51 protein-coding genes (1 of these 51 only partly in view) are annotated in these 56,213 nt (G+C 64.9%); 17 read left to right on the top strand and 34 right to left on the bottom strand.

What is annotated here, in order from left to right; genetic code table 11:
* The 5 genes from AC1DXS_RS03230 to AC1DXS_RS03210 form a co-directional block, all read right to left on the bottom strand.
* A protein-coding gene (locus AC1DXS_RS03230; protein WP_477736136.1) for a WD40/YVTN/BNR-like repeat-containing protein crosses the window boundary here: on the bottom strand, positions 1-109 show its 5' portion. The gene continues 950 nt to the left of window position 1, outside the view; only the first 109 of its 1,059 coding nucleotides appear in the window; it begins with the start codon at positions 107-109; its stop codon lies beyond the left edge, outside the window.
* The gene (locus tag AC1DXS_RS03225; protein ID WP_477736135.1) at positions 109-1,467 is read right to left on the bottom strand and encodes a DUF1329 domain-containing protein; all 1,359 of its coding nucleotides are present in this window, start codon (positions 1,465-1,467) and stop codon (positions 109-111) included. Before AC1DXS_RS03225 ends, AC1DXS_RS03230 begins: the two co-directional genes overlap by 1 nt.
* A 23-nt stretch (positions 1,468-1,490) precedes the next feature.
* Positions 1,491-3,170: a DUF1302 domain-containing protein gene (locus AC1DXS_RS03220; protein WP_477736134.1), complete on the bottom strand. Its 1,680-nt coding sequence runs from the start codon at positions 3,168-3,170 to the stop codon at positions 1,491-1,493.
* Between the two features lie 83 nt (positions 3,171-3,253).
* A complete protein-coding gene (locus tag AC1DXS_RS03215; RefSeq protein WP_477736155.1) occupies positions 3,254-4,021 on the bottom strand; it encodes a coniferyl-alcohol dehydrogenase in 768 nt (255 codons plus the stop codon).
* Positions 4,022-4,100: 79 nt separating this feature from the next.
* Positions 4,101-5,555 (bottom strand): benzaldehyde dehydrogenase, encoded by a 1,455-nt coding sequence (locus tag AC1DXS_RS03210; RefSeq protein ID WP_477736133.1) that lies wholly within the window; start codon positions 5,553-5,555, stop codon positions 4,101-4,103.
* 270 nt (positions 5,556-5,825) lie between these two features.
* On the opposite strand from AC1DXS_RS03210, the gene AC1DXS_RS03205 reads away from it, so the two are divergent.
* A complete protein-coding gene (locus AC1DXS_RS03205; protein WP_477736132.1) occupies positions 5,826-7,628 on the top strand; it encodes a sigma 54-interacting transcriptional regulator in 1,803 nt (600 codons plus the stop codon).
* A gap of 150 nt (positions 7,629-7,778) precedes the next feature.
* Here AC1DXS_RS03205 and AC1DXS_RS03200 read toward each other — a convergent pair whose 3' ends face one another.
* The 6 genes from AC1DXS_RS03200 to AC1DXS_RS03175 form a co-directional block, all read right to left on the bottom strand.
* Complete coding sequence (locus tag AC1DXS_RS03200) at positions 7,779-8,456, bottom strand: RloB family protein (protein WP_477736131.1); 678 nt, start codon at positions 8,454-8,456, stop codon at positions 7,779-7,781.
* Between the two features lie 11 nt (positions 8,457-8,467).
* Positions 8,468-9,676 (bottom strand): AAA family ATPase, encoded by a 1,209-nt coding sequence (locus AC1DXS_RS03195; protein ID WP_477736130.1) that lies wholly within the window; start codon positions 9,674-9,676, stop codon positions 8,468-8,470.
* Between the two features lie 631 nt (positions 9,677-10,307).
* Entirely contained in the window at positions 10,308-10,970 is a 663-nt protein-coding gene (locus AC1DXS_RS03190) for an ATP-binding cassette domain-containing protein (RefSeq protein ID WP_477736129.1), read from the bottom strand.
* A 5-nt stretch (positions 10,971-10,975) separates the two neighbouring features.
* Positions 10,976-11,722: an ABC transporter ATP-binding protein gene (locus tag AC1DXS_RS03185; protein WP_477736128.1), complete on the bottom strand. Its 747-nt coding sequence runs from the start codon at positions 11,720-11,722 to the stop codon at positions 10,976-10,978.
* Positions 11,719-12,462 carry an ABC transporter ATP-binding protein gene (locus AC1DXS_RS03180; RefSeq protein ID WP_477736127.1) on the bottom strand — a complete coding sequence of 248 codons (744 nt, stop codon included), beginning with the start codon at positions 12,460-12,462 and terminating at the stop codon, positions 11,719-11,721. Before AC1DXS_RS03180 ends, AC1DXS_RS03185 begins: the two co-directional genes overlap by 4 nt.
* Positions 12,459-13,472: a branched-chain amino acid ABC transporter permease gene (locus AC1DXS_RS03175; protein WP_477736126.1), complete on the bottom strand. Its 1,014-nt coding sequence runs from the start codon at positions 13,470-13,472 to the stop codon at positions 12,459-12,461. The genes AC1DXS_RS03180 and AC1DXS_RS03175 overlap by 4 nt, the downstream gene beginning before the upstream one ends.
* A gap of 194 nt (positions 13,473-13,666) precedes the next feature.
* Between AC1DXS_RS03175 and AC1DXS_RS03170 the strand changes: the two genes are divergently transcribed.
* The 7 genes from AC1DXS_RS03170 to AC1DXS_RS03140 all read left to right on the top strand — a co-directional run bounded on the left by AC1DXS_RS03170 (position 13,667) and on the right by AC1DXS_RS03140 (position 21,447).
* The gene (locus AC1DXS_RS03170) at positions 13,667-14,554 is read left to right on the top strand and encodes a MurR/RpiR family transcriptional regulator (RefSeq protein WP_477736125.1); all 888 of its coding nucleotides are present in this window, start codon (positions 13,667-13,669) and stop codon (positions 14,552-14,554) included.
* Positions 14,551-16,494, top strand: coding sequence for a bifunctional 5-dehydro-2-deoxygluconokinase/5-dehydro-2-deoxyphosphogluconate aldolase (locus AC1DXS_RS03165; protein ID WP_477736124.1), 1,944 nt, complete (start codon positions 14,551-14,553; stop codon positions 16,492-16,494). Before AC1DXS_RS03170 ends, AC1DXS_RS03165 begins: the two co-directional genes overlap by 4 nt.
* Before the next feature lie 42 nt (positions 16,495-16,536).
* Positions 16,537-17,439 carry an NAD(P)-dependent oxidoreductase gene (locus AC1DXS_RS03160; RefSeq protein ID WP_477736123.1) on the top strand — a complete coding sequence of 301 codons (903 nt, stop codon included), beginning with the start codon at positions 16,537-16,539 and terminating at the stop codon, positions 17,437-17,439.
* 39 nt (positions 17,440-17,478) lie between these two features.
* Entirely contained in the window at positions 17,479-18,831 is a 1,353-nt protein-coding gene (locus AC1DXS_RS03155; RefSeq protein ID WP_477736122.1) for an ABC transporter substrate-binding protein, read from the top strand.
* Positions 18,832-18,861: 30 nt separating this feature from the next.
* A complete protein-coding gene (locus tag AC1DXS_RS03150) occupies positions 18,862-19,791 on the top strand; it encodes a branched-chain amino acid ABC transporter permease (protein WP_477736121.1) in 930 nt (309 codons plus the stop codon).
* A 36-nt stretch (positions 19,792-19,827) separates the two neighbouring features.
* Positions 19,828-20,571, top strand: coding sequence for an SDR family NAD(P)-dependent oxidoreductase (locus AC1DXS_RS03145; protein WP_477736120.1), 744 nt, complete (start codon positions 19,828-19,830; stop codon positions 20,569-20,571).
* A 63-nt stretch (positions 20,572-20,634) separates the two neighbouring features.
* A complete protein-coding gene (locus AC1DXS_RS03140) occupies positions 20,635-21,447 on the top strand; it encodes an SDR family NAD(P)-dependent oxidoreductase (RefSeq protein WP_477736119.1) in 813 nt (270 codons plus the stop codon).
* Positions 21,448-21,528: 81 nt separating this feature from the next.
* Here the strand turns inward: AC1DXS_RS03140 and AC1DXS_RS03135 are convergent, their stop codons facing one another.
* The 4 genes from AC1DXS_RS03135 to AC1DXS_RS03120 form a co-directional block, all read right to left on the bottom strand.
* Positions 21,529-22,233: a tetratricopeptide repeat protein gene (locus tag AC1DXS_RS03135; RefSeq protein ID WP_477736118.1), complete on the bottom strand. Its 705-nt coding sequence runs from the start codon at positions 22,231-22,233 to the stop codon at positions 21,529-21,531.
* 284 nt (positions 22,234-22,517) lie between these two features.
* Entirely contained in the window at positions 22,518-23,708 is a 1,191-nt protein-coding gene (locus AC1DXS_RS03130) for a pyridoxal-phosphate-dependent aminotransferase family protein (protein WP_477736117.1), read from the bottom strand.
* Positions 23,709-23,717: 9 nt separating this feature from the next.
* Positions 23,718-24,614: a DMT family transporter gene (locus AC1DXS_RS03125; protein WP_477736116.1), complete on the bottom strand. Its 897-nt coding sequence runs from the start codon at positions 24,612-24,614 to the stop codon at positions 23,718-23,720.
* A gap of 175 nt (positions 24,615-24,789) precedes the next feature.
* Positions 24,790-25,233 carry a flavin reductase family protein gene (locus tag AC1DXS_RS03120; protein ID WP_477736115.1) on the bottom strand — a complete coding sequence of 148 codons (444 nt, stop codon included), beginning with the start codon at positions 25,231-25,233 and terminating at the stop codon, positions 24,790-24,792.
* Between the two features lie 173 nt (positions 25,234-25,406).
* On the opposite strand from AC1DXS_RS03120, the gene AC1DXS_RS03115 reads away from it, so the two are divergent.
* Entirely contained in the window at positions 25,407-26,258 is an 852-nt protein-coding gene (locus AC1DXS_RS03115) for a M14 family zinc carboxypeptidase (protein WP_477736114.1), read from the top strand.
* A gap of 15 nt (positions 26,259-26,273) precedes the next feature.
* On the opposite strand, the gene AC1DXS_RS03110 is transcribed toward AC1DXS_RS03115, so the two are convergent.
* The 10 genes from AC1DXS_RS03110 to AC1DXS_RS03065 form a co-directional block, all read right to left on the bottom strand.
* Positions 26,274-27,092: a M55 family metallopeptidase gene (locus tag AC1DXS_RS03110; RefSeq protein ID WP_477736113.1), complete on the bottom strand. Its 819-nt coding sequence runs from the start codon at positions 27,090-27,092 to the stop codon at positions 26,274-26,276.
* Between the two features lie 10 nt (positions 27,093-27,102).
* Entirely contained in the window at positions 27,103-28,179 is a 1,077-nt protein-coding gene (locus AC1DXS_RS03105) for a DmpA family aminopeptidase (protein ID WP_477736154.1), read from the bottom strand.
* 15 nt (positions 28,180-28,194) lie between these two features.
* Positions 28,195-29,112, bottom strand: coding sequence for a glutathione ABC transporter permease GsiD (gene gsiD / locus AC1DXS_RS03100; protein WP_477736112.1), 918 nt, complete (start codon positions 29,110-29,112; stop codon positions 28,195-28,197).
* On the bottom strand, positions 29,109-30,029 hold the full coding sequence (gsiC, locus tag AC1DXS_RS03095) for a glutathione ABC transporter permease GsiC (RefSeq protein WP_477736111.1): 921 nt from the start codon (positions 30,027-30,029) through the stop codon (positions 29,109-29,111). Before gsiC ends, gsiD begins: the two co-directional genes overlap by 4 nt.
* A 46-nt stretch (positions 30,030-30,075) precedes the next feature.
* Complete coding sequence (gsiB, locus tag AC1DXS_RS03090) at positions 30,076-31,623, bottom strand: glutathione ABC transporter substrate-binding protein GsiB (protein WP_477736110.1); 1,548 nt, start codon at positions 31,621-31,623, stop codon at positions 30,076-30,078.
* Positions 31,624-31,708: 85 nt separating this feature from the next.
* Positions 31,709-33,613, bottom strand: coding sequence for a dipeptide ABC transporter ATP-binding protein (locus AC1DXS_RS03085; RefSeq protein WP_477736109.1), 1,905 nt, complete (start codon positions 33,611-33,613; stop codon positions 31,709-31,711).
* Complete coding sequence (locus tag AC1DXS_RS03080) at positions 33,610-34,575, bottom strand: isoaspartyl peptidase/L-asparaginase family protein (RefSeq protein ID WP_477736153.1); 966 nt, start codon at positions 34,573-34,575, stop codon at positions 33,610-33,612. Before AC1DXS_RS03080 ends, AC1DXS_RS03085 begins: the two co-directional genes overlap by 4 nt.
* Before the next feature lie 50 nt (positions 34,576-34,625).
* Positions 34,626-35,585 (bottom strand): MurR/RpiR family transcriptional regulator, encoded by a 960-nt coding sequence (locus tag AC1DXS_RS03075; protein ID WP_477736108.1) that lies wholly within the window; start codon positions 35,583-35,585, stop codon positions 34,626-34,628.
* Positions 35,586-35,813: 228 nt separating this feature from the next.
* Entirely contained in the window at positions 35,814-36,107 is a 294-nt protein-coding gene (locus tag AC1DXS_RS03070) for a hypothetical protein (protein ID WP_477736107.1), read from the bottom strand.
* A gap of 95 nt (positions 36,108-36,202) precedes the next feature.
* The gene (locus AC1DXS_RS03065; protein WP_477736106.1) at positions 36,203-36,760 is read right to left on the bottom strand and encodes a flavodoxin family protein; all 558 of its coding nucleotides are present in this window, start codon (positions 36,758-36,760) and stop codon (positions 36,203-36,205) included.
* Positions 36,761-36,858: 98 nt separating this feature from the next.
* On the opposite strand from AC1DXS_RS03065, the gene AC1DXS_RS03060 reads away from it, so the two are divergent.
* Positions 36,859-37,281: a VOC family protein gene (locus AC1DXS_RS03060; RefSeq protein ID WP_477736105.1), complete on the top strand. Its 423-nt coding sequence runs from the start codon at positions 36,859-36,861 to the stop codon at positions 37,279-37,281.
* Here AC1DXS_RS03060 and AC1DXS_RS03055 read toward each other — a convergent pair.
* Together AC1DXS_RS03055 and AC1DXS_RS03050 are read right to left on the bottom strand one after the other, a co-directional pair.
* Positions 37,278-37,913 carry a LysE family translocator gene (locus AC1DXS_RS03055; protein WP_477736104.1) on the bottom strand — a complete coding sequence of 212 codons (636 nt, stop codon included), beginning with the start codon at positions 37,911-37,913 and terminating at the stop codon, positions 37,278-37,280. The genes AC1DXS_RS03060 and AC1DXS_RS03055 overlap by 4 nt on opposite strands.
* 16 nt (positions 37,914-37,929) lie before the next feature.
* Positions 37,930-38,448, bottom strand: a complete 519-nt coding sequence (locus AC1DXS_RS03050) for a hypothetical protein (protein WP_477736103.1) — start codon at positions 38,446-38,448, stop codon at positions 37,930-37,932.
* Positions 38,449-38,572: 124 nt separating this feature from the next.
* Here AC1DXS_RS03050 and AC1DXS_RS03045 point away from each other — a divergent pair, with 124 nt between their 5' ends.
* Positions 38,573-39,523 (top strand): helix-turn-helix transcriptional regulator, encoded by a 951-nt coding sequence (locus tag AC1DXS_RS03045; protein WP_477736102.1) that lies wholly within the window; start codon positions 38,573-38,575, stop codon positions 39,521-39,523.
* A gap of 10 nt (positions 39,524-39,533) precedes the next feature.
* On the opposite strand, the gene AC1DXS_RS03040 is transcribed toward AC1DXS_RS03045, so the two are convergent.
* Positions 39,534-40,883: a D-amino acid dehydrogenase gene (locus AC1DXS_RS03040; RefSeq protein ID WP_477736101.1), complete on the bottom strand. Its 1,350-nt coding sequence runs from the start codon at positions 40,881-40,883 to the stop codon at positions 39,534-39,536.
* Between the two features lie 183 nt (positions 40,884-41,066).
* Here AC1DXS_RS03040 and AC1DXS_RS03035 point away from each other — a divergent pair, with 183 nt between their 5' ends.
* Positions 41,067-42,011, top strand: a complete 945-nt coding sequence (locus tag AC1DXS_RS03035; RefSeq protein WP_477736100.1) for a LysR family transcriptional regulator ArgP — start codon at positions 41,067-41,069, stop codon at positions 42,009-42,011.
* A 213-nt stretch (positions 42,012-42,224) separates the two neighbouring features.
* Positions 42,225-46,289, top strand: coding sequence for a PAS domain S-box protein (locus AC1DXS_RS03030; RefSeq protein ID WP_477736099.1), 4,065 nt, complete (start codon positions 42,225-42,227; stop codon positions 46,287-46,289).
* A gap of 248 nt (positions 46,290-46,537) precedes the next feature.
* Here AC1DXS_RS03030 and AC1DXS_RS03025 read toward each other — a convergent pair whose 3' ends face one another.
* Together AC1DXS_RS03025 and AC1DXS_RS03020 are read right to left on the bottom strand one after the other, a co-directional pair.
* On the bottom strand, positions 46,538-47,089 hold the full coding sequence (locus AC1DXS_RS03025; RefSeq protein ID WP_477736098.1) for a hypothetical protein: 552 nt from the start codon (positions 47,087-47,089) through the stop codon (positions 46,538-46,540).
* 258 nt (positions 47,090-47,347) lie between these two features.
* On the bottom strand, positions 47,348-48,199 hold the full coding sequence (locus tag AC1DXS_RS03020) for a metallophosphoesterase (RefSeq protein WP_477736097.1): 852 nt from the start codon (positions 48,197-48,199) through the stop codon (positions 47,348-47,350).
* Between the two features lie 121 nt (positions 48,200-48,320).
* On the opposite strand from AC1DXS_RS03020, the gene AC1DXS_RS03015 reads away from it, so the two are divergent.
* Positions 48,321-48,734 carry a DUF1801 domain-containing protein gene (locus AC1DXS_RS03015; protein ID WP_477736096.1) on the top strand — a complete coding sequence of 138 codons (414 nt, stop codon included), beginning with the start codon at positions 48,321-48,323 and terminating at the stop codon, positions 48,732-48,734.
* Complete coding sequence (locus tag AC1DXS_RS03010) at positions 48,731-49,153, top strand: VOC family protein (RefSeq protein ID WP_477736095.1); 423 nt, start codon at positions 48,731-48,733, stop codon at positions 49,151-49,153. Before AC1DXS_RS03015 ends, AC1DXS_RS03010 begins: the two co-directional genes overlap by 4 nt.
* Before the next feature lie 24 nt (positions 49,154-49,177).
* Here the strand turns inward: AC1DXS_RS03010 and AC1DXS_RS03005 are convergent, their stop codons facing one another.
* Complete coding sequence (locus AC1DXS_RS03005) at positions 49,178-50,707, bottom strand: sensor histidine kinase (protein WP_477736094.1); 1,530 nt, start codon at positions 50,705-50,707, stop codon at positions 49,178-49,180.
* A 182-nt stretch (positions 50,708-50,889) separates the two neighbouring features.
* On the opposite strand from AC1DXS_RS03005, the gene AC1DXS_RS03000 reads away from it, so the two are divergent.
* Positions 50,890-51,066 (top strand): hypothetical protein, encoded by a 177-nt coding sequence (locus tag AC1DXS_RS03000; protein WP_477736093.1) that lies wholly within the window; start codon positions 50,890-50,892, stop codon positions 51,064-51,066.
* 124 nt (positions 51,067-51,190) lie between these two features.
* On the opposite strand, the gene AC1DXS_RS02995 is transcribed toward AC1DXS_RS03000, so the two are convergent.
* Together AC1DXS_RS02995 and AC1DXS_RS02990 are read right to left on the bottom strand one after the other, a co-directional pair.
* Positions 51,191-52,183 carry a Bug family tripartite tricarboxylate transporter substrate binding protein gene (locus AC1DXS_RS02995; protein ID WP_477736092.1) on the bottom strand — a complete coding sequence of 331 codons (993 nt, stop codon included), beginning with the start codon at positions 52,181-52,183 and terminating at the stop codon, positions 51,191-51,193.
* 63 nt (positions 52,184-52,246) lie between these two features.
* Positions 52,247-53,218, bottom strand: coding sequence for a LysR family transcriptional regulator (locus AC1DXS_RS02990; RefSeq protein WP_477736091.1), 972 nt, complete (start codon positions 53,216-53,218; stop codon positions 52,247-52,249).
* Between the two features lie 150 nt (positions 53,219-53,368).
* On the opposite strand from AC1DXS_RS02990, the gene AC1DXS_RS02985 reads away from it, so the two are divergent.
* Positions 53,369-53,887: a hypothetical protein gene (locus AC1DXS_RS02985; RefSeq protein ID WP_477736090.1), complete on the top strand. Its 519-nt coding sequence runs from the start codon at positions 53,369-53,371 to the stop codon at positions 53,885-53,887.
* Between the two features lie 145 nt (positions 53,888-54,032).
* Here the strand turns inward: AC1DXS_RS02985 and AC1DXS_RS02980 are convergent, their stop codons facing one another.
* Complete coding sequence (locus AC1DXS_RS02980; RefSeq protein WP_477736089.1) at positions 54,033-55,895, bottom strand: phosphoenolpyruvate carboxykinase (GTP); 1,863 nt, start codon at positions 55,893-55,895, stop codon at positions 54,033-54,035.
* Positions 55,896-56,213 lie beyond the last annotated feature (318 nt).

Here is a 56,213-nt window from a genome sequence, read left to right as displayed (position 1 = left end):
GCGCGGCCTGCGACAGCACGGCCGGCACGCTGGCCGCCCATGCGGGAAGCATCGCCGCGCCGCCCAGCAGGCCCGCCAGGGCGGCCTGCCGGCGCGTGACTCCGGCCATCAGCGCGCGCCTTCGCTGGAGAGGGATTCGGCGCTGAAGAAGGAGCGCGGAATCGGCGGCTGCACCTCGTACTGCTTGGGTAGTTCGTTTGAGGCCATGTTCAGGTAGTAGGCGCCGGTCTGCATGTCATAGCCGCCCCACAGCACGACGTTGCTCACGGCCGGGATGTCCGGCGCGGTCAGCATCAGCGCGTAGTTGGTGCGCCAGAGCTGGCCCTTGGCGTCCCAGCCGTCGAACAGCGCGATCTGCCAGGAGTCCTCGTCGATGTAGTACTTGCGCTTGGGCACCACGTGGCGCTTGCCGGCCGCCAGCGTGGCCTCGACTTCCCAGACGCGGTGCAGCTCCCAGCGCACCTGCGCGGGGTTCAGCGTGTTGGGCGTCACCAGGTCCTCGATCTTCGCGGAGGCGGCGCGGTTGTTGTTGTAGGGTATGTAAATCTCCTTCTTGCCCACCAGCTTGAGCTCGTGTTTGTCGATGGGGCCGAACAAGGTGAAGGCCTCATCGAACAGGCCTATGCCCGAGGTCACCGAGTCGGGCGTGTCGTAGGCCACCGAAGGCGCCTTGCGCACGCGGCGCTGGCCCACCAGGTACTGCCACAGGCCGCGCGGCGCGGCTTCCGACACGCCGTCGAGCGCCAGGATGGCCTCGCCCGCCTTGGAGCCCGGCGCGTTGACCACCAGCTTGCCGTACTGGTAGTAGCCGTCGAACTTCTCGGCGCTGCCGTCCTTGTCGTAAAAGGCCTGGCGTATGGTTTGCGTGCCGCCCGAGGCCATGGTGCGCTTGCCGTCGGAGGTCACCACCCACACGCGCATGGGCATGGCGAAGTTGCCGCCGCGCCAGGCCGTGCGCTGGTTCCACATGGCTTCATAGCCGTCCTTGGGGATGGGGAAGGGCGTGCCGCCGAAAGCGCCTTCCATGCCGTAGCCGCCTTCTATGGTCTTGGCCCGGGTGGCGTTCTTGAAGGTGTTGTCGTACACCGACTGCGGCGCCGCCGCCGTGCGATGCGTGGGGTAGACGTCGATGCGGAAGTCGGGGTACTTCTTCATCAGCGCCTGCACGCCGTCGGTCAGCTTGTCGGCATGCTGCGCCATGTTTTTGGCGTTGATCGACAGGAGGGGTTTTTCGCTGGGGTAGAGGTCGGGCCGCGCATCGCCGTTCTTGTAGCCTGGCGTGGCCTTGGTGAGGCCCCCTTCCCAGGGCGGGATGCTGCCGTCCTTGTTGCCGGCTTTTTCGGCGCCCATGGGGGTCAGGGTGGATTTGAGTTTGGCGGCTTCTTCGGCGGTGACGGCGGCCTGGGCGGACATGGCGCCGGCCAGCAGGGCTGCCATGAGCAAGGAGTGTTTTGCGGTCTGCTTCATGATGTTTGTCTCTGGAATGGTTTTTAGAAAGTACGGGAAGCGGTGAAGGAAACGTAGTTGCGGTCTTTCAGGCTTTGGCCGTAAGACAGCATGCGAGTGGGGGTGCTCGGGTCGGTCACGGTCAAGGTGTTTTCCTTGCCGAAGAAGGCCGTGTAGTTCAGCGCGAAGTTCCAGACGTTCTGGTATTTGCCCTTGATGCCTATGCTCACGTCGCCCGCCTTGCTGGCGCCGCCGGCGAAGTTGATGACGGCAGACGAACGGCCACCGAAGTTGTAGCCCAGGCCCAGCGGAATGGACAGGTCCAGGCCGGGCAGCACCTGGAAGTACTGCGGCTCAAAAATCATGCGGAAGGCCGCGGCGTCGCGCGTGGCATTCGGGTCCAGCCCGCCGAAGCCGACGGCGCTGGGGTTTTTGCTCACGCTCAGCAGCCGGTTCCAGGCCAGCTCCGCCACCAGGGCGCCGCCGTCCCACAGGCTGGACTTGTTGAGCACATAAATGCCCGAGAGGTTGATGTGCGCCGTCCGGCCGGTGGCATAGCAGGGGTTGGCGGGCGAGCCGTCGCAGTTGGCCGGCGGCATGAAGGGCGCACCGCCCAGCACGGCCGGGTCGCTGGCCAGCGGCGCATTGCTGCGCAGCGAGCCTTCGAGCGCCCAGTTGAGCTGGCCTATCGAGGAGGTGACGCTGGCGCCTATGGTCTTGATGCCCTTGGCATAGACGTTGTGCACATTGCCGTTGATCAGGTCGAACACCGGCACGGCCGGGGTCTTGTCGTTGTAGCGTGCTGCGTACAGGCCGAACTCATAGTTGCTGCCGGCCGGTGCCCAGCGCAGCTGCGCGCCGAACTGGCCGCTGTCGCCCGGCTTCTGGTCACGGCTGGTGTCGGTGGGCAGCACCGGCCCGCCCAGGTAGACGCGGCCGCCGCCGATGTAGTCCTGGTTGGAGAAATAGCTGCCGACGCCGGGGATCTTGCTGGGCCGCCACTTGAGCTGGTAGTAGCCGCCCAGCGTCAGGCCTTCGGCCACCTGCAGCGTGCCCGAAATTTGTTCCACCGGCAGCAGTACTTCCTTGAACTGCCAGTTCGGCACCGAGACGATTTTGGCGATGTCCACCGGGCCCTGCGCGTTGGCGATGCCGTTCTGGCCGAAGAACACGCTCTCGCCGTACTGCAGCGCGTGTTTGCCCACGCGTATCGAGGCCGGCATGCTGCCGATGGAGCCCTTGCCCCAGACAAAGGCGTCGAGGAATTCGTCGCCGCGGCCGTGTTGGTCCCGGGTCGCGGGCACGAACTGGTTGACGGGCTGGCCGGCGAAGTTGCTGACGCCGGCCGTGCCGTCGTTGGCATTGGCGCGCAGGTACTGCGAGTCGTACCAGGCCGAATGGCTGATGCGCAGGCCCCAGTTGCTGCGGCTGTAGTCGAACTCGGTCAGCAGGTCGGCGCGGTTGGAGATCAGGCCCTTCTTGAAGTTGAGGTCGCCGTCGTTCTCATTGGTCACGCCGCCGTCGCCGCGAGCCGCCGGTGAGGTGAGCGTGGCGGACGGGTCTTTGAGCCGCCAGGCCAGGCTGTACTTGGGCGTGAAGTCCAGCCGGATCTTGGTGTCGGGGTCGCTTGAGTCCAGCTCGAAGGCATGGGCCGGCAGCGCGCAGGCCAGGCCGCAGGTCAGGGCCAGCGTGCTGAGCCTGAAGGGGGTGAATCGCTTCGTCATGATTTTTGTCTCCTCGTTATGTGTGTTGGTTGTCGTGGTGTCGTGGGTGTGGTGGCGGTCGATTGCCTGCGGGCGTATCGGTGTCAGATGTAGGTAGAGGCCAGTCCGCCGTCGACGGGGATGTTGGCGCCGCTGACCCAGCGCGCGGCATCGCCGCACAGCCAGGCGACCACCGGCGCGATCTCGTCGGCAAAGCCGGGGCGCAGCATGCGGTGGGCATCGGCCTGCACGCGTTCCTGGCCCAGCATGGCCACGAAGTCGCCCAGGATGGGTGTGAACACCGGGCCGGGCGCCACGCAGTTCATGCGCACGCCCTTGCCCAGGAACCATTCCTGCGACTGCACGGCGTTCCAGACGATCAGCGCCTCCTTGAAATACTGGTAGCAGGTCGCCTGCGGCACCGGGTGGGCGCGCAGCCAGGCGGCGCCGGCTTCAAAGCCCTTGGCCGCCGCGAGTTCCTTGTGCAGGTCCAGGCGCTGCGGCCATTCGGCGCCCAGGATGGAGGCCACGTTGACGATGCTGCCGCCGCGCGGCATGCGGGCCAGCACTTTTTCCGTCAGGTGCCTCAGGCCCAGGTAGTTCACGCGGGCCACCAGCTCGCCGTCCGCCGTGCCCGGCACGCCGGCGATGTTGCACAGCGCATCGACCTGGGCCGGCAGCTGGGCCACGGCGGCGTCTATGGCTTGCGCCGTGCCGAGGTCGGCCTTGATAAAACCGTCCAGCGTCAGGCTGGGGTCGTTGCGGTCCATGCCAATGACACGCGCGCCCTGCAAGCGCGCCAGCCTGGCGGTTTCGGCGCCTATGCCCGACGAGGTGCCGGTGATGACGATGGTTTTGCCTTGCAGGCTCATCAGGCTCATAAGGCCTCCGGGGTGTGGGGATTCATGTCGCTCTCCTTGAAGTGGTGAAGTCGTGGGCTGAAGGTCCGGTTCAGAACGGGAACATGGGCGCGGTGTCCTTGACGGTCATCCACTGCCACTGCGTGTATTCCTCCCAGTCGGCCGGGCCGCCCACGCTGGTGCCGTTGCCCGCGATGCCGGGGCCGCCGAAGGGGTTGACGCAGTCGTCGTTGACGGTCTGGTCGTTGATGTGGACCATGCCGGCCCGGAGCTGCTGCCCCACCGCCATGGCGCGGCCCACTGAGCGCGAAATCACCGCGCAGGCCAGGCTGCCGGTGTTGTTGTTGGCCAGCGCCACCGCTTCCTCGTCGCTGCGGAAGGTGACGATGTTGGCCACCGGGCCAAAGGTCTCCTCGTCGAACACGCGCATGCCGGGCCTGACGCCGGACAGCACCGTCGGCTTGTAGAACAGGCCGTCGTGGGTGCCGCCGGCTTCGAGTTTCGCGCCGGCCTTGATGCTGTCCTGCACGATGGCATRCACGCGGTCGCGCTGGCGCGCGTCGATCAGCGGTCCGAGCGCGACCAGGCCGGTGGCGCCGTCGCCGACCGGCAGGTGCGTGGCCTTGGCGACCAGGCGCTGCAGGAAGGGGGCTGCGATGCTTTCGTGCACCAGGATGCGGTTGGCCGCCATGCAGATCTGGCCCTGGTGCAGGTAGGCGGCCCAGGCCGCGTTGCTCGCGGCGATGTCCAGGTCGGCATCGTCCAGGATGACCAGCGAGTTCGCGCCGCCCAGCTCCAGCGACACCTTCTTGAGGTGCTTGCCCGCGAGCTCGCCTATGCGCCGGCCCACCGCGGGCGAGCCGGTGAAGGCGATCATGGGCACCAGCGGGTCGGTCACCAAAGCCTCGCCGGCCTCGGCATCGCCGGGCAGCACATGCAGCAAGTCCTTGGGCAGGCCGGCCTCCGCAAAAATGCGCGCGATCATCAGGCCGCCGGTCACCGGCGTGCGGGTGTCGGGCTTGATCACCACCGCATTGCCCGCGGCCAGCGCCGGCGCCACGGCGCGCAGCGTCAGGATCAGCGGAAAGTTGAACGGCGAGATCACGCCCACCACGCCGTGCGGCATGCGCCGGGCAATGCTGGTACGCCCCGGCACGCTGGGCAGCACATGGCCCTGGGGCTGCAGCGGCATGGCCGCGGCCAGGTGGCAAATCGTGATGGCTTCGCGAATCTCATGCTGGCCCTTGGGCAGGATGCCGCCGGTTTCGCGTGTCGCATACAGCGCGAGCTCGTCGAAGTGCTGCTGGAACAGCGCGCCGGCGCGGCGAAAGACCTCGGCCTTCTCGCGCGGAGGCAGGGCGGCCCAGGGCTTTTGCGCATTCGCCGCCGCCCGCGTGGCCGCAGCGACGTCCGCCGCATTGGCGATGCCCACGGTACACATCACCTTGCCGGTCGCGGGCTCGACCACGTCACGCTTTCCGCCGCCCAGCGGCGCGCGCGCCGCCGCGGAAAAATCCAGAAATGCCTTCGCGTCGGATACACCCATTTGCTTTGTCCTTACGGTTGTTGGATCGGTTGCTTGATCAGCTCGCCACATCGGCGCGTTGTGGCTGCTGTATCGCAATGCATGTACCAGCGCGGCATGCCGGGGCCTGCTTGAGGCGCGGAGCCGGGCGGTTTCTCATTGGGAAAACCGGGACATACCCTAGGTTCGATTGCTGCGGCGCAGCACATGGAAAGCCCTGAGATTGATTTGATCAAATAGTTATAAAGTAAAACTACTTTTTCACCATTTGATCAATCCAAGGAAACTGCCATGGGTGTCTCTGATCGCATTTCGCTGGCCGAAGTGGCCCGGGCCACCGGCGTCGCGCTGGGCAGCTTCGACAGCGCATCGGTGGCCAAGGCCCTGGGCGGTTTTGCCAGCACCCACATAGGCGGCGACACGCATCCGACGATCGCCGACATCAGCGAATGCCTGTTCTTCTCGCCGGGCGACGGGCGCATCTGGCTGCAGGACCAGCGCATGGTGCTGCTGCATACCGAGGCGCTGGGTTCCATGCGCCGAGAGATGGTCGACAGCCTGGGCATCGAGAAGGCGCGCGGCCTGTTCACCCGCGCCGGTTATGTCAGCGGCGCGCGCGATGCCCAGCTGGTGCGCAAGCACTGGCCCGATGCCGACCCGCCGGCCGCCGCCATGGCCGGCACGCGCCTGCATGCGTTGGAGGGCGTGGTGAAGGTGGAGCTGGTCAGCGTGACCTACGATCCCGACACCAGCGGCTATGAGGGCGAGTTCATCTGGCACAACTCCAGCGAGGACGACGAGCACATCGCCGCCTACGGCATAGGCGGCTCCCCGGCCTGCTGGATGCAGGTGGGTTACGCCACGGGTTATGTCAGCACACTGTTCGGCCGCCTGATCGTGTTCCGCGAAACCATGTGCCGCTCCATGGGCCAGGCGCAGTGCCGCGTGGTCGGCAAGTCCGCCGACAAATGGGACAACATCGAAGAGGACATGCGCTACCTGAACGCGAGGGAGTTTGTCGACACCGCGGCTTATGCGCGCAGCGAAGCGGGCCCGGCCGACCTTGCGCCCAGCGAAGCGCCGGCCGGCGACGCGATGGTGGGGGCCTCATCGGCCTTCAACGCGGCCTGCCATCAGCTGAGCCGCGTGGCACGCACCACCGCCACCGTGCTGTTCACGGGAGAGTCCGGCGTGGGCAAGGAAAAATTCGCCAGCATGCTGCACCGAATCAGCCCGCGCAAGGACCAGCCCTTTATCGCCGTGAACTGCGCGGCCATCCCGGAAACGCTGATCGAGTCCGAACTGTTCGGCGTGGAGCGCGGCGCCTACACCGGGGCCAGCCATTCGCGGCCTGGCCGCTTTGAGCGCGCCAGCGGCGGCACCCTGTTCCTGGACGAAATCGGCATGCTGAGTTTTGTGGCGCAAGGCAAGCTGCTGCGCGCCCTGCAGGAAGGCGAGGTCGAGCGCGTGGGCGGCACGCGAGGCATCGCGGTCGACGTGCGTGTGGTGGCCGCCACCAATGAGGACTTGCGCCAGGCCGTGCGCGAAGGCCGGTTTCGCGAAGACCTGTTTTTCCGGCTCAATGTGTTTCCCATCCACCTGCCGCCGCTGCGCGAGCGGCGCGACGATATTCCGCTGCTGATGAGCCATTTCCTCAATCATTACCGGCGCAAGCACGGCTGCAACACCGGCGGCTTCACGCAGGCCTCGGTGCGCACGCTGCTGAACTATGACTTTCCGGGCAACATCCGCGAACTGCAAAACCTCATCGAGCGCGCCGTGATCATGGCCGATGCCGACGGCTTGATCGACGTGCACCACCTGTTCACAGGCGGCGAGACCTTGAGCGCCGAGGTCATGACCTTGCGGATGCAGGGCAGCTCGGGCACCCTGAACTTCGAGGGCGCGCCGGCCTGCGCCAATCCTGTTTTTGCGGGCGCCGCCGTTTCGCCGCAATCGCTGGAGCAAACCGAACGCGACACGCTGGATCGCGCGATCTCCGCCTGCCAGGGGAATCTTTCGGCGGCGGCGCGGCGGCTCAACACCACACGGGCGAAGCTGGCCTACCGGGCCAGAAAACACCGCCTGATTTGAGTCATAGGGTCGCTGGGCGCGGTGCCTATTGAAGGTGTCTCAAAAACCGAGGATTCGAACCCCAGATGCGCGGCGGCTTACTGTAGATTTCAAAAGGTTCAAAGGACAAACGAGGCCACCACAATGCTCTAACGCTGAGCACAAAGTCGTTCAAGGATTTCCCGACTGAACTGCCATCAGCTCTTCGCCAAGTTCTCTAAGACGAACTACGAGTTCATTCATCCTCGTCGATGGGTCAGGATTTCCGGTATCTTCAGCATCTTTTTTCGCGCGAAGCGCACGAGTAATCGCCGTATCCGTTAAATTTCTTTCCGATAAATACGCATAGTTGCCTTTACCACCTTTCTTATATTCGGGCCACTTGGCCAATACCAAGCCAAGCATCTGGTCTCCTGCTGATTTCTTGCCTGCAGCGATGACCGCTCCACGACTATATGTAAAGTGCAAAAGAATCCAATACTCAAAGCATGGATAGGAATAAATACTCTTCATCCGTCGAGATCGGTGCTGACTGATCGCCTTGACGGTTTCGTCAAAAGTTTCGTGTACATCTCGATCAAAAACGCAAAAAATCTCGTCAAACGCGCCGTCCTCTTTCCATCGAGTATCTGCATATTCATACACAGACTTTGGAGAGGAGTCGCACTCTTTTCCAGCAATCTCCACTATTGCAGCAGTAAGCCCGAGTGACTTGCAAAGCTCACGCAAATAGTGCGGCTCAGTTTTTTCGCCCTCACAAGCAATTAAGACTCTCGAGAACTCCTTGATACCGCGCGATTGACGTCGCAGGTCCCTTGCACTCCGAGGTTTTCCTGGAACATAGGCCATCGGCGATGGTCCTATCGCGTTAGCAAGGGGGTAGCACCATATCTGCCCTGCAGATACCGATCCTCAAATGCATCATCCTCGCGCCCCTTAAAGTCATGCAAAGAATAGAGGTTAGAAGCGCGCCCTCTATCGGCGGCAACAAAAAACACCTGATCGCGACGAAGTAACTTCGACTTCATAACCGTAGCGTCGTGCGTTGTGAAAATCAACTGTGCTTTAGATTTAGTTTCGGAGAGCTTTCTTATAAGCTCCCAAACGACTAGGGGATGCAAACTTGAATCCAATTCGTCAACGACCAAAATCCAGTCCTTCTCGATAACATCAATCCATCGAGACGCAAAACCGAATAAGGCCATAGTCCCACTGGACTCATCGCTGACATCGAATCTCACCATGGAGCCATCGTCAGCGCGATGCAAAAAGACCGGCTCCCTCGTGTCCTCAGGAGTTTTCCCCTTAAACAAGGTCTCGATTGCCTCTTTCGACAACACCTTAGTCACCGTCTCAAAATCATACGGGCGCTTGGTGATCTCGATATCAGCGATAGGGATATCAAAACTATTCAAGAAATCAATAACCTTCCTACGGCCCTCCGGCGTCTCGCATCGAGTGGAGGTAAGTCCTTTATCAAAGGCCCCTGTACCCGTAACACGCAATCGACGAGAAAACCATTTAAAGGGCAGGCGCAGTTGCTGAAACTCCTGGCTACTAGCCTGTACAACTCTCGATATGTAAAGTGTTTTAGCTCCCGTTTGTGCTGCCCAATCTTTGCGGAGGCGGCCACCTTCTAATTGATTGCCGAATTCATAGTCATCCCGCAGAGACTCATTGTCAAACCAACGCCGATACAGTTGCTGAGCTCTAGCCTTCGGATAACTGATCAACCATTCACTTGTAATTCGTTCTTGATTGGCCGTAAAGCCAAATTGATATCTGATGTCCTCTTCAATGAACTCTACTTCGAACGATGAATCTTCCTTCGCGCTCAATTCATTGAGACGAAAAGGCTGAACATCGATCAACTCCTCGGGACCTGCCGATGCTGACCTCATGACAGTTGTCTCAAMAAAATGAAGCGCCTTGATTAAATTGCTTTTACCAGACGCATTCGGCCCAAATATGGCGGCACAACGTAAGAGTTCTGGCGCCCCCTTTTCTGAGATGCCAGGATCAAACGTATTCTCCCCACGCTTTTTCCGTAGCGCTTTGGAGGCAATCATTGAAAGCGTTTGAGGCTTTCTGAACGACCGAAAGTTTGAGACGGTAAATTGAATAAGCATGAGATTCGGTTGATATTTTGCGGATTTCCCGCAGATTTTGGCATGAAACTGGCAAATTCARGATATTCAGGTCTTTTTTTGCGTTCGCAGTGGCGAAATTTAACGAGAAAGAGGAGGAAGTGTTGTGTGACGATTGCATACGTCACCCGGCCTGGCCGCCCCCTTTGGTGCCAGTCGTCTTGCTTTGTGTCACGTCGGCTGCGGGCGCCAGACCTCGCCTCGTGGAAAAAAGGGCTGCCCTGGTCGCCGCTGAATCCTTCCGCAAGACCCCGTCTCGGTGCGAGGGGCACTTGTGGGGGATTCTTAAAACAGCGGCAACCGGGGCAGCCCGGTTTTTCTTGTTGAATTACCAGCACCCCTCCGCCCCTTACTCGGGGAAACGAAGAAGCCCGAGCGAGAGGATGCTTTCCCCCTCGTTCATCAATTTGCTTTGGAGATTTCCATGACCGCTGTCACTACCGAGATCGTTTCTGCCGTTCCTGCCGTTTCGCATGCAGAAAAGGGTGTACAGGGCGGCGAAAGCCTGTCTATGGCGCGACACTGGCCTCGGTGCCTGGTTTGCCGGCCTGCTCTATTCCGAGGAACGGGCGTGACCTCCCGAGTCGTTTCTCTGCCGACAGGGCGCCAGCGCCCCCAGGTAAGCCCTGACCTTTTCATCGCGCGCCAGCGTATCGAAGTCGGGCGCTTCGCTGATCGCGCCTTTCTGCACAAAGATAAAACGCTCGCAGCATTGCCGCAGGATGTCCACATGGTAGGGCTCGTTGGGGTGCAGGCATAAAAACACCAGCCGGCCCTTGGCCTTGAGCTTCGCGAAGAAGTCCAGCATGAAGCCGATGTAGCCGTCCTGTGTGTTGAACTGCGGCTCATCGAACAAATGCACCAGCGGTGAATCGCTTTGCGCGTGCGCCAGCATGAAGTCGGGTTTGGTTTTTTGAAACGACCGCACCTGGTAGGACTGGTGGTAGTGAATCGCCAGGCGGTCGCGCTCGCGCGTGCGCACCTGGTGGATGTCCTGGCCGTTCACCAGCACGCGGCCGGCGCTCGGCAGGTTGCTGCCGGTGATGAGTTCGAACAGTGTGGTCTTGCCCGAGCCGTTGGGGCCCATGACACCGACCACGCAGGGCTTGTCAACTTCAAAGTCGGCGTTCAGCGAAAACGTGGTGGTCTTGCGGAACACGCCGCGCTGGTATTGCTTGGCGACGTTCTCGACGCGTAACAGTGGATGGCTGCTCATGCTGCTCAAACTCCCAAAAGCTGCCGGCACAAGGCGGCGTCGTTGCGCAATTCGGCCGCGGGGCCCTCGTGGACGATCACGCCCTGGTTCATGACATAGGCGCGGTCGGCCACCGCCAGCGCGCTTTGCACGTTCTGCTCGACCACCAGCACCGCAATGCCTTCGGTCTTGAGCCGGCTGATGGTTTTCATCACGTCCTGCACCACCTTGGGCGCCAGGCCCTGGCTGGGCTCGTCGAACAGTACCAGGCCGGGCGAGCCCAGCAGTGCGCGCGAGATCGCCACCATCTGCATCTCGCCGCCCGAGAGGTTTTCGCACTCGCGGTGCATCAGGTATTCGAGCGCGCTGAAGATTTCAAAGCACTCCTTTTCATGCCAGGGCCGGAAACGCGTGGCCTTGCGCGCGATGGCCAGGTTGCGCGCCACCGTCAGCGTCGGGAAGATGCGGCGGTCATCGGGCACCCAGCCCATGCCGGCCTTGGCGATTTCGTGCGTGGGCATGCGCGTGATGTCGCGCGCATCAAACGCGATGCTTCCCTTGCGCGGCGGCGTCAGGCCCAGCACCGAGCGCAGCAGCGTGGTCTTGCCCGCGCCGTTGGGGCCCAGCAGCGCCACCACTTCGCCCGCGCCGACTTTGAGCGACACGTCGAACAGTACCTGCGTTTCGCCGTAGAAGGTGTCTATGCGCTCCACGGCCAGCATGTCCTGCTGCTGCGCAACGGTGTGGATGGCGGGTTGGAGGACGGCGCTCATGCCAGCGCTCCCAGGTTGGAGCGGCGCACCCATTCGTTCTCGCGCAACTGGCCGGGTGTGCCCTGGCTGATGACCTGGCCCCAGTGGATGACCGAGATCTGGTCGGCGAGCTTGAAGAGGAAGTTCATGTCGTGTTCGATGATCACAATGGTCAGCTGGCGCTTGAGTTCTTTCACCAGCTCCATCAGGCGCGCCGTGCCTTCGGCGCCCAGGCCGGCGGTGGGTTCGTCGAGGAAGAGCATGCGTGGCTCTGCCGCCAGCGCGACGCCGATCTCCAGCGCGCGCCGCTCGCCGTAAGACAGGCTGCTGGCCGGCGTGCGCTCCTTGCCCTTGAGGCCCACGCGCTCGAGGATGGCGGCAGCCAGCTGCTGCGCTGTGCTGTCGGCACCCAGGTCGCGCCAGGGGTTAAAGCCTTGCCTGCGCACATGCGGCGTGGCCACCAGCACGTTGTCGAGCGCGGTGTAGCTGTCGAACAGATTCATGATCTGGAAGGAGCGCGACACGCCCTTGCGCGCGATCTCGCGCGGCGAGAGGCCCGTGATGTCTTCGCCCGCAAAGGTCACGCGGCCGCGGTCGGGTTTGTAGCGGCCCGTCAGCACATTGAAGCAGGTGGTCTTGCCCGCGCCGTTGGGGCCCATGATGCCGTTGAGCTGGCCCTCTTCGAAGCTGAGTGTGATGTCTTGCAGCACCACCTGGGCGCCGAAACGTTTGGACAGGCCGCTGGCCTCAAAGAGCTTCACAGCGCACCTCCGGCCGGTGCGGTCTTGGCGGTGACCGCGCGCCGCGGTCTGGCCTTCCAGGCCTGCCAGGCACCGGCAATGCCTTCGGGCTTGAACAGCACCATGGCCATAAAGACCAGGCCGTACCAGAGCAGCCAGGTCTCGGTGTAGGCGCCTAGCAGGTCGCGCGCCAGGATAAAGAAGGTCGCGCCTATGACCGGGCCCCAGAAGCTCACCAGCCCGCCGCCTATCAGCACCATCATCACCACAAAACCCGAGTTGTGCAGGCTCATGACGTTGGGGTAGGCCGACTGCTGCGCCATGGCGAACAGCGCGCCGGCCAGGCCCGCCACCGCGGTGGAGATCGTGAAGGCCAGCCATTTATAGAGCCAGACGTTGTAGCCCACAAAGGCCGCGCGTGTCTCGTTCTGCTTGATGGCGCTGAAGATGCGGCCCAGCGGCGAATGGATGAGCCGCCACAGCCCCAGCAGCACCCCCGCGAACAGCGCCAGGCAAAAGAAGAAGAGGGCGTTGTTGCCCGACAGGTTGAAAGACACAAAGCCGAAATCGGCCGGCAAGCGCTTGATGTTGAGCAGGCCGTCTTCGCCGCCGGTGACGGTGTGCCATTTGTTGGCGACAAACCAGAACACCTGGCCGAAGGCGATGGTGAGCAGCGCGTAATAAATGCCGCGCCGGTGCGAGATGAACAGCGCCACCAGCGCGCCCAGCGCCGCCGTGACCAGCACCGCGCCGGCCAGGTCGAACCACAGGTTGGGCCAGACCCTGAGCTGCAGCAGGCCGAAGGCATAAGCGCCCGCGCCGAAAAACGCACCGTGGCCGAAGGAGGGCAGGCCGGTGAAGCCCAGCAACAGGTTGTAGCCCAGCGCGAACAGCACCCAGATCATGATTTCCAGGGCCAGGTATTGGTAGAGACCGACACGGCCCACCCACAGCGGCGTGGACAGCAGCACCAACAGTGTGGCGAGCATGGGCAAGGGAATCAGCGGCGCGCGGCCGGAAGCGAGTTGCATGGGGATCTTGTCTCTCTTGGGTTTTCTGGGTGAAGGAAAAGCGCTGAAAAGAATGCCGAAAAAGAAAGCCGAAAAAGAAGCTGGACAAAACAGAATATACGTTCTAATATTTAAACAAGCAAGAACATTTATTCTAATTTGATGCGGCGCCGGCCCAACCGGTTCACCGCCAATCCCCGAGGCGGCAACGATATATGGACTCTGCAAGTAATTACGAAGAACTCAAGGCGCTGATAGGCCGGACTTACCCGGACATGTCCAAGCAGCTGCAGCGCATCGCGCGCTTCGCGCTGGAGCAGCCCAACGAGCTGGCCCTGGGCACGGTGGCCACGGTGGCCGAGGCCACCGAGGTCCAGCCCTCGGCCATGATCCGTTTTGCCAATGCGCTGGGCTACGGTGGTTTTTCCGAAATGCAGCAGGTGTTTCGCGGCCACCTGCTGGAGCGCTCCGACAGCTACCGCGAGCGCATAGACCAGCTGCGCCGCAAGCAGCTCAACGGCGAGCGCGCGCCGGCCGGCGTGCTGCACCAGCTGGTGGGCGAGTCGGTGGCCGAACTGGGCCATCTCGAGGAAAGCATTGCCCAGGCCGACCTGAAGGCCGCCGTCAAGCTCATGGCCTCGGCGCCGCGTATCCATGTGCTGGCACAGCGCCGCGCTTTCCCGGTGGCGGGCTACCTCGCCTATGCGCTGAGCCAGCTCGAGCTGCGCACCCATCTGCTCGACGGCACCGGCGGCATGCTGCGCGAAAGCCTGCGCTCCATCGCGCCCGGCGACGTGCTGATCGCCGCGAGCTTTCGCAACTACTCGCCCGAGGTGATCGCCGCCGCGGCGGAGGCGGCCAGGCTGGGTGCCTCGGTGATCGCCATCACCGACGGCCCGCTCTCGCCGCTCAAGGCGCATGCCCAGGTCTGCCTGGAGCTGGCCGACGATTCATCCAAACCCTTCCGCTCGTTGGTCGCACCGCTGTGCCTGGCGCAGGCGCTGGTGGTCAGCACCGGCCACCAGCTGGCCGAGCAGGGCGCGGCCAAAACGAAAACCAAGGGCAAACCGGCCGCCAAGCCGGCGCGCAAGAGGGCCGCATGAACCGCCCGCTGGACCTGATCTGCGTGGGCCGCGCCGCCGTCGACCTGTATGGCGAGCAGATCGGCGGCCGCCTTGAAGACATGCAGAGCTTCAGCAAATACCTGGGCGGCTCGCCGGCCAACACCGCCGTGGGCGTGGCGCGCCTGGGCCTCAAACCCGCCATGCTGACCCGCGTGGGCGATGAACACAACGGCCGCTTTGTGCGCGAAACCCTGGCGGCCGAGGGCGTGGACGTGAGCCATGTGGCCACCGACCCCAAGCGCCTGACCGCGCTGGTGTTTCTGGGCATCCAGGACCGCGACACCTTCCCGCTGGTGTTTTACCGCGACAACTGCGCCGACATGGCGATCAGCCCGGACGATTTCGACGCGGCCTTTATCGCCTCGGCCAAGGCGCTGCTGATTTCGGGCACGCATCTGTCGCAGCCGCTCACTTACGAAAGCTGCACCCGCGCGATGGCGCTGGCCAAAGCCGCGGGCACACGTGTGGTGCTGGACATCGACTACCGCCCCGTGCTTTGGGGCCTGACCAGCCCCGGCATGGGTGAGCAGCGTTTTGTGCCTTCGGGCGAGGTCAGCGCGCACCTGCAGACCGTGATCGGCCAGTGCGACCTGGTGGTGGGCACCGAGGAAGAAATCCACATTGCGGGCGGCAGCACCGACACGCTCACCGCCCTGCGCCGCCTGCGTGAATTGACGGCAGGCACGCTGGTCGTCAAGCGCGGCCCCATGGGTTGCGTGGTGTTCGAGGGCGCGATTCCCGATTCACTTGAGAAGGGTTTGCAGGGCCCCGGCTTTCCGGTCGACGTCTACAACGTGCTGGGCGCGGGCGACGCCTTTATGTCGGGCTTTCTGCGCGGCTGGATACCGGGCGAGCCGCTGGCGCGCTGCTGCGCCTATGCCAATGCCTGCGGCGCGCTGGTGGTCTCGCGCCATGGCTGCGCGCCGGCTATGGCGAGCTGGGAAGAGCTGCAGTTTTTTTTGGCGCACGGTTCTACCACGCGCCGCCTGCGCGAGGACGCGCGGCTGGAGCACCTGCATCGCGCCAGCACGCGCACACGCCGCTGGGAAGAACTGGTCATCCTGGCCTTCGACCACCGCATGCAGCTGGAAGAGCTGGCTGCGCGCCATGGCGCGGGCATGGAGCGCATTCCGCATTTCAAATCCCTGATCGCTGAAGGTGCGCGGCTGGGTGCCGGCCAGCGCGCTGGGGTTGGTGTGATCGTCGATGGGCGCTTCGGCGAAGACGTGCTGCCTTCCGTCACGGGTAAAGGCTGGTGGGTGGCACGGCCCGTCGAACTGCCGGGCTCGCGCCCGCTGCAGTTCGAAGCCGGCGCCGGCCTGGGCGCGGCCATGCGGACCTGGCCCGCCGAGCATGTCGCCAAATGCTTGGTCAGCTACCACCCGCAAGACCCCGCGGCCTTGCGCGAGAGTCAGCTGGCCAGCCTGGCCGACCTGCAGCGCGCCAGCGTGGACAGTTTTCACGAATTCCTCATTGAGGTGATTCCGCCCAAGGACATGGCGGCCGACGAGGACACCGTGCCGCAGGCGCTGGCGCRGATATACCAGGCCGGCATTTTTCCCGACTGGTGGAAGCTGCCGCCCGCCGCGACCGCAGCCGGCTGGGAAAAGATCGCGGCCGTGGTGGCACAGCACGACCCGCATTGCCGCGGCGTGCTGGTGCTGGGCCTGGAAGCCAGCGAGGAAAAGCTGGACCAGAGCTTTCGCATCGCGGCGCCGCATGCGATCTGCCGCGGCTTTGCGGTCGGGCGCTCGATTTTTGCCGATGCTGCGAGCGGCTGGTTTGCCGGCGCCATGGATGACGCCGCGGTCGTGAAAGACATTGCCGAGCGCTATACGCGACTGATCGCGCTGTGGGACCAGGCCAGAAAGGGCCGGCGGGCAGGTGCTTCAGCCGGTGTGGCCGAAGTCCTGGGCTGAACGGCTCAACAAGAAATACACAAAGCAAGACGGAGACAAGACATGACACCCAGAATCGGATTTATCGGCATCGGCATGATGGGCCACGGCATGGCCAAAAACCTGCTGGCCAAGGGCTTTGGCCTGACTTTCAAGGTCAATCGCAACCGCGACAATCTGGCCGACCTCATCGCCGCCGGCGCGAAAGAAGCCAAGACCAATGCCGAATGCGCGCAGGCCAGCGACATCGTGTTTATCTGCGTCACCGGCTCGCCGCAGGTCGAGGACATCGTCTACGGCAAGGACGGCCTGCTGGGCAGCGGCCGCGAGGGCCTGATCGTGGTCGACACCTCCACGGCAGAGCCAGCCTCCAGCACACGCATCCGCAAGGACCTCGCGGCCAAAGGCATCAAGCTCGTCGATGCGCCGCTGGCGCGCACGCCCAAGGAGGCCGAGGAAGGCCGGCTCAACACCATGGTGGGCGCCGAGCCGGAAGACTTCAAAACGCTGGAGCCCGTGCTCAAGGCCTTTTGCGAAAACATTTTCCACGTCGGCCCACCCGGCCACGGCCATGTGCTCAAGCTGGTCAACAACATGATGGCCATGAGCTTCGCGGCCTCGATTGCCGAAGCCTTCGCCGTCGCGGCCAAAAGCGGGCTGGACCTCAATCGCCTCTACGACGTGATCTCGGCCGGCGGCGTGAACTGCGGCATCTTCCAGATGATGGCGACCAAAACCTTGAAAGAAGGCGACGTCACCGGCTTCAAGTTCGGCATCGCCAATGCGCAGAAGGACCTGCGCTACTACACCCACCTGGCCGAGATGCTGCCCGTCAGCAGCTTGATGGGCGAGGCCGCGCACCAGAGCCTGATACAGGCCAGCAACGCCGGTTTCGGCGACAAGCTGATCGCCTCCCTTTTTGAAGCGCAGGAAAAACTCAACGACGTCAAGATCGTTCCCCGTTAAGCCGACCCGTTCGAACCATTCACAAGCAGGAGACAAACCATGAGCGAGATCAACAACAAGGACGCAGCCCCCGAATCCCAACCCGACGCCACGGCCACTTCGCGCCGCGCGCTGCTCAAGCACGGCAGCCTGGCGCTGGTGGGCGCGGGCCTGTACGGCGCGGCGCCCTTTATGGGCCCCTGGAAGCACAACCACGCCTGGGCGCAGACCGGCCAGAAGAAGCCGCTGACCATTGGCCTGACCATGGACGCCTCAGGCCTCTACGCGGCCTCGGGTGCTGAAGAACGCCTGGGCGCGATGATGGCCATCAAGGAGTTCAACGACAAGGGCGGCGTGCTGGGCCGGCGCATCGAGGCCATCCACATCGACACTGAAACCACGCCGGCCACCGGCTCGCGCGTGGCCGAACGCATGATCACCCGCAACGAGGCGGCCTTCCTGATAGGCGCGGTGCATTCGGGCGTGTCCAACGCGATCTCGCAGGTGGCGCAAAAATACGGCACCGTGTTTTTGAACACCAACTCCAGCAGCCCGACCGAAGCCGGCAAGGACTGCCACCGCACCAAGTTCGTCTGGGACGGCAACGGCACCAATTTTTCGAATGCCATCGTCAAGAACGCCATCAAGGCCAGCGGCAAGAACTGGGTGCTGTTGACCAACGACTATGTGTGGGGCCACACCACATCGAAAGCAACGCGCGCCATTGTGGAGGCCAACGGCGGAAAGATCGTGGAAGAACTGCTGGTGCCGCAGAACACCCGCGACTTCTCGTCCTACCTGCTCAAGCTGCAGCAGCTCAAACCCAACGTGGTGGCCACGGCCGTGGGCGGCGACGACATCAAGGCGCTGCGCCAGCAGGTGGTGCAGCTCAAGATGAACCAGAGCATGGCCTGGATCAACAACCAGCAGGACTGGCCCGATGTCTACGGCCTGGGCCCCGAGGCCATCTTCGGCGTCTTCGGCACCACCTGGTACTGGCGCCTGAATCTGCCCGGCGTGAAGGAATTCGTCGCGGCCTACCAGAAGCAGTTCCCGGGCATGGCGATACGCGTGCCGGGCAATGTGTACCACAACAGCTACATGGCCACGCGCGAACTGCTGCGCTGCGCGGAGGAAGCCGGCACCACCAACAACATCGCGGTCATCAAGAAGCTCGAAGGCCGCAAGATGAGCGCGGCCGACCGCCTGCAGCATTACGACGCCTGGATGGACCCGGTCACCCACCAGTGCCAGCAAACCATTTATATGGCGACCTACAACGACCAGCCCGCCGAGAAAGACGACATCTTCAAGATCCTCACGCAAGCCGATCCCAAGGACGTGCAGGACAAGGATGCCGCGGGCGCCTGCAAGCTCGAGAGCTACGACGCGACGCCCAGCTACGAAGTCTGAGCGCCCGGCTTCTCATCTTTAAAGGCCGCGATGGACTTCCTGCTTCAACTGGTTCCCCACCTCGTCAACGGCATCTCGCTGGGCCTGCTGTTCGCGCTCATCGCGCTGGGCTTCATGCTCATCGTGGGGGTGATGGAAACCATCAACCTGGCGCACGGCTCGCTGTTCGCGCTGGGCATGTATTTCGCGTTGTTCCTCATCGCGCCGCAACTGGGCATGTTTCCCAACCTGCAGGCCTGGTACATGAGCCTGCCGCTGGGAACCCGCTACGGGGTGGCGCTGATTTTTGCGCCCATCCTGGTCGGCATCTTCGGCATGCTGCTGGAGCTGTGCATGCGGCGCACCTACGGCCGCGACCCGCTCTACGGGCTGCTGCTGACATTTGGTGCTGCGCTGGTGATTGAAGAAACGATACGCCTGGTATGGGGCTCTTCGGAAAAGCAACTCATGCTGCCGCAAGCCATCTCCGGTGCCTTCCTCATGGGCGACCTGGTGTATTCGAAGTACCGCTTCTTTGCCAGCGGCTTTGCGGTGCTGATGATTGTGCTGCTCTGGTTGTTTTTGCAGAAGACGCCCTACGGCGCCATCATCAAGGCCGGCGCGCACGACAGCGAAATGGTGCGCGCGCTGGGCATCAACCTCTCGCGCCTGCGTCTCTTTGTGTTCGGCCTGGGTGTGGCGCTGGCGGCGATTGCCGGTGTGGTCATGGCGCCCATCTGGGGCATACGCCCGCACGTGGGTGTGGACGCGGTGGTGCCGGCCTTTCTGATCATTGTGCTGGGCGGTGTGGGGTCGCTGTGGGGCGCGGTGATTGCAGGGCTCATGGTCGGTATGGTGGTCGGGCTCACGGGCTCCTATGCCTCCGAGTGGTCGCTGATGTCCATGTATTTGCTGTTTATCGCCGTGGTCACCTTTCGCTCGCGCGGCCTCTTCGGAAAGAAAAGCGTGCTCGATGCTTGAGTCGCTCAGTCACTGCTTACCGCAGAAAGTATTTGGATGAAACCGCTTCAAGACAAAGTCGCGCTGGTCACAGGCGCGGCCGGCACCATGGGCCTGGCCGTCGTCAAGGCCTTGCTGGAGGACGGCTGCAAGGTCGCGATGGTCGATGTGAGCCAGGAGCGCAACCGCGCGCTGGCCGATGAGCTGGGTTCGCGTGCCTTGTCGTTCTCGTTCGACATCAGTGATGCGGCTGCGGTGAGCGACGGGCATGCGCTCATCGTCAAGGCCTTTGGGCCCGTCGACATCCTGGTCAATAACGCCGGCATTCTCTCCAACAACAAGGTCGAGGCCACCGAGGCTTCTGAATGGCGGCGCGTACTGGGGGCCAACCTGGACGGTGCGTTTTACCTCGCACAGCAGGTGGTGCCGGCCATGAAGGCGCGGCGCTTCGGCCGCATCATCAACACCAGCTCGCTGGCGGCCAAGACGGGCGGGCTGACGGCGGGCACGGCCTATTCGGTGTCCAAGGGCGCGATGAGTTCGTTGACTTTTTCGCTGGCGCGCGAGCTCGCGCCTTTCGGCGTCACGGCCAATGCCGTCGCGCCGGCTTATGTCAGGACGCCCATGATCACCGAACAACTCAACGAAGAGCAGCGCCAGAAGCTGTTGAAAGACATCCCGGTCGGCCGCTTTTGTGAACCCGAGGAGTTTGCCCATGTGGTGCGCTTCCTGGCCTCGCCGCTGTCGGGCTTTATCACGGGCGAGATCATTGACCTCAATGGTGGCCTGTTAATGGATTAGAGCCGGGTCCCAGGGAAAGCCCTTTCGCCGCCCGCGCGCTTTGCACCCACAATTTCGCCATCCATGAGCAGCATCACACCCCGGATTGATTTCAGCACTGCGCTGACAGGCTTGTTTGACCTGCGCGGCAAGACCGCCTATGTGCCCGGCGGCTATGGCGGCATAGGCGAAGCCATTGCCTGGGGCCTGGCGATGGCCGGGGCGCGCGTCGCGGTGTCGGGCCGCGATGAAGCCAAGGCGCAAGCCGTGGCTTCATCGCTGCGGGCGGCGGGGCACGAGGCCCTGGGCCTGGCCATGGACGCGCATTCGGTGCCGCAGATGCAGGCTTCGGTCGATGCCGTGGCGCAGCAGTGGGGCGGCCTCGACATCCTGGTGAACTGCGTCGGCATGCAGCGCGAACAGGCTTTGCTCGAAGTCACCGAAGAGGCTTTCGACGAAGTGCTGCAGGTCAACCTCAAGGCTGCGATGTTTCTGGCACAGGCGGCAGCCAAACACCAGATCGCAGGCGGCAAGGGAGGCGCGCAGGTGCATCTGCTCTCGGTGCGCGCGCAACTGGGCCTGCGCGGCCGCGGTTATTCAGCCTACAGCAGCAGCAAGGGCGGCCTGGTTATGCTGATACGCCAGCATGCGAGCGAACTCGCGCCGCACGGCATCACCGTCAACGGCATCGCGCCCACCGTGGTGCAGACCGAGATGGCGCGCCACTGGCTGGAAAACCCCGAGACGCATCAACAGGTGCTGGCCCGCATTCCGCTGGGCCGCGTGGCCGACCCGCAGGATGTGGCCGGCGCGGCGGTGTTTTTTGCAGCGCCCGCCTCGCGCTTCGTCACGGGGCAGGTGCTGTATCTCGATGGCGGAATCACCGCTTCGCAGTAAGCCCGAACAAGCTGGGATAAAAAAGATTGATAGCCCCGCGCCCAATTTCCCCATTCACACGGGTTCGGACAAGTTGCAGCCTTACTTCGCCAATCCGAGTGCCTTTGCCGCATTCACCATCGATGGATCTTGTGCCCAATCTGGATTGGCCCGGATATGGCGCTTGAGTAATTCCGCCGCTTCTTCGTTGCGTTTCAAAATGCCTAACGAGAAAACGGCTTCTTTAATACCGCCTATTTTTGCAATACGGGCGGGATCAATGCCAAGTGCTTTGTAAACCGTAGCCACGCATTCCTCATGACGATCAAGCTGGTGAAATGCCGCGGCCATTGCCAGCAAGGACAGTGCACTATGGTCAATAGAGTTCCACTTTTGCGATCGCGCCAGAGCCATAGCCCAGTTCTGATTTTTGGAATCTATCTCACCCAAAAATCCTAGTATCGGTACATACGCCGGATTCTTCTTCGCTATGTCTTCCGCCATCTTGTAAGCCGTGTCTACATTGCCTCTGCGCAAGGTAGTCTCCGCCAATACCTGGTGCAAATTGGCTTGGTAAGGACTGCCCTTCTGTATGCCTTGCTTTGCTATGCGGTCTGCGCTGGCGAAATCTCCGGCATCCATGTAAAGAATGGCAAGTCTTGGGTCGTAAAAACCTTTGCCAATACAGGATTTTCCTTGGTCTTCCAATGCCTTGGCGCGCCCAAGACGGCTACCCAGTCCAGGGCTCTCGTCCCAGCGAACAGAAAGTGCATCGCAGGTCGGCGCGTCCGTAGCGGTTTGACTCATGGCAACGGAGCTCCACATAGATATGGCCGTACAGAAGAGACCCGACCAAAGCGAGTATCTACCGGTGCTGCCACCAAGAAATCGTACGCATTTTTCAGTTTTGCATTTCAATTTTTCATCCCCTCTGCAAACGCTTTCCCTGGGCCGAAGCGCAGTGGCCATAGCTTGGTGCATCTTCGGATGCGGCTTTTCGATACGCAATTGCGAAGCTGGCTTTATCGCCAAAGAAAAGTTGCTTCATTCTGGGTTCTCCGGCACAACAACTAGAGACCCTGTTCCAAGGCTCAGCGTTTTCCGGCCAGAGCCGCGACGGCATGCTGCACGCCGTTGCCGAAGGGAATGCCTTGCACCCGCATGGCGGCTTCCACGCCGGCCAGGCAGCCCAGGATCATGGCCGGGTTCATGTCGCCCAGGTGGCCGATGCGAAACGTGCGTCCCGCCAGCGGGCCCAGGCCGCCGGCAATCGCGACCTGAAATTGCTCGCGCGCGACCGTACGCATGGCCTCGGGATCCATGCCCTCAGCCACCGCCACCGTGGTGACGGAGACCGAACGCGCCGCCGGCTCACGCACAAAAAAATCCAGCGCACCGCCTTCGCTCCAGGCCTGGACGGCGGCATGCACGGCGCCGGCGATCAAGCGATGGCGGGCAATGACTTCTTCAAGGCCTTCATGAAAAATCAACCCCAGCGCGGCCTCCAGGCCGAAGAGCAGGGTTTGCGGCGGCGTGCCGCAGAACTTGCGGTAGCTCAGCGGGCTTTGCCGCCGCGCCCAGTCCCAGTAGAAGCGCGGTGTGGGGTTGGCCGCGGCGACCTTCATCGCGGCGGCGTCGGCGGCCACGAAGGCCAGGCCGGGCGGCACCATCAGGCCTTTTTGCGAGGCGCCCAGCACGACATTGGCGCCCAGCGCATCCATGGCAAAGGGCGCGGCGCCCAGCGAGGCCACCACGTCCACCACCAGCAGCGCGGGGTGTTTCGCCGCATCCAGTGCCTGCCGGACCGCGGCGAGGTCGCTGGTCATGCCGCTGGCGGTGTCGGTATGCACCACAAACACGGCCACGATGGCGTGCGAGCTGTCGGCGCGCAAGGCGGCTTCAATCGCCTGCGCATCAGCCGGGTAGCCCTCGCGCCAGGGTGTGCGCAGCACTTTGGCGCCCATGGCCTCGGCTTGCACGGCCCAGGATTCGGAAAAATGCCCGGTCCCGGCGACCAGCACCTGCTGCCCCGGCGCGAGCAGGTTGGCGATCACCGCCTCCCAGGCGCCGTGGCCGTTGCAGGTATACATGAAGACGTCGGCCTTGTCGGTTTGCAGCAGCGCCTTGAGCCCGGTTTCGCAGGCCTGGATCACGCGCTCCAGCCGCGGGTCGCCCATGTCCATGGGCTGCCTTCGCATCGCGTCCATGACCTCGTCGGGTACCCGCGTGGGGCCCGGTGAGTGGAGGAATCGATGGCCGGGGATGCGTGGGTGGGACGTCATGTCGAAAAATTATGCGCCTGCCGGCTTGCGGTTGACCAGCACGATGCCGGCCGCCACGGTGGCCAGCGCCACCAGCAGGCCGGTGGTCACGCTTTCCTTGAGCCACAGCGCGCCGAACAGCAGCGCGAACAGCGGCGTGAAAAACACGAACACCGAAATTTTGGTGGCCGGGTAGCGCCCCAGCATCCACATCCAGGCCAGGTAGCTGGCGAAAGCGCCTATCACCGTCTGCAGCAGCAGCGAGGTGATGGCGAACGGGCTGAAGTGCCAGGACCACTGCTCGCCCAGGTAGAGCGACAGCAAGGGGAACACGGCGGCGCTCACGGCCAGCTGGTAGAACAGCAGCTTCTCTGCGGAGATTTTGACCAGTTGGGTGGCGCGTATCACGACGGTAGTCAGGCCCCACAGCATGCCGGCGGCCAGTGCCATCAGGTCGCCGCGCGCGGTCGAGGCGTGGTCGCCGGTGAAGCCTTCGCGCAGCGCGAACACCACGGCGGCGAAGGCGCAGAGCAGGCCCAGCCACTGCAGGCCGCGCAGCCGTTCGGACTTGACCCACAGCGGCACCAAGGCCGCGACCCAGAAGGGCGAGGTGTACAAAAACACCGTGAGGCGCGAGGCGCTGGTGTATTGCAAGCCCACGTAAATGCAGGCGAATTCCGCACCGAACAAGGCACCCGCCAGCAGGCCGGCCTTGAGTGAGCCGTCGCGGCTGAACAGCGGGATCTTGCGCCACAGGCACCACAGCCACAGCAGGGCCGTGGCGCCCACCAGGCGCAGCGAGGCCTGGAACATGGGCGGGATCTCGCTGATGGTGGCCTTGATCAGCACCTGCTGCAGACCCCAGAACAGGCAGCAGCCCAGCAACAGRGACATGGCGAGGGTGTCTAGGTGCGTCTTGCGTGTCATCGGAGAAAGACCTCGAAACTGGGTGTGAACGCTTGGGTTAAAAGCTTTGAAGTGATCGACCGCCGCTGGCCCCCACCCCTGCCCTCCCCCAGAGGGGGAGGGAGTGAATTACCTGGAACGCGGTTACTACTCCTTCCCCCTCTGGGGGAAGGTTGGGATGGGGGCTCTGCGCTCGCTACAGCGGGTGTTCTGTATAAAACCTGCCGCCGTGGAACAGCAGCGGCGAGGCACCCGCGCGGTGGCCGCAGCGCTCGACTTCGCCGACAAAGATCACGTGGTCGCCTTCTTCATAGCGGCTGCGGTTAAAGCATTCAAAGTGGGCGGCCGCGCCGTCCAGCAGCGGCGCGCCGCTGGCGCCTTCGCTATAGGCCACGCCGTCCCAGCGGTCGGCGCGCCCGCTGGCAAAACGCTCGGCCAGCTCTTTCTGGTCGGCCGCGAGGATGTTGATGGCGTAGTGCGAGCCGGTGCTCAGCGCGGCCATGGAGCCGGCCGCGCGCGCCAGGCTCCACAGCACCAGCGGCGGCTGCAGCGACACCGAATTGAAGGAGTTGGCGGTCAGGCCCACCAGCACGCCGGTCGGCGTGCGCGCGGTGACGATGGTGACCCCGGTGGCGAACATGGCCAGCGACGCCCGGAATTCCCGCTGCGAAAAACTGGGACTGCTCGCTTGGCGAGGTATGGCGGGGGTCGGCATAGAAGGCTAATTTAACTGATGCGGCCCCGGCCCACTTGCGTCAGGGTTTAGGCTGGCGGGTGGCAGGGGCCGCGGCGCCGCCGGTTAAACTCGCGGGCATGCCGTTTCACCGCTTTGCCCTCTGCCTGTTTGCTACTTATTTCATAGCGAATGGTGCCCGGGCTGATTCGCCTTGCGCCGATTACGCGGCCAAACTGCCGAACGTCAAACGGGAACTCTGCGAGGCGGCGCAGCTGCAGCCCACGGGCGCGCGATCCGTCAACGGGCAGGCGCTTTGGGTGCGCGACATCAAGCCCGACAACGCCAGCCTGCGCGTGCTGGTGGTGGGCGCCATCCACGGCGACGAGCTGTCTTCGGGCGCGGTGGCATTGCACTGGATCAAGCTGGCCGCGCAGCCGCCGCAGGACGCGCCCCAAGTGGTCCACTGGCGTTTTGTGCCGGTGCTCAATCCCGACGGCGTGCTGTCCAGCCCGCCGCGCCGCGTCAACGCGCATGGCGTGGACCTGAACCGCAACTTCCCCACGCCCAACTGGGAGCGCGACGCCAAGGTCTACTGGGAAAAACGCACGGGCAAGGACCCGCGCCGCTGGCCCGGCCCCAAGCCGCTGTCGGAGCCCGAGTCGCGTTTCCTGCACGAGCAGATGCAAAGCTTCAAGCCCCAGCTCATCGTCAGCATCCATGCGCCATACGGTGTGCTCGACTTTGACGGGCCCTCGGTGCCACCCTCGCGCCTGGGGCGGCTGTACCTCGACCAGGTCGGCATCTTCCCAGGCTCGTTGGGCAACTACGGCGGCATCCACAAAGGTGTGCCGGTGGTGACCATAGAACTGCCCAATTCCACACGCACGCCGCTCGATGCCGAGATGCGCCAGATGTGGCTGGACCTGCTGCGCTGGATGAGCGAGCGAGCGGTGGGGCAGGGCGCGGAACACGCGCCGCGTGTGCCTTAGGGCGGTCAGTAACCCCTAGCGCAGCATGCTGGACATGGCCGACAGGCTGTTGACCATGCGCACGGCGGCTTCCACGGTAGGCGCGTCAAAGCCGACCTCGTCCCCGTCCAGCCGCCGCAGGGCCGGCCATTGGCAGAACAGGTCGGCCAGCGCCGGCGACTGGGTCTGGATGCGCACGGCAATGGGACCTGGCAACACATAAGGGCGAGCTGCGCCGCGCTGTGCCAGCGCGGCGGCCACGCCGACGCGTATGGCCGCGCAGGCCTTGGCCGGCGACAGGCTGATGCCGCTGGTCTGGCCGGTGGCCCGCTTGGTTTGCACAAAGGTGGCATGCGGAAACAGCGGGCGGTGCTCCTCGATGAACACGTCGTCGCCGCTGGCCATCACCACCGGCACGCCGTACTCGCCGGCCAGCGCGCCGTAGATGCCGGCTTCGCCCAGTTCAAGGCCGTTGAAATACACGCGCGCAAAGGCGAAGCTGTTGATGGTGTGCGCCAGGATGCCGCGGCCCTGCGCGCGCGAGTGGTAGCCGATCATGCAGACGGCGTCCACGCCGTCGTCGACGCCGGCCATCATGCTCAGGTAGCGCGGCTTGCCCATGACGGCCTGGGCGCGCGCATCCAGCAGCTCCGGCGGCATGTTGCGAAAGCTGCCGTGCGAATCGTTGACCAGCACCTCGGTGGCGCCCCCATCGAAGGCGCCGGCAATGGCGGCATTGGCCTCGTGCGTCATCAGCAGGCGGGCACGCTCGTATTCAGGATTGCCGGCGCGCACCTGCTCGTGGTGGAAAACGCCGGCCACGCCTTCGATGTCGGTGGAGATCAGGACTTTCATGGGGATTCGCTCAGGATGGAAATGAGGATGAAGAAGGCCAGCCGGGCAGCAGGTCGGCCAGCGCGTTGCGGTGGTGGCCGTTTCGGCCGGTGACGGCGCGCGCCTGCCACAGGGCATGGATGATGGCCTGCTCGGTGCTGTCGGCCACGGCCTGGAACAGCGGGTCGATCAGGCCGTCGTGCAGCATGGTCACGGACGGCATAGGCCGGGTGGCTTGCTGCGGCACGGTATAGGCGGTGGAAAACGCCAGCGCGATGTCTCCGCTGCCGTGGCCGAACACCGAGCCGGTGCGTGCCAGCCCGGCGCCGGCGCGCAAGGCCAGCCGGCGCAACTGGCGCGCGTCCAGCGGCGCGTCGGTGGCGATGAGCAAAATGATGGAGCCCTTCTCCGGTTCGGCCGCCTGGTGTGGCGATGACGCGCCGCGGCGCGCGGCCAGCTGGACGCCCAGGGCCCGGCCGGCCAAAACCAGTTGCGAAAGCCGGCCGTAGTTGGCCAGCACCAGCGCGCCCACGGTGTGCTCGCCGCCCCCGGCAACCACCACGCGGCGCGAGGCCGTGCCCACACCGCCCTTGAGCCCGAAACTGGACATGCCGCGCCCCGCGCCGACCGAACCTTCCGCAACCTCGGCGCCCGCCTGCTCACAGGCCTGCAGGTAGTGCTGCCCGGTGACGGCCATGCGCTGGATGTCGTTGAGAAAGCCGTCGTTGCACTCGAACACCAGCGGGTTGACCGTGGGCAGGCCGCGCCCCGTTTCCGGATTGGCGGCAACGCATTGCTGGATCTGCGCGGTCGCCACGGCGGGCACCGAGAAAGTGTTGGTGAGCGCGATGGGTGTTTCCAGCACGCCGAGCTCTTCGACCTGCATCAAGCCGACGCTTTTTCCGAAACCGTTGAGCACGGCCGCAGCAGCCGGAACCCGGTCGAGGAACAGGTCGCCGGCATGCGGGCGCACCACCGTCACGCCGGTTTGCACCTCGTTCGCGTCCAGCGTGCAATGCCCTACGGTGACACCGGCCACATCGGTGATGGCATTGTGCTGCCCTTGCGGCAGGCTGCCGACGTGGGGCAGCAGGTGGCGTGGCGTCAGCAAACCTTGCTCCGCTTACTGGCGGTCAATTTTCGGGTCCAGCGCATCGCGCAGGCCGTCGCCCAGCAGGTTGAAGGCCAGCACCGTCAGGAAGATGGCCAGGCTGGGGAACAGCGCAATATGCGGCGCATTGAGCATGTCGGCGCGCGCCTCGTTGAGCATGGCGCCCCATTCCGGCGTGGGCGGCTGCGCGCCCAGGCCCAGGAAGGAGAGGCTGGCGGCCGTGATGATGGAGGTGCCAATGCGCATGGTCAGGTACACCACCACCGAGGACACCGTGCCCGGCAGCAGGTGGCGCAGCATGATGACCGAGTCGGGCGCGCCTATGGAGCGCACCGCCTCGATGTAGGTCTGGTGCTTGAGCGAGAGCACATTGCCGCGCACCAGGCGCGCAAACGCCGGCACGCTGAACACGGCCACGGCCATGATCACATTGATCATGCCGTTGCCCAGGATGGCGACGATGCCGATGGCCAGCAGAATGCCGGGAAAGGCAAACAGCACGTCGGACATGCGCATGACGATGCGGTCCCACCAGCCTTCGTAGTAACCCGCCAGCAAGCCCAGCAGCGTGCCGATCACGGCGCCCACGGCAACAGAGACCAGGCCCGCCGCCAGCGAGATGCGCGCGCCCAGCAGGATGCGGCTGAAGATGTCGCGGCCCAGCGCGTCCACGCCGAACCAGTGCTTGGCGGAGGGCGGCGCATTCAGCGCGTCGTAGTCGAAAAAGTTTTCCGCGTCGAAAGGGGCCAGCCAGGGCGCGAGCACCGCCACCAGCACCAGCAGCAACACAAAGCCGCCGGCCACGAGGGCCACGTGCTGCTTCTTGAATTTGCGCCAGAACTCGGCGGCGGGTGTGCGCACGGCGAGCGCGCCTTCGGGAGCCGGCGATTCAACCGCAGGGGCGGCGCGTGGAGTTTCGGGGGTGTTCACTTGAAACGGATGGTCGGGTTGATGATGGCGTAGAGCAGGTCCACCACCAGGTTGATCAGGATGAATTCGAGCGAGAACAGCAGCACCAGCGCCTGGATCACGGGGTAGTCCCGCATCTCCACCGCATCGACCAGCAGCCGCCCCATGCCGGGCCAGTTGAAGACGACTTCCACGACGATGGAGCCGCCCAGCAGAAAGCCGAACTGCAGGCCCATCATGGTGACGACCGGGATCAGCGCATTGCGCAGCGCGTGCTTGACCACCACCACGGTTTCGGACAGGCCCTTGGCGCGCGCGGTGCGCACATAGTCTTCCTTGAGGATGTCGATGAAGGAGCTGCGCGTGAAGCGCGCCATCACGGCCGCCACGCCCGCGCCCAGCGTGAGGGACGGCAGGATGTAGTGCCGCCACGAATCGGCCCCGACGGTGGGCAGCCAGCCCAGCTGCACCGAGAAGAACTGCATGAGCAGCATGCCCAGCGCGAACGAGGGAAACGAAATGCCCGAGACCGCCAGCGACATGCCCAGCCGGTCGGGCCAGCGGTTGCGCCACACGGCCGAGACCATGCCCAGCACCAACCCCAGCAGCACCGACCAGCCCATGGCCGCGATGGTGAGCCAGAAGGTGGGCGCGAAGCGCTCCCCGATCTCCGTGGCCACGGGCCGCTTGGTGCGGATGGACAGGCCGAAGTCGCCCTGCAGCGCGTGGCTGAAAAAGCGCACGAACTGCTGCGGCATCGGCAGGTCCAGCCCCAGGTCGCGGCGCACCAGCTCCACGGTTTCGGGGCCTGCGTCAGGCCCGGCGGCCAGGCGCGCCGGGTCGCCGGGCAGCAGGTGCACGAACAGGAACACCAGCACGGCCACGATCAGCAGCGTCGGCAGCAGGCCCAGCAGGCGCTTGAGAAGATAGGAGGTCATGCGGGAGCGGGTTCTTCAGGGTTTCAAAAGGCGGTTGCGGCCGGGATTACTTCAGTTCCACTTCGTCGAAGTTGAAGCTGCCGTCCGGGGCCACGTAAAAGCCGGCCAGGTTGCGCGCACGCACCGAGAGCACGCGTTCGGTGACCAGGAAAACCCAGGGTGCGTCCTTCCAGATGCGCTGCTGGGCGTCGGTATAAAGCCTGGCTTTCTCCGCGCCGCTGGTGGTGACCAGCGCCTTGGCGATGTCGGCGTCCACTTCAGGGTTCTTGTAGTAGGCGGTGTTGAACATCTTGGGCGGCATGGATTCGGAGGCCAGCAGGGGACGCAGCGCCCAGTCGGCTTCGCCGGTGGACGAAGACCAGCCCACGTAGTACATGCGCACCGGAGCGGTGGCGGGATCTTGCGCGCTTTCCACGCGCTCCACGCGCTGGCCGGCTTCCAACGCCTGCACCTGCACCTTGACGCCGACCTGGGCCAGCTGCTGCTGCACGAACTGGATCACCTTCTGCGCCGTGGTGTAGTTGTAGGCCGACCACAGGGTGCTTTCAAAACCGTTGGGATAGCCGGCTTCCTTCAGCAGCTCGCGCGCCTTGGCCGGGTTATAAGGCCAGGGGCCCAGCTTGGCGGCGTATTCCACGCCGTGGGGCACCACGCCTTCGGCGGGAACCGCATAGCCCGAGAACGCCACCTTGACCAGCGCTTCCTTGTTGATCGCGTAGTTGATGGCTTCACGCACCTTCGGGTTGTCGAAGGGCTTTTGCTGCGTGTTCATCGAGAGATAGCGGTGGATGATGGACGGCGCGCTGGTCACCTCCAGGCTGGGCTTCTTCGACAGGCTGTCCACGGTTTCGGGCGGCATGGGGAATGCGAAGTGGGCCTCGTTGGTCTGCATCATGGCCGCGCGCGTGTTGTTGTCCACCACGGGGCGCCAGGTGATGCTGTCGACCTTGGGGTAGCCCTTTTTCCAGTAGCCGTCCCATTTGGCGACCTTGAGGTAGTCGGTGGCCTTCCACTCGACAAACTTGAAGGGGCCGGTTCCCACCGGGTTCTGCGCAATGCCCTTGCTGCCGTACTTGGCCAGCGCCGTGGGCGAAATCATCACGCCCGAGGGGTGGGCCAGGGTGTTGATGAAGGGCGAGAAAGGTTCCTTGAGCGTCACGCGCACGGTGGTGGCGTCGACCGCCTCGGTCTTGGCGATGTTCTTGTAGAGGTTGTAGCGCTTGAGCTTGTTGTCGGGGTTGGTGACGCGGTCGAAATTGACTTTCACCGCCTCGGCGTTGAAGGGTGTGCCGTCATGGAACTTGATGCCGGACTTGAGCTTGAAGGTGTAGACCAGGCCGTCCTTGCTCACGGTATGGCTCTCGGCCAGCACCGGCACCATCTTCATGTCCTTGTCGAAACCGTACAGGCCCTGGTAGAAGGACTTGGCCACGGCCTGCGACAAGGTGTCGTTGGAATCATAGGGATCGGTGCTGGTGAAATTGGACTGGACGGCAACGACCACGTCCTTGGCGGCATGGGCCGGCGCGGCAAGGCCCATCAGGCCGATGATGCCTGCCAGCGCGGCGGTGAGGGTGGAAAGACGCTTGTTCATGAAAAAACTCCTTGGGGCGAAACGAGGGGCAAACACGGAAGACGGAAGGGCAATATGAAAGACGGTTGGTGGGCAATGGGGGTGGTCAATAAGGGCCTCCCACCGGATGCCGCGCCACGAAGTGACCGGGCGCCACTTCGTGCAGCGGCGCCACCTGCGGCGGGTCGCCCACCGCGCGTATGGGGCTGGGAATTTCATCGGCCATGAGCTCGCGCACGGCGCTGCGGCGGGCCGGGTCGGCGACCGGCACGGCAGCCAGAAGGCGCCGGGTGTAGGCGTGTTGCGGGTTCTCGAACACGGCGCGGCGCGGGCCGATTTCCACGATCTGGCCCAGGTACATCACGGCCACGCGGTGGCTGATGCGCTCCACCACCGCCATGTCGTGCGAGATGAACAAAAAGGCGACGCCGAATTCCTGCTGCAGGTCCAGCATCAGGTTGATGATCTGCGCGCGTATCGACACGTCCAGCGCCGACACCGCCTCGTCGGCGATCACCACCTTGGGGTTGAGCGCCAGTGCCCGCGCAATCGCCACGCGCTGGCGCTGCCCGCCGGAGAACTCGTGCGGGTAGCGATGCGCCGCCTCGGCCGGCAGGCCCACCTTGCCCAGCAGCCAGCGCACGCGCTCCTGCGCTTCCTTGGGCGTGGCGAGCTTGTGCAGCAGCATGGGCTCCATCACGGAATAGCCGACGGTCAGCCGCGGGTCGAGCGAAGCGAAGGGATCCTGGAACACGAACTGGATATCGCGGCGCAGCGCCTGCAGGGCCCGGCCCTTGAGCGAGGCGATGTCCCGACCCGCGACTTCGACCTTGCCGCTGTTGAACTCCAGCAAGCGTGCCAGCGAGCGGCCCGTGGTGGATTTTCCGCAACCGGATTCGCCCACCAGCGACAGGGTTTCGCCGGCCTTGAGTTCGAAGCTGAGCCGCTCCACCGCATACACCTGCCTGCGCACGCGCCCTAGCAGTCCGCTTGCCAGCGGGAAACGTGTGACCAGGTCCTGCACCTTGAGGACAGGCGGCAGGTCGCTGCGCACGGTGTCCGCGGCGCTGCAGGCTTCGCTGCCTTTGTCGCCCTGGTGTTGTGGCGCGCCCGGCACCGCAAAGCGCGCCGGCAGATCCAGCCCCTGCATCGCACCCAGCCGGGGCACCGCGGCGAGCAGGGCCTGGGTATAGGGCTGCCGCGGGTTGGCAAAGAGGCCGGCGCAGTCGCCTTCCTCCACCTTGTCGCCGCGGTACATCACGAGCACGCGGTCGGCGATTTCGGCCACCACGCCCATGTCGTGGGTGATGAAGATCACCGCCATGGCCAGCTCGCGCTGCAGCTGCTGGATCAGCGCGAGGATCTGCGCCTGGATGGTCACGTCCAGCGCCGTGGTGGGCTCGTCGGCGATCAGCAGCGTGGGCTTGCAGGCCAGCGCCATCGCGATCACCACGCGCTGGCGCATGCCGCCCGAGAGCTGGTGCGGATGGCGGCCCAGCACGTTTTTGGCTTCCGGAATGCGGACCAGGTCCAGCATGCGCAGCGCTTCGGCCAGCGCGGCCTGGCGCGACAGCCCCTGGTGCAGGCGTATCGATTCGGCGATCTGCTCGCCCACGGTGAACACCGGGTTGAGCGAAGTCATGGGCTCCTGGAACACCATGGCCAGGTCGGCCCCGCGCAGGCTGCGCATCTGCGATTGCGAAGCGCGCGCCAGGTCCAGGCGCTCGCCGTTGCGCCGCGTCAGCCACATGCTGCCGCTGCCCAGGCGGCCGCCGCCTTGCTCCACCAGGCGCATCAGGGCGAGCGACGACACCGACTTGCCGGAGCCCGATTCGCCCACGATGGCCAAAGTCTCGCCGGCGTCCACGTGAAAGCCGAGATTGCGCACCGCGTGCACGGTGCGCTGCTCGCTGGCAAAACTCACGCTGAGGTCGCTGACCTCGATCACGCGCTGCCGGCCGGTGGCGGGCAGGGCTTGCGCTTTATCCAGGAGTTCGGGAACGGCGCTCATGCGGCGCGTCCTGCGGCGTCGTGGGTGTCATCGGCGTAGATGGCGGTCACCGGCGCTTCGCCCACGCGGGCCCAGCCTCGGTACATGCCTTCGGTGTTGAAGGGCAGGCTCAGCTTGCCCTGCGCGTCGACGGCAATCAGGCCGCCTCGCCCGTTGATGGCGGGCAGCACCTTCATGACCACTTCCCGGGCGGCCGCATCCAGCGGCATGCCGGCGTAGGCCATGCGCGCGCAGACGTCGTAGGCGGCCGCGGTGCGTATGAACATTTCACCCGAGCCGGTGCAGGAAATCGCGGCCGTGCGGTTGTCGGCATAGGTGCCGGCGCCTATGAGGGGCGTGTCGCCCACCCGGCCGGCGCGCTTGTTGGTCATGCCGCCGGTGGAGGTGGCGGCGGCCAGGTTGCCGTGCGCATCCAGCGCGACGGCACCCACGGTTCCGAATTTGCGGCCTTCGTCCAGGGGCGCGGCGCCGGGTGCGGGTGTGCGGAACACCAATGCCGCGCCGTCGTGGTCCAGCACAGCCGCGTCGGTGGCCAGCGCCCGCCGCAACTGCTCGCGGCGGGCCTCGGTGGAAAAATAATCAGGCGAGACCATCTCCAGCCCCTGTTCCCTGGCGAAGGCTTCGGCCCCGGCCCCCACCAGCAGCACGTGCGCGCTGTGCTCCATCACGGCGCGCGCCGCGCGCACGGGACGGCGCACATGGTTCACGCAGGCCACCGCACCGGCGCGCAAGGTGGCGCCGTCCATCACGGCCGCGTCGAGCTCATGGGTTTCGTCGTGGGTGAAGACCGCACCATGGCCGGCGTTGAAAAGCGGGCAGTCTTCCAGCAGTTCCACCGCCAGGCTGACCGCATCGAGTGCGCTGCCGCCGTCGGCCAGCAGCTGTTGTGCGGGCCGCAGGATGCCTTGCAGGGCGGCGTGGTAGGCCGCGTTTTGCTCCGCGCTGATATGGCTGCGGCTCATGGTGCCGGCGCCGCCGTGGATGGCGATAAGGGGGATAGGCTGGGGCCGTGTCACTTGGAAGCCTTTGGTGATTTGGGTGGGGTGCGGGTTTTGCGGGGTGCCGGTGTTGCAGCGTCTGCGTCGGCACGCAACCGGCTGGCGTGGTTGCCGTGGAGCCAGGGCAGCACCGACTCGGCCAGCTGTGTCGCCGCCTTGAGCGAGTCTTTGGCGCTGTGGGCGACCGCGCTGCACAGGGCTTCGATCAGGGCCAGCACGGTGGCTTCGGAGTTCGCGAAATACTGGCTCTCGGTGTGGGCATAGAGCGCGACACTGGCCAGCGGCGCCAGCGGCGACGTCACGCGGTCGGTCAGCGCCAGCACCGGCACGCCCGCGTCGTGCGCGCGGCGCGCCAGCAAGATCGTGTCGCTGAAATAGCGCGGGTAGGCGATGGCGATCAGCAGGTCCTCGGGCTTCAGGCGCGCCAGCACGCGTGCGCCGTAGGAGGAGCTTTCCACGCTGGCCAGCAATTGGACGTTGTCGCAATACGGGTCCAGCGAGCGCTGCAGCAGGCCGCCCAGCCAGCTGCTGCTGCCGAAGCCGGCGATGTAGATCCGGCGCGCCTTCAGGATGGCCGCCACCGCCTGCTCGCAGCTTTGGGCGTCCAGCGCTTGCCGCGTCAGCTCGATGTTGCGCTGGCTTTGCGCCAGGGCGGATGCAAACACATCGGCCACCGTGGCGGAGTGCTCCAGCTTGTTGCGCAGCTTTTCAACCGGGGCCAGCGTGGCTTCGAAGCCCAGCACCAGCGCGGCGCGGAACTGCGGGTAGCCGTCAAACTCCAGCGCCCGGGCGAAGCGGTTGGCGGTGGCCACGGAAACCCCCAGCGTGGCGGCCAGCTCGTCGATGGGCATGGTTGCTGCTTGCAGGGGATGGGCCAGCACATAGTCGGCCATCTGCCGGTGGGAGCGCGTCAGCGTGGGCAATAAACGCCCGATGCGCTGCGCCATCGAAGGGTTGCCGGGAAATGTGGCCATCGGGGATGAGCTGAATTAAATGTATATAAATTTACAAATTAATTCATCATAACGAAATATTTGATCATTTCCAATCAAATTGAGGCCGGCAATGCCTTGCGGGGTGACGGGGAGCGGGGGTTCGGGCGCGGCGTTCAGGGCGGCGCGGCCGGCAACAGCGCAAATGGTGCGGGTGTCGATCAGCAGGGCAGGAGGCGCATGCGCGCCGTCCGGAAATGCAGGGAGGCGCTAGGACCCGAGCTTTTTGTAGGCGCGGTCCATCTCCACGCTTTTGCTCGTGTCTTTCACACCGCGCTTCAGGTCGCGTCCCGCCTGCTCGACGACCGGGTTGGGCTTGGCATTCGTCATGTCCACCGCCTGGTCGCGTTCGTGCGGTAGTTCCAGACTGGACTCGACGGCACCGTCCTTCAGGGTGTCCTGCTGGCCGGGACGCGAACGTTGTGCGCGCGGGTCTTTGGCCGGCATGCCTTTGCTGGAGGCGGGTTGCGCACGGATGTTCAGGGGCGTGTTTTTAGGGGTCATGGGACGAACTCTGCGTGTCCCGCTACGCCGGCCCTGTCAGCCCGGAAAATCAGGCCCTGTAGGAGAAGGCCACTTGAAGCGGCTTCGACTAGCCCTCAAGCCGCCAGGAAGCCGGCGGCCTGCGCCACCGCGGCGGTATCGGCCTTGACGGCATCGGGCGGCCCGCCCTTGCCCCATAGTTCGCCGCCGTAATTCATGGCCATGAACTGTGCGCACAGGCGGATGGAATCGATCATGGGCTGGGCCTTGGCGCGGTCGCCGCTGGTGGTGACCAGCCGCAGCGTCTTTTTCGCCATCTCCTCCTTGAAAGGCAGGCCGGGCACGCGCATCCAGGCGCTCCAGTGGTCCAGGTAGATTTTCAGCGGCGCCGGGATGCTGTACCAGTAGACCGGGGCCACGAAGACGATGTCGGTGGCGGCCAGGGTCGCGTCCAGCAGGGTCTTCATGTCGCCTTCGGGCATGGGGTACTGGCCCGTGGTGTGGCGCTGGTCCACAAACAGCGGCATGCGCATGCCGGGCAAATGCAGCCATGTCTGGGGCGTGCCGGCCGGCAGTGCGGCGGCGGCCTGCCGCGCGAGCCATTCGGTGTTGCCGGCGGCGCCGGGTTCGCGTGTGGAGGTGGTCAGGAAGAGGAAGTGGGGCTGTGCAGTCATGGCGGCCAATGGTAGCGGCAGCCGCGGGCTTTTGCAGGCGCGGGGTCGGCCCCGCATGCCAGAATGCGGCACCCCGATTCAATGAAAGGCGCCCCCGCATGATCCGTATTCGCGATATCGACCACGTTGTCCTGCGTGTCACGGACCTGATGGGCATGCTGCGTTTTTACCAGCAGGTGCTGGGCTGCAGCCTGGAGCGCCGCCAGGACGCGATCGGCCTGGTGCAATTGCGCGCCGGGCGCTCGCTGGTGGACCTGGTGCCGGTGGACGGCGCCTTGGGCAGGGCCGGCGGCGCGGCGCCGGGCGTGGAAGGCCGCAATGTCGACCACGTCTGCTTTCGGGTGGAGCCCTTCGATGCCGACGTGATTCGCCGCCACCTGGCGGCCCATGGCGTCGAGGCGGGCGAGGTGGAGTCGCGCTATGGCGCCGAGGGCGAAGGCCCGTCGATCTACCTCAGCGACCCGGAAGGCAACACGGTGGAGTTGAAGGGCCCGCCATGGCCCGAGGGCCACAAGCCCTAGAACTGCCGCCAGCCCTGCCAGGCCGTGAAGCCTGCGCATACGATCAGCACCGCACCCACGGCGCGCGCCATCACCACGCCGGCGCCCGGCCGGTCCGCCAGCCACTGGCGCGCACCTGCGGCGGCCAATGCCAGCGAGCCGTACACGGCCGTCTGCGTCAGCGCGATGATGAGGCCCAGCGCCAGCGCCTGTACCCACAGCGAGCCGTATTCGAGCCGCAGGAACTGCGGAAAAATCGCCAGCATGAACAAATAGGCCTTGGGGTTGAGCAGGCAGGTCAGGGCCGCCTGCCGGAAGGTGCGCCATGGCGGGCTTTCCTCAAGCGCCGGCAGGCCGCCGAACACTGAGCTGCTGCGCGTGAGCGACCAGCCTATCCACGCAATGTAGATGCTGCCGGCCAGCAGCATCACATTGACCATGCCGGGCACAAGCTTGAGCACAATGCCCAAGCCCAGGGCCCCGGCCACGACGTGGCACACGCCGCCGGCCACGATGCCGCCGACGGCGAACAGGCCGGCGCGGCGCCCGCCGGTCAGCGAGCTGGCCATCACAAACGCCATGTCCATGCCGGGCAGGATGATGATGCCCAGCACCATCAGGAAAAACAGCCAGAGGTGGGAGAAATGGTCCATGGGGCCGGCCTCCTTCCTATCGCAGCGCGGAATAGATGGGGCGGGAAAGTTGCATCACCCAGTTGGTTTCCCAGTGGCGCCCGCCATCTTCGGAGAATGCCTGCTCCCATTTCGCGCTGACCAGTGTGATGCCCGACCAGGTAAACCGCACCCGCACCGGCCGGCCTTCATGGCTGCCCTCGCCCTCGAAGCGGCCTGTGCCGTCCGCGAACGCGCCCACCAGCGGCGGCTGCATCAGGCCGTCGCTGTGGCTCACCCAGTAAACGCTCCAAAGCCGGGTCTGCGGGCTGAAAAAGCGCAGCGCCATGCCCAGGCTGCGGTTGCCGTCGGCGACGAGGTCGTTCATATTGCCCAGGCCGCCCAGCAGCAGCGCGCCGTCCTGCACGGCCTCGAAACATTCCCAGTCGGTGCAGCCCGCCAGGCATTTCCTGAGCCGCTTGTTGCTGACCAGCCAGCGCCCCGCGATGAAGTTGAAATCGTGCCGCCCGTCGCTCAGCAGCGTCGGGTCCATGGGTTTGGGCAGGGTGGTGGTCATGGTGTGAAAGCGCTTGTGGCGCCCGTGAGATGTGTGTGTGGTGGGTGTGGCGACCTGTGTAAAAACCCAGTCTAAAAATGTAATAGGGCTATTTCGGCCCTGATTACGGGCTAGACTTTTCGCCATGTACTCCCCGACCACCCGTGTATTAACTGTGCTGGAACTGCTGCAGTCGCATGGGCGCATGAGCGGCGCCGAACTGGCGCGGCGGCTCGAGGTCGACGGCCGCACGCTGCGCCGCTACATCGCCAAGCTGGAAGACCTGGGCATCCCGGTCGTGGCCGAGCGCGGCCGCTACGGCTGCTACAGCCTGATCGCCGGCTTCAAGCTGCCGCCCATGATGTTCACCGACGACGAGGCCCTGGCGCTGTCCCTGGGCCTGCTGGCCGCGCGCAGCCTGGGGCTGGCTGAAGCCGCGCCGGCCGCGCAGAGCGCGCAGGCCAAGCTTGAGCGCGTCATGCCGCACAACCTGAAAAACCGCGTGCGCGGGCTGGGTGAAACGGTGAGGCTGGACCTGCGCCGCGCGGACGCGCCCGGCGACAACACCGCCTTGCTGGCCCTGAGTGCCGCCGCGCACGGCTGGCAGCGCGTGCACATGGCTTACCAGTCGGCGGAAGGTGACGTCACCGAGCGTGAGTTCGACGCCTACGGCCTGGTGTTTCGCAAGGGCCGCTGGTATGCGGCGGGCTGGTGCCACTTGCGCGGCGCGCTACGCTCTTTCCGGCTGGACCGCGTGCGCGAGGTGCGCGCCCTCAATGTGGTGTTCACGCCGCCGGCCGACTTCGACGCGGTGCAGCACCTGGCGCTGGGCCTTGCCACCATGCCGCGCAGCAACAGCGTGCGGCTGCTGCTGCACACCGACCTGGAGACCGCGCAGATGGAGCTGCCCGACAGTGTGGGCGTATTCCAGCCCAGCGAAGACGGCGTGCTGCTGCACAGCCAGACCGACCACCTGGGCTGGTTCGCGCGGCAGCTGATGCGTCTGTCGTTTTCGTTTGACGTTCAGGAACCCGCTGAACTACGCGTTGCGCTGCGCGAGCATGCCGCGCGCACGCTGGCTCAGCACGCTGCGTAGCGGCGGCGGCTCAGGCCGTCTTGGCCTGCAGTCGGTGGTGGGCGCGGTCCTGGCCGTAGAAGCCGAAATCCATCGCAGGCACTTCACCACTGATCAGCTCGGCGATGGCCTTGCCCGAGCCCGCGCCGTGCGTCCAGCCCAAGGTGCCGTGGCCGGCGTTAACCCACAGGCGGCCGACTTTGGTTTTGCCGATATAGGGGATGTTGGTGGGTGTGGCGGGGCGCAGGCCGGTCCAGAAGTGCGGCTTGCCGCCTTGCTCCTCAAGCCGGGTGTCGCACACGCCCGGCAGCACTTCCTCGATGCGGTCGGCGAGCATTTTGCAGCGGGCTTTGGCCAGCGGCGTGTCCAGCGAGAGGTCATAGCCGCCGACCTCGATGGTGCCGGCCACGCGCAGGTGGTCGCCGAGCCGGCTCATCGCGCATTTGACTTCGTCGTCAATGGTGCTGACAAAAGGCGCCAGCTCGGGCTTGAGCAGCTTGAAGGTGGCGCTGTAGCCCTTGCCGGGGTAGATGGGCAGGTCGACGCCCACGCTGCGCAGCAGCGGCGCCGAGTAGGAACCGCAGGCCACGACGATTTCGTCGGCCTTGAGCTTGACCAGTTCTTCGTTTTCGCCGCGTATCGTGCGCGGCCTCAGGGCGACGGACTCGATGGCGCCGCCGGTTTTTTCCAGCTGCTCTATGTCGTGGCCGTAGAGAAACTGCGCGCCGCGGGCTGCGCAGCGCTGCGCCAGCGCCTGGGTGAAGACGCGGGCGTCGCCGCTTTCGTCGCTGGCGGTGTAGGTGCCGCCCACGATGCGGTGGGCGAAGGATTTGAAGGCCGGTTCTATGGCCAGCAGCTCCGCCGTGCTCACTACGCGGCGCGCCACGCCGTATTTGCGCATCAGCGCCGCGGCGTCGCCGGCGGTGTCGAAGGCCCGCTGGTCGGTGTAGTAGTGCGCGATGCCGCGCTCCAGCCGGTTGTATTCGATACCGGTGGCGGCCACCACGTCCTTGAGCGCACCGTGGCTGTAGGCACCCAAGGCCACCAGCTGCTGCACGTTGCGCTCGAAGGCGGCGTCGTTGCACTGCGCCAGGAACTGCAGGCCCCAGCGCCACTGCTGCCAGCCTTCGCCAAAGGGCAGCTGCGGGCGGAACAGCAGCGGCGCATCGTCGCGGAACATCCACTTCAAGGCCTTCAGCGGCGCGTCCTTGTTGGCCCAAGGCTCGCAATAGCTGACGGAAATCTGCGCCGCGTTGCCGAAACTGGTTTCCAGCGCCGCGTCGGGCTGGCGGTCCACCACCGTGACCTCATGGCCGCGTTCCAGCAGATGCCAGGCGGTGCTCACGCCGATGATGCCGGCCCCCAAAACTACAACTTTCATCACGAACCCCTTTGCAACATTCGAGTTTGAAGGATGTTGCTTTCAATTAATAGAAAAATTAAACTCTCAGTGAAAACATCAGAGCAGCTAATAAAGCTGATAAGCAAAAACTGAAGAGCGCTGGCGGCCGGCACAACTGGCACAACCGGCAGATCGACCAGAAACCGGAAGAGGGGATGCGGGATGAGTACTTTTGACCCTGATGCACTCGAGTGCCTGGCGGCCATCGTGGAAGAGGGCGGCTTTGAGCGCGCGGCGCAGCGGCTGTCCATTACCCAGTCGGCGGTGTCGCAGCGCCTGCGGGCCCTGGAAGCCCAGGTCGGCACCGTGCTGATCGTGCGCAGCCGCCCGCTCAAGCCCACGTCGGCGGGGCAGCTGTTGCTCAAACACACCAAGATGCTGCGTCTCCTGCGCGCCGACCTCGAGCGCGACCTCAAGGAGCTGGCGCCCAGCTCCCTGGGCGGCGCGCGCGAGGAGGAGCGCATCTCCATCGCCATCAATGCCGACAGCATCGCCACCTGGGCCTTGCCGGCGTTGACCGACCTGGTGCAGCAGGGCCTGCCCATGGAGATCATCCACGACGACCAGAATTTCACCCATGAGTGGCTGCGCGAAGGCCAGGTGCTGGGCTGCGTGACGACGCTCAAGCAGGCGCTGCGCGGCTGCAAGGTGGAGCCGCTGGGCGCGATGCAGTACATCGCGGTGGCCGCGCCGGGCTTTGCGCAGCGCCGGCTCGGCCAGCGCGAAGGCGGGAGCGACAGGCCGGCCGAGCCGGCGCTGACGCAATACAACTTCCGCGAGGTGCCCTTTATTGCCTTCAACCGCAAGGACGAACTGCCGGTGGACTTTGTGGGCAAGGCATTCGGGCTCAAGCGCGTCACCCTGAACCAGCTGTTCGTGCCGTCCTCGGAAGGCATGGTCCGGGCCGTGCTGGCCGGATGGGGCGTCAGTGTGGTGCCGCGCCTGCTGGCCCAAGGCCTCATCGACCAGGGGCAGCTCGTCAATGTAGCGCCCCATTACACGCTGCCCATCCAGCTCTACTGGCACTGCTGGAATCTGGAGTCGGAGGTGCTGGACGCGCTCACGGCCGCGCTCAAGCAGACCGCGGCGCAGTCGCTGGTGCCCTGATCAGCGAATGGCGGTGCCGGGCTGAATCAATTCCTTGGTACTCAATTTGCCGGTGGCGCACCGGTTGCAGGCTTGTAGGACAAGGCCGTCTATAGGGACTTATGGCCTCAGTTTGGGGACTAATCCCATTTACAAGAACCTTGTGCTGGGCTCACACTGCGGGAGCCATGTGGTGCACGACGCGGCGTGGCGTGAAAGGCACAAGGGACACGAATGCTGGGATGGCTGGGACTGCGTACCCGTCTGGTGCTGCTGGTGCTGCTCGCGCTGCTCCCCGTCTTCGGCCTGCTTGTGTATTCCGCGGAGCAAAGTTACAAGGCCGCGCTGCGCCTGGCGCAATCCGACTTGCAATCGGATGTGCTGATGCTGTCCGCGCGCGAGCAGCGAACCGTGGACATGGTCCGCGACCTGTTGACCGGCATCGCCAGCAGCCCGCACATCAAGAACCCCGCGCCGGGGCTGTGCGACCAGCACCTGAAGAACCTCCATGCCGAGCACCCCGAGTTTGCCAACCTGGGCCTTGCCGCGCTTGATGGATCCCTGCGCTGCGACGCGATGGGCCTGGGCGAGCGCGTGCGCATCGACGACCGGTCTTTCTTCAAGGACGTCATTGCGGGCCGGCGCTTCGCGGTGGGCCGCCATGCCATAGGCCAGGCGAGCGCAAGCCCCGGCATCGGTTTCGCGGTGCCCGTGCGCAACGAGGCGGGGCGCATCACTGGCGTTGCCTTCGGCGTGCTGAGCCTGGCCGCCGTGGCGAATTCCCTGGCGGATGAGCGCTCCATGCCGGGGGCGCGCCTGGCCGTGCTGGACCGCGACGGCACGGTTCTGGCCATCTCTCCGCCGGCCCCCGCCTGGGTGGGCCGGCCCCACCCCGATCCCGTCGTGCAACAGGCCACGCGGGAGCGCCGCCAGGGCGTGCAGCAGGCAGCGGACGCGCAGGGCGATCAGCGCGTATACGCCACGGCGCCGGTGCAAGGCGGAGGAAGCGAAGGACTCTTCGCGGCGATCAGCGTTCCGCAGACGGTGATCGCCGCTCCCGGCCGCCGGAACCTGGCCATCGAACTGCTGGGGCTGGTGGTCGTGGCGCTGTTCGGCATCGCCTGCGCCTGGTGGACGGGCAACCGGGTGATCGTCGACCCCGCCAAGGCGATCCTGAAAGAAGCGGACGAGGTGGCCCGGGGCAATCTCCACGCGCGCGTCAGGCTGGGCCCGCTGTACCAGGGCGAGCTCGGCGAGATCGGGCACACCTTCAACCGCATGGCCGAAGCGCTGCAGGCACGCCAGCGGGAGCTCGATGCGATGCTGGACCGTGTGGACAAGGAGCGCGTCCTGCTGGACCTCATCCTCAACAGCATGAACGAAGGCGTGATCGCCGCGGACACCGAGGGCCGTTTCCTGCTGTTCAACGCCACGGCACGGGCGCTGTTTCCCGCGGCGCCCGACACAGGCATGGGTGTGGACGACTGGCGCCGCAACCACCAATTGCTGACGCTGGACGGCAAGACAGCCTATCCCGCCTCGGAGCGGCCCCTGACCCAGGCTGCGCGCGGCGTCAGCATCGACAACTGGGACCTGCTCTTGCGCCGGCCCGACGCGGACGACAGGATACTGCGCCTGAGCGCCCGGCCGCTGCGCGACGCCGCCGGTGTGCTGGTGGGCGGCCTCACCGTGTTCAACGACATCACCGCCCAGAAGGCGGCGGAAACCTTCTCCCGCGCGCAGGAGCAGGTGCTGGCGCTGATCGCCGGCGGCGCGCCCCTGGCGAAATCGCTGGATGCCGTCGTGCGCCTGATCGAGGACAGCTCGCCGGACAGCCTGTGCTCCATCCTGCTGCTGGAGGACGGGCGCCTGCACCTGGGCGCCGCGCCCAGCTTGCCCGACCGCTACAACCGGGCCATCGAAGGCCTGCTCGCCGGCGAGGGCGCCGGCGCCTGCGGCACGGCCGCCTTTCGCCACCAGCTGGTGGTGGTGGAGGACACGCAGACCGATCCGCTGATGCAGGATTACCGCGACCTGATGCGGGAGCACGGTCTGCGCGCCTGCTGGTCCATGCCGGTGGTGTCGACCGATGGCGACGTGCTCGCGACCTTCGCGATTTACCACGCCTACCCGTGCAAGCCGCAGGCAGCGGACCTTGAGCTGATCACCATCGCGGCGCGGCTCGCCGGCATCGCGCTTGCGCGCGCGCGCGCCGAGGCCGCCCTGGTCACCAGCGAAGCCCGCTTTCGCGAACTGGCGGAAAACATCCACGACGTTTTCTACAACGTGGACCCGCGCACCGGCCGCCTGCTGTATGTCAGCCCCGGCTACGAGAAGGTCTGGGGCCGCAGCCGCGAAAGCCTTTATTCCGACCCTCTCTCGTACGCTGAAGTCGCGCTGCCCGAGGACAGTTATTTGCTCAAGGAAGCCAGGAAGCGCAACCGCACCGGACAGGCCTCCGACATCGAATACCGCATCCGCTCCGGGGACGGCAGGATCCTGTGGATACGCGACCACGCCTACCCGGTCATGAATGCTTCGGGTGAGCTGGAGCGCGTGGTGGGCACGGCACGCGACATCACCGACCGCAAGCTGGCCGACTTGACGCTTGCCAGCACCAACCGGGCGCTGCAGATGCTGAGCCGCTCCAGCATTGCCATCAATCGTGTGGACGAGGAAGTCGGGCTGCTGGCCGAAGTGTGCCGTGTGGCCGTCGATGTAGGCGGCTACCGCATGGCCTGGGTGGGCTATGCGCAGGACAACGCGGAGCGCAGCATCGTGCCGATGGCGCACGCCGGCGAGGAAAACGGCTACCTTTCGGAGATTCGCCTGAGCTGGCGCGACGACGAGGTCACCGGCCAAGGCCCGGCGGGCCAGGCGGTGCGCAGCGGGGTGGCCCAGCAGTCCGGCGACATCAGCCGGGCTGAAAACCGCTTCCACTGGCATGCGCATGCCCTGAAGCGTGGCTTCCATAGCGCCTTGTGCCTGCCGCTGCGCGACGGGCCGCGCAGCTTCGGCGTGCTGTGCCTGTATTCGGGCCAGGCGCAGAATTTCAGCGCCGATGAAATCAAGCTGCTGCAGGAGCTGGCCGACAACCTGGCCTTCGGCATCCTCAGCCTGCGCGCCCGCCTGGAACGCCAGCGCAGCCAGGAGGCCGAACGGCTGGCCGTGATCAAGGTGCGCGAGCAGGCCTCGCTGCTGGACCGGGCACAGGACGCCATCATGGTCCGCAACATCGACCGGACCATACGCTTCTGGAACAAGGGCGCAGAGCGCCTCTATGGCTGGACGGCCGAGGAGGTGCTGGGCAAGACTATGGATACGCTCATGTACCCCGACCCACAGGTGTTGCTGGACAGCATGGCCAAGACACTGGCCAATGAGGGCGACTGGAGCGGCGAGATCGAGCAGCGCGCGCGCGACGGCTCGGTGGTGTGCATCGAGGCGCGATGGACGGTGGTGCGCGACGAGCGGGGCGTGGTCAACGGTGTGCTGGGCATCAATACCGACATTCGTGAGCGCAAACGGGCGCGCGAGGAAATTCTGCGGCTCAACGCCAGCCTTGAGGAGCGGGTGCAGCAGCGCACGGCCCAGCTGGAATTCGCCAACAAGGAACTGGAAGCCTTTTCCTACTCGGTATCGCACGACCTGCGCAGCCCGCTGAGTGCGGTGGACGGGTTCAGCGACCTGCTCGAGCGGACCATGGCCAAGGCCGAAAGCACGCCTTTGACCGAGCGCAGCCGGCACTACCTGGCGCGCATACGCGCGGGCGTGTCGCAAATGGGCGAGCTGATCGACGCCATGCTCACGCTGGCACAGGTGTCGCGCTCCATCCTGAAATGGGAGTGCGTCGATCTCAGCGCGATCGCCCAGGCCCTGGTGGCCGGCTACCAGGAGCGCGACCCCGGCCGTACCGTGAAGCTGAACATCGAGCCCGGCGTCACGGGGCCCGGCGATCCGCGGCTGCTCAAGCAGGTGCTCGACAACCTGCTCGGCAACGCCTGGAAGTTCAGCGCCAAGCAGGCCTGCACCGAAATCAGCTTCGGCCGCGAAACCGGCGAGGCGGGCGAGACGGTGTACTTCGTGCGGGACAGGGGGGCGGGCTTTGACATGGCCTACGCCCAGAAACTGTTTGGCGCCTTCCAGCGCCTGCACACGCCTTCGGAGTTTGCCGGCACAGGCGTCGGCCTGGCCACTGTGCACCGCATCCTTGTGCGGCACGGCGGAAAAATCTGGGCTAAATCAGAACCAGGCCACGGCGCCACGTTCTACTTCACCCTAAGTCCTGAGAGTGTGTGACACCCTCGAGATGGGCACATCCCCGTTCAGGCTCATTGCGTGTAGCCTCCCCCCTTAAGGGGGCGGTGCCTGCGGTCTGGCCCTTCGGCAGGCTCAGGACAGGCCAAGGCCAATCCCGCGGTGAAATGGGTCCACCCCTGTACAGGCTCACTGCGTGTAGCCTGCTCCCCCTCAAGGGGGCGGTGCCTGCGGTCTGGCAAAGCCAGTCCCGCGGCCCCCGCGGGTATGACACGAAGTGAAAGCGTGGGCTAAAAGGTCTTCTGCTGCAGAGTTTCGCGCAGTGCTTGAGCCTTGTCGGCGTCAAACTGCCCTTCCACCCGCGCCAGCACCTCACCCTGGCGGTTCACGACCACGGCATAGACCTGGTCGGTGCTGGCCAGGCCGGCGGAGCGCACGAAGCTGGCGCGGTCGGTGAACACCGGCACCATCTTGGCTCGCTCGGTATCGGCCGTGTAGTGTTGAAGCAGCCGGTCTTCCACCGCGCTGCGGCCCGTCAGCGTGCCCGGATCGTTAAGCACCGGCATGCGCATCCAGGTGATGGAGGGGTCGTTCCTGAGGTTCATGCCCTGGATCCAGCTCTCAACCTCGGCACGCTGGCCGCGCTTGAAGGTGATCAGGGCCAGCGTGCGGTCCGAGGGCAGGCCTTCGGGGACTGTCACCGGCTGTCGCAGCAGTGTCTGCGCCATGAATGCGGGCAGGCGGCCCATCACGCTGGAATCGTTGGGTGCCGCGAACGCGAATGCAAACGCCAGCCCGACGGCGGCAAGCCAGGCGCCAAGGTAAGACACGTTGCTTTTCATGGTGCTCTCCCCAATACGGGTGCGGTGCAGGAAGTCCTGCATGAACCCTTCAAGCAAGATACCTGCAAGCCGAATAGCGCGCAAATCAACAATTGGAACAAAGTGTTATCACTGCTTGACAAGCCTTTGTGCCGCTTGCTGATCCTGGTTGGGTTCTTCGGCGCGCAGGAAGTTCAAAGGAAAACAGGCGAGCACCTGCCGGCCGGAACGCTACGACTTTAGTCAGCAGCGGCGCCCCGGCCGCGGCCTATAAGAGTGCTATTGACCGATGGGAATCAGCAGCTCGGGCAAAAACCCTTCCTGCTCGCCCTTGCGCGCATAACCCAGCGGGTTGGCCACCACGCGGCAACCGCGGCTGATGTAATTAATGGCGCAGTGCAGGTGGCCGTGCAGCCATACGTCGGCCAGCGGCAACAAATCATCGAGCGCATTGCAAAAGCCTGCCGTACCCGGCACCAGGCCGTAGCGCGGGTCGGCGCTCAGCAGGCTGGGCGCGAAATGGGTGACGGCGACCGTGGGGCCGTCAAAGGGCTGGGCCAGCGCCTGCCGCAGCCAGGCCTGGCTTTGCAGGCCCTGCTCGCGCACGTCGGCCGCCAGCAGGGGCTGGCCGTTGCGGAACGAGTGGTTTTTGCTCAGGTAGAAATTCGCTGCGCGAAAGGCTTTCTCACGCGCTTTCAGCTGCTCGCCCAGCGTGATGTCCGCTGCCTGGGGCTGGCCCGCGCTCAGCGCGTCGAAGTCGGTCCACAGCGTGCTGCCGATAAAACGCACGCCTTGCAACACGATGGCTTCCTGTTCCAGCCACACCATGCCCAGCCGTTCGCAGGTCTCGCGCAGCCGTGCGTGGGTCGCGTCGAAGTCCAGGCCGTCATATTCGTGGTTGCCCGGCAGGAAAAGCACCGGCGTCGGCCAGTCCGCGCCGCCCTCGGTTGCGGGCAAGGGCGAAAACCGCGCCAGGCCGAAGTCGGCAACACCTCGTTCACCCAGCAGCGAGCCCTGCTGGTAGGAGCCTATGTCCCCGGCCAGCACCAGCACATCGGCGCCGGGCGCAGGCTTGGCCGTGAAGTCGGGGTTGGATTCAAGATGCAGATCGGAAAGAAGCTGAATGTTCACCCGGCCATTGTGCGGGAAGATGCAGCCGGGCCCAGGGCGGTCGGGCTTTGCGGGGCGCTCGCTTGCGCTGCGATGCCCCATGCGTTAGATTCCCCGGCCAGAGCATTGCCAGGAGCCGCTGGTGAAAGAGATCCCTCATGCAGAGGTCGCGCAGGCCTTTGCAGCCTATCCCCCGCCGATGCGGCGCAAGTTGCTGGCCTTGCGCAGGCTGATCCTGGACACCGCGGCCGCAACGCCCGGCGTCGGCGAAATCGAGGAAATGCTCAAGTGGGGCGAGCCCGCCTATCTCACCTCGGCCAGCAAAAGCGGCAGCACCATTCGCCTGGGTCCGGTCAAATCAAGCCCGTCGCAGTACGCGCTTTACTTCAACTGCAAGACCACGCTGGTGGATACCTTCCGCACGCTGTTCCCGGTGGAGCTGCACTATGAAGGCAACCGTGCCATCGTGCTGGAGGCTGCCGATGCGCTGCCGCGTGACGCGCTGGCGTTCTGCATCACGGCGGCGTTGACCTACCACCGGAGGAAATCCGCATGAAACCCCGCATTACCTTGATCACCCTGGGTGTTGACGACCTTGAGCGTTCGCTGGTTTTTTACCGTGACGGCCTGGGGCTGGCAACGCCCGGCATCGTCGGTGAAGAATTCGAGCACGGCGCCGTGGTCTTTATTGATTTGCAGCCGGGTCTCAAGTTGGCGCTGTGGCCGCGCGCCAGTCTGGCGCACGACACGGGCTTGTCGGCATCACAGCGCGGGGCGCCGGCGTTTTCATTGGCGCACAACGTGGCCTCGCGGCAAGAGGTCGACGCCGTGATGGCCGAGGCGAAAACAGCCGGCGCCGTGATCACCAAGCCGGCAGGCGCGACCTTCTACGGCGGCTACGCAGGCTACTTCCAGGATCTGGATGGCCACCTCTGGGAGGTGGCGTGGAATCCGCAGTTCGAGATAGCCGACTAGTCCTGCCGGCGCTGGTGTGGTGCGTCAGGCCAGCGGCGCCGTCAGCCGCACCGTGAAGCTGGTGCCTTGCCCCGGCAGGCTGCTCACCTCGATCTCACCGCGGTGCAGGTCCACGCACTCCTTGACGATGTGCAGGCCTATGCCGGTGCCGGAGATGTTGCCGACGTTGGTGCCGCGGTGAAAGCTGCCGAACAGGCGCGGCAGGTCGGCCTCCGGAATGCCTATGCCCTGGTCGGTGATGCGCAGGTGGATCTGCTCGCCCACGCCGCGCACCGCAAACCTCACCGGCGTGTCGGGGTCCGAATATTTGAGCGCGTTGCCCAGCAGGTTGATCACGATGTGGCGCAGCAGCTGTTGGTCCGCCGTGCGCGGCGTGTCCAGCCCGTCGCAGGTGAGGGACACCCGCGCGGCCTGCGGGTTGCCGCGCTCGAGTTCCGCCATCACCTGCACCAGCCAGTCGGGCACCAGCAGCGGCGCGGGTTCAAACCTGAACTTGCCCAGCTCCAGGCGGCTGGTCAGCAACACCTGCTCGACCATGTTGCTCATGCGCGCGACGGCGGTCTTGATCTGGCCCAGCAGCTCGCGGCGCTCCTCGGCCGGAAAGCTCGCGCCGTAGGCATCGAGCAGTTCCACGGAGGAGAGGATGGCGGCCAGCGGAGTGCGGAATTCGTGCGAAGTGACGGCCACGAAGCGCGACTTGAGCTCCGACAGCTCGCGCTCGTGCGCCAGCGCCTTGAGCATGTCTTCCTCGGCCTGGCGCTTGAGCGTCACGTCGGTCAGGAAGTTCAGCGTGGCCGGCGTACCCTCCCATTCGAACCGCACCGCGCTGATCTCCAGCCAGCGCGTGACGCTCTGGCTATGCTGCACGCGGAATTGGTAGTGGTTCTCCACCGTCTCGCCGCGCAGGCGCTTCATGTGGTTGTCCAGCACCCGCTCGCGGTCGTCGGGGTGGATGAATTCGATAAAAGGCCGCGACTTGGCGGTGGCCTCGTCCAGCGCCGTCAGCTTCAGCGCCTTGGGGTTGGCGTAGAGGATGCGCCCGCCCGCCGTGACCAGGATGCCTTCGCTGACGTTTTCGACCACCGCGCGGTATTTGGCCTCGGAGTCGGTGCGCCGGCCGATCTCCACGCGCAGCTGCTTGGAAGTGTCGAGCTGCCAGGTGATGTTGCTGGCCAGGTGGATGACGCGCAGCAACTGGCCCGAGGGGCTGTGGATGGGCAGCGCGCGCTGGCTCAGCCGGGCGGTGTCGCCATTGGGCCTGCGCACCCGATACTCATCGCTGCGTTTGACGGCCGACAGCTGCAGCTGCCGCACCCGGTCGCGGTCCGCCGGGTCGACCTGCTCCAGCCACTGCCAGGGGTCGCCCGCGAGTTTGCCGGCCGACTGGCCAAAGAACATCTCGAAAGCCGGGTTGGTGTAAGTGATGCGGCCGCCGGCCGGATCCCAGGACCAGAGCATGGCGTCGATGTTGGCGGCGATTTGCCGCAGCAGCTCTTCGCCCGGCAGCGAAACAGGCGCCACGGCCGTCGTCGATGCGGGGGAAGGGCGGGACATGCAGGGAGCATAGCCGTATCGCGAGTGTGAATTCCTCCCAGAAAACCCCGGCTATATGGGCTTGCGGATCAAACTATGCATGTTTTGCATGGGTATGCGTTGATCCTAGGGTTGAAACCCTAGGGAAAACCCTTATTCTTGATTCACCGCAACTTTTCACCCACCCATGGGTGACTTTCGACATGTATAGCCTGTTTGCCCAAATTGCCCGTTTTCTGCCTTCCGCCGCCGGTGTGGCCCCCGTCAACGGCGTGGCCCACAACCTGATGGAGCGCGCCGAAGCCCGTGCCGGCCGTAACCCGCAGCAAGCCCAGGAACTGCGCACCGCCGCTTACGCCTACCTCAGCGTCGTACGCTGAGCCCCCACGCTTCCCCACTTCGTGTGGGTCGCTGCCCCCTCAAGGGGCCGGCCGCCTTGCGGCTGGCAAAGTCAGACCGCGGCTTCAGCTGGTAAAGACGGGGCCTCGCTCGGGGCGGATGCGGTCAGAGCTTGACTCCTGCTCCTTTGACGGCCGGTGCCAGCACCGCCACCTGGTCCTTGACGAAGCCGCCGAACGCGGCCGGGCTCATGGCCTGGGTGGCGATGCCCAACTCCAGCATTTTCTTTTTGACTTCCGCCGTGGCGAGAATTTCGTTGCATGCGGCGTTCAGCCGTGCCACCACGTCGGCCGGCATGTGGGCGGGCCCGCTCAGGCCGAAGAAGTTGTCGAGCACCAGCTTGCGGTAGCCGAACTCCACCACGCTGGGCACATCCGGCACCAGCGGGGAACGCGTCGCCGAGGTCACCGCCAGCGGCACCAGCTGCCCACTCTTGAAGTAAGGCACAAACGCCGTCAGCACATCAATGCCAATCGGGACCACGCCCGCGATCAGGTCGGTCGTCATGGGCGCGCCGCCGCGGTAGGGAATGTGCTGCAGGTTCACGCCCATGGCTTTTTTCATCAGCTCGCCGTAAATGTGCCCAATGGACGCCGGCCCGCCCGAGCCGAAGTCCAGCCGGCCCAGCTTGCGAGCTTGCGCCTCCACATCGGTGATGGTCTTGATGGGCGCATGCGGGTTGGCCATGACCACGCAGGGCGCGTTGCCGATCAGCGCGATGTGGGTAAAGCCCTCGACCGGGTCATAGGGTTGCTTCTCCAGCGCGAAAGGGCCTATGGACACTGGCGTCGAATTGCTGAGCATCAGGGTGTAGCCGTCCGCCGGCGCCTGTGCTACCACCAGCCCGCCGACGCTGCCGCCCGCCCCGGGGCGGTTGTCCACCACCACCGCCTGGCCCAGCTTCTTGCCGAGGTGCTCGGCCATCAGGCGCGCGACGATGTCGCTGGCGCCGCCGGCCGGGAAGGTCACGATGATCTTGATGGGCTTGTCCGGCCAGGCCGCGAAAGCCGGCAGGGCCATGGAGGCTGCTCCGCCGGCGAGAAGTTTGAGCGCGCTTCGGCGCGGTAAATGATGCCGGGAAATAAGTGAGAGGGACATGGAGCGCTCCTGCATACGGTTGGGTGCAGACCATTCGCAAAAACCATGCCTTCGCCATGCGCTTTAGACCGAGAACGCCTTGTCAGCGGCGCGCACCACCGCCTGCCGTAGCCACACGTGCGCGCTGCGCTGCCGGGAGCGGCGGTGCCAGACCGCGTCCACATGCACCGGCGAGACGTCAAAAGGCAGCGGGCGCAGCACCAGCTGCTCGGCAATGCCGGTCACCCGCACAAAGTGGCGCGGCAACACCGTCAGCAGGTTGGAGTTGGCCACCACCCGGCCGGCGGTGAAAAATTGGTTGACGGTGAGCACGACCTGCCGCTTGCGTCCCAGCGATGCCAGGGCTTCGTCGATAAACCCGTAGGGCCGGCCCGAAAAGCTCACCAGCATGTGGCGCGCGGCGCAAAAGCGGTTGAGCGTGAAGGGGCCGGTGGCCAGCGAGTGGTCCTTGCGCATCACGCAGACGTACTCGCCGTCGTAGAGCCGCTGGTGCGAAAACGGCAGCGGCTCCCCGCTTTGCTCACTGGCCGTCAGGTCGGCCAGCAGTGAGGGGAAATAGCCTATGGCCAGGTCGCAGGTTTCTTCGTCCAGCAGGCGCCGCGGGTCGCGGGTGGTGAGCGGCACCACCCGTATCGACACGCCCGGGGCTTCGCGCTCCAGCGTTTCGACCAGGCCGGGCATCAGCTCGGCCGCGGTGGCGTCGGCCATGGCCAGCACAAAGGTGGTGCTGGCTTCGGCGGGCACAAATTCGTTGGGGACCAGCGACTCCTGCAATTGCTGCAGCGCCTCGCGCACGGCCGGCCAGATGGCCAGGGCGCGTGGTGTGGGCGCCATGCCCTGGCCGCTGCGCTGCACCAGTTCGTCGCCCAGGGTCTCGCGCAGCCGGCGCAGCGCATTGCTGACGGCGGGCTGGGTCAGCGACAGGTTGCGCGCGGCCCGCGTCAGGCTGCGCTCGGCCATGACCTCGTCGAACACACGGAGCAGGTTCAGGTCCAGCGTCCGGAAATTGAGGGGATTGAAGGTGTCGGAAGCCATGGTTTGGAGGGCAAGCGCCTAAGTTATCACCAATATGAATGAATCTCATCATAAAGATAAAGTTGAATAGCATCAGTGATAACCCTAATATCCCTGTACCCGCCGAGATATCTTGTCCTGGCGGGGATCAGCAATAAACGGGAGTTCATCATGACCAGCTTCGTCAATATCAAACATTCCACACAGCACCCCGGCGTTGTCCGTGCTGAGTCGGCCTTTGGTGCCGTGCGCCAGCTGGGTCAGGCCTTCACCGGCACCCGCGGCCTCGCCACGCTGCTGTTGTCCGCCGTCGCGGCCGCCATCATGGTGGTGGCATACCAGGTGATGGACAGCGTCACTGAAGGCCATCTGCTGGTGATGTGGATCGCCTTGTGGGCTGTCGCTTTTGCCGTTCTGGCGCTGTTCGCCGGTACCGCGCGCAACCTTGCGGCCCGTGTCAAAGCCGGCCTGGACGACTGGTCGCGCAGCCTGGCCGAAGCCCGCGCCGACCAACGCCTCTGGCAAGCCGCCAAGAACGACCCTCGCGTGATGGCCGACCTGCAAATGGCCCTGCAACGCGCTGCCGATGCTGAAGTGGAAGCGCCCGCCACTCCGGCCGTCAAGGCAGAGCGCACCGAAGCCGTCAGCGGCGCCTCGGTGTTGCGCGCCTACCACCGCAGCTACATCTAAGCATCCTGGCGGATGCCCGGCCGGCCGCCGCGGCGGCCCACAAAAAAAGCCACCTTGTCAGGTGGCTTTTTTTTGCCCCGGCCGACAGGCCTTGGGGCGTGAGGCGCGGCGCAGGTCGTGCGCCGTGCCCGCTTGGCTCTACCGGTCAGGCAGCCAGGCGGCGCTCGATCGCGGCTTTGGTCTCCCCCAGCTCTTTCGGCAGGTGATGTTCGAGTTGCTTGAACAGTTCGGCGTGCAGCTCCAGCTCCTTGAGCCAGGCGGCCTTGTCGATGCTGGTCACGGTCTTGAACTGCTCGGCGCTGAAGTTCAGGCCGGTCCAGTTCAGGTCTTCATAGGCGGGGCTGATGCCGGTGATGTGCTCGGAACCCTTGCCCGTGCCTTCGATGCGGTCGATCATCCACTTGAGCACGCGCATGTTCTCGCCGTAGCCGGGCCAGACGAACTTGCCGTCTTCGCCCTTGCGGAACCAGTTGGTGGTGTAGATCTTGGGGATCTTGGCGCCGGTGGCTTCCAGCTTTTTGCCGACGTTGAGCCAGTGCTGGAAGTAGTCGCTCATGTTGTAGCCCATGAAGGGCAGCATGGCGAAGGGGTCGCGGCGCACCACGCCGGCCTGGCCGGTGGCGGCTGCCGTGGTTTCCGAGCCCATGGTCGCGGCCATGTACACGCCTTCGACCCAGTTGCGCGCTTCGGTGACCAGCGGCACGGTGGTGGAGCGGCGGCCGCCGAAGATGAAGGCGTCGATCGCCACGCCTTTCGGGTCGTCCCAGGCGCTGTCCAGGGCCGGGTTGTTGGTGGCTGCCACGGTGAAGCGGGCGTTGGGGTGGGCGGCTTTGGCGCCGGTTTCCTTGGCGATCTGGGGCGTCCAGTCCTTGCCCTGCCAGTCGATCAGGTGCGCGGGCTGGCCGCCGGTGTCTTTTTCCATGCCTTCCCACCACACGTCGCCGTCGTCGGTGAGGGCCACGTTCGTGAAGATCACGTTCTTGTCCAGGCTCGCCATGCAGTTCGGGTTGGTGTGGAAGTTGGTGCCCGGGGCCACGCCGAAGTAACCGGCTTCGGGATTGATGGCGTAAAGCTTGCCATCCGCGCTGGGCTTGATCCAGGCGATGTCGTCGCCGATGGTGGTGACTTTCCAGCCGTCAAAACCAGCCGGTGGCACCAGCATGGAGAAGTTGGTCTTGCCGCAGGCGCTGGGGAAAGCCGCCGCCACGTGGTATTTCTTGCCTTCCGGGTTGGTCACGCCGAGGATCAGCATGTGCTCGGCCAGCCAGCCTTCGTCGCGGCCCATGTTGGAAGCAATGCGCAGCGCAAAGCACTTCTTGCCCAGCAGCGCGTTGCCGCCGTAGCCGGAGCCGTAAGACCAGATTTCTCGCGTCTCGGGGTAGTGCACGATGTACTTGGTCTTGTTGCAGGGCCATTTCACGTCCTTCTGGCCCTCGGCCAGCGGCGCGCCCACGGTGTGCACGCAGGGCACAAAGTCGCCGTCCACGCCCAGCACGCCGAACACCGCCTGGCCCATGCGCGTCATGATCTTCATGTTGACGGCCACATAGGGGCTGTCGGAGAGTTCGATGCCGATGTGCGCGATCGGCGAGCCCAAGGGCCCCATGCTGAAAGGCACCACATACATGGTGCGGCCCTTCATGCAGCCGTCAAACAGGGGCTGCAGTGTCTGGCGCATCTCGGCGGGCGCCATCCAGTTGTTGGTGGGGCCGGCGTCTTCCTTCTTCGCCGAGCAGATATAGGTGCGGTCTTCCACGCGGGCGACGTCGGTGGGGTCGCTCTGGGCCAGGAAGCTGTTGGGGCGTTTGGCTTCGTTGAGCTTCTTGAAGGTGCCGGCGTCGACCAGCTGCTGGCACAGGCGCTGGTATTCGGCGTCGCTGCCGTCGCACCAGTACACGTTGTCGGGTTTGCACAGGGCCACCATGTCGGCGACCCAGGCGATCAGTTTCGCGTTCTTGACGTAGCTGGGTGTGTTGAGCTTGAGGCCCTGCATCACGGGTTGGTTCATCGAAAAAACTCCAAAGTTAAAAAGCGTTATTTCGAGAAGCGTTGCGCGGCAACCCGGGTGGTTGGGACGTCGAAACGGTTGTCGAAATAAGGCTTGGAACTTTCCGGAGCCAGGTCAAAAGCAGGACTGATGAACTGCTTTTTTAACCTTCCAGGGGGCCGGCCGGTCGACTCATTTTAAGAAGATAGCTGCCGGTTACCTTGTGGTTACCACCAAAAGTTATGCAGAACTTGCATGGGGTTATGCATATGGAATGCGGGGGTTCAAGCAGCCCTGACATGGGTGCGTGGAATGCGGGGAAAGGAAGAGTGGCGCTGA

The sequence above is a fragment of the Polaromonas sp. P3_B1 genome (genome assembly GCF_056402935.1).
Note: the sequence above shows the minus strand (reverse complement) of the source record. Positions and strands in the feature narration are given on the sequence as shown.

Excerpts from the sequence above, each read along its gene's own strand:
- AC1DXS_RS03225 (WP_477736135.1), bottom strand. The coding sequence starts at position 1,467 with ATGAAGCAGACCGCAAAACACTCCTTGCTCATGGCAGCCCTGCTGGCC.
- AC1DXS_RS03220 (WP_477736134.1), bottom strand. The coding sequence starts at position 3,170 with ATGACGAAGCGATTCACCCCCTTCAGGCTCAGCACGCTGGCCCTGACC.
- AC1DXS_RS03215 (WP_477736155.1), bottom strand. The coding sequence starts at position 4,021 with ATGAGCCTGCAAGGCAAAACCATCGTCATCACCGGCACCTCGTCGGGC.
- AC1DXS_RS03205 (WP_477736132.1), top strand. The coding sequence starts at position 5,826 with ATGGGTGTCTCTGATCGCATTTCGCTGGCCGAAGTGGCCCGGGCCACC.
- AC1DXS_RS03200 (WP_477736131.1), bottom strand. The coding sequence starts at position 8,456 with ATGGCCTATGTTCCAGGAAAACCTCGGAGTGCAAGGGACCTGCGACGT.
- AC1DXS_RS03190 (WP_477736129.1), bottom strand. The coding sequence starts at position 10,970 with ATGAGCAGCCATCCACTGTTACGCGTCGAGAACGTCGCCAAGCAATAC.
- AC1DXS_RS03185 (WP_477736128.1), bottom strand. The coding sequence starts at position 11,722 with ATGAGCGCCGTCCTCCAACCCGCCATCCACACCGTTGCGCAGCAGCAG.
- AC1DXS_RS03175 (WP_477736126.1), bottom strand. The coding sequence starts at position 13,472 with ATGCAACTCGCTTCCGGCCGCGCGCCGCTGATTCCCTTGCCCATGCTC.
- AC1DXS_RS03170 (WP_477736125.1), top strand. The coding sequence starts at position 13,667 with ATGGACTCTGCAAGTAATTACGAAGAACTCAAGGCGCTGATAGGCCGG.
- AC1DXS_RS03160 (WP_477736123.1), top strand. The coding sequence starts at position 16,537 with ATGACACCCAGAATCGGATTTATCGGCATCGGCATGATGGGCCACGGC.
- AC1DXS_RS03155 (WP_477736122.1), top strand. The coding sequence starts at position 17,479 with ATGAGCGAGATCAACAACAAGGACGCAGCCCCCGAATCCCAACCCGAC.
- AC1DXS_RS03150 (WP_477736121.1), top strand. The coding sequence starts at position 18,862 with ATGGACTTCCTGCTTCAACTGGTTCCCCACCTCGTCAACGGCATCTCG.
- AC1DXS_RS03145 (WP_477736120.1), top strand. The coding sequence starts at position 19,828 with ATGAAACCGCTTCAAGACAAAGTCGCGCTGGTCACAGGCGCGGCCGGC.
- AC1DXS_RS03140 (WP_477736119.1), top strand. The coding sequence starts at position 20,635 with ATGAGCAGCATCACACCCCGGATTGATTTCAGCACTGCGCTGACAGGC.
- AC1DXS_RS03135 (WP_477736118.1), bottom strand. The coding sequence starts at position 22,233 with ATGAGTCAAACCGCTACGGACGCGCCGACCTGCGATGCACTTTCTGTT.
- AC1DXS_RS03130 (WP_477736117.1), bottom strand. The coding sequence starts at position 23,708 with ATGACGTCCCACCCACGCATCCCCGGCCATCGATTCCTCCACTCACCG.
- AC1DXS_RS03120 (WP_477736115.1), bottom strand. The coding sequence starts at position 25,233 with ATGTTCGCCACCGGGGTCACCATCGTCACCGCGCGCACGCCGACCGGC.
- AC1DXS_RS03115 (WP_477736114.1), top strand. The coding sequence starts at position 25,407 with ATGCCGTTTCACCGCTTTGCCCTCTGCCTGTTTGCTACTTATTTCATA.
- AC1DXS_RS03110 (WP_477736113.1), bottom strand. The coding sequence starts at position 27,092 with ATGAAAGTCCTGATCTCCACCGACATCGAAGGCGTGGCCGGCGTTTTC.
- gsiC (WP_477736111.1), bottom strand. The coding sequence starts at position 30,029 with ATGACCTCCTATCTTCTCAAGCGCCTGCTGGGCCTGCTGCCGACGCTG.
- gsiB (WP_477736110.1), bottom strand. The coding sequence starts at position 31,623 with ATGAACAAGCGTCTTTCCACCCTCACCGCCGCGCTGGCAGGCATCATC.
- AC1DXS_RS03085 (WP_477736109.1), bottom strand. The coding sequence starts at position 33,613 with ATGAGCGCCGTTCCCGAACTCCTGGATAAAGCGCAAGCCCTGCCCGCC.
- AC1DXS_RS03080 (WP_477736153.1), bottom strand. The coding sequence starts at position 34,575 with ATGAGCCGCAGCCATATCAGCGCGGAGCAAAACGCGGCCTACCACGCC.
- AC1DXS_RS03075 (WP_477736108.1), bottom strand. The coding sequence starts at position 35,585 with ATGGCCACATTTCCCGGCAACCCTTCGATGGCGCAGCGCATCGGGCGT.
- AC1DXS_RS03070 (WP_477736107.1), bottom strand. The coding sequence starts at position 36,107 with ATGACCCCTAAAAACACGCCCCTGAACATCCGTGCGCAACCCGCCTCC.
- AC1DXS_RS03065 (WP_477736106.1), bottom strand. The coding sequence starts at position 36,760 with ATGACTGCACAGCCCCACTTCCTCTTCCTGACCACCTCCACACGCGAA.
- AC1DXS_RS03060 (WP_477736105.1), top strand. The coding sequence starts at position 36,859 with ATGATCCGTATTCGCGATATCGACCACGTTGTCCTGCGTGTCACGGAC.
- AC1DXS_RS03055 (WP_477736104.1), bottom strand. The coding sequence starts at position 37,913 with ATGGACCATTTCTCCCACCTCTGGCTGTTTTTCCTGATGGTGCTGGGC.
- AC1DXS_RS03050 (WP_477736103.1), bottom strand. The coding sequence starts at position 38,448 with ATGACCACCACCCTGCCCAAACCCATGGACCCGACGCTGCTGAGCGAC.
- AC1DXS_RS03045 (WP_477736102.1), top strand. The coding sequence starts at position 38,573 with ATGTACTCCCCGACCACCCGTGTATTAACTGTGCTGGAACTGCTGCAG.
- AC1DXS_RS03040 (WP_477736101.1), bottom strand. The coding sequence starts at position 40,883 with ATGAAAGTTGTAGTTTTGGGGGCCGGCATCATCGGCGTGAGCACCGCC.
- AC1DXS_RS03035 (WP_477736100.1), top strand. The coding sequence starts at position 41,067 with ATGAGTACTTTTGACCCTGATGCACTCGAGTGCCTGGCGGCCATCGTG.
- AC1DXS_RS03030 (WP_477736099.1), top strand. The coding sequence starts at position 42,225 with ATGCTGGGATGGCTGGGACTGCGTACCCGTCTGGTGCTGCTGGTGCTG.
- AC1DXS_RS03025 (WP_477736098.1), bottom strand. The coding sequence starts at position 47,089 with ATGAAAAGCAACGTGTCTTACCTTGGCGCCTGGCTTGCCGCCGTCGGG.
- AC1DXS_RS03010 (WP_477736095.1), top strand. The coding sequence starts at position 48,731 with ATGAAACCCCGCATTACCTTGATCACCCTGGGTGTTGACGACCTTGAG.
- AC1DXS_RS03005 (WP_477736094.1), bottom strand. The coding sequence starts at position 50,707 with ATGTCCCGCCCTTCCCCCGCATCGACGACGGCCGTGGCGCCTGTTTCG.
- AC1DXS_RS03000 (WP_477736093.1), top strand. The coding sequence starts at position 50,890 with ATGTATAGCCTGTTTGCCCAAATTGCCCGTTTTCTGCCTTCCGCCGCC.
- AC1DXS_RS02995 (WP_477736092.1), bottom strand. The coding sequence starts at position 52,183 with ATGTCCCTCTCACTTATTTCCCGGCATCATTTACCGCGCCGAAGCGCG.
- AC1DXS_RS02990 (WP_477736091.1), bottom strand. The coding sequence starts at position 53,218 with ATGGCTTCCGACACCTTCAATCCCCTCAATTTCCGGACGCTGGACCTG.
- AC1DXS_RS02985 (WP_477736090.1), top strand. The coding sequence starts at position 53,369 with ATGACCAGCTTCGTCAATATCAAACATTCCACACAGCACCCCGGCGTT.
- AC1DXS_RS02980 (WP_477736089.1), bottom strand. The coding sequence starts at position 55,895 with ATGAACCAACCCGTGATGCAGGGCCTCAAGCTCAACACACCCAGCTAC.